This window comes from Robertmurraya mangrovi (genome assembly GCF_034427655.1).
Taxonomy (GTDB): Bacteria; Bacillota; Bacilli; order Bacillales; family Cytobacillaceae; genus Robertmurraya_A; species Robertmurraya_A mangrovi.
Genome location: NZ_JAXOFX010000012.1, coordinates 1 through 57671 on the forward strand (window position 1 = coordinate 1; position 57671 = coordinate 57671).

Genomic DNA, 57671 nt, shown 5'->3' on the forward strand with positions numbered 1-57671 from the left:
AAATAATCGCCAACTCATGATCAATGAGAAATGGGAACAACAAAAAGAATATGTGAGAACGAAGCTTTCAGATGAAGAAACGGCTGCCATTTACCGCCAACGTAAAATGGACGTGGAGCCAGTTTTTTGATTCTTGAAAGCTAATTTAGGTTTCACTCGACTTTCCGTACGTGGAAAATGGAAAGTTGAAAACGAAATCGGCCTTGCATTAATGGCCGTGAATATACGAAAATATGCAGCAAGATGAGGGAGGTTTTTTCCGCATATAACTGAAATTTAATAAAAAAAGTGAAATCGACGACACGATTTCACTTTTTTCATATACAGAAGCTAGTTATGTCCCAGCCTCTTCTCTCTGTTTATTTCTAAAATAGATAGAGGTTATCTCAGTTGATATGAAGGATTAACTAACACAATGGGAATAATAAATTTCTGCAAATCTCTTAATCCCCTCATCTATTCCTTCTTCATTTTCTCTTCCAAAGGTAAATCGAACATGATTTTTGCTCGTTCCCATTGTTGAGCCAGGTACATAAATGACTCCTTTTTGAATACACTCTTCTAGTAGTTTCATTTCATTCACTTCATTATTCAGTTTGCACCATAGATGGATCCCCCCTTGAGGAGTATAAAAACTTACGCTATCAGATAAATAAGTTTCAATACTGCTAACTATTTGATCTCTCCTACTTCTTAAGTGTTTAGTTAGGTTCTTTATATGTGAATGGAACTCATCGGACTCCAGAAAGTCATTTGCAATCCATTGAGTAAAACTTGCGTGTCCAAAGTCAATTTGCTGCTTTGCGTCAGACAATCGTTCAATCACTGAACTTGGACCAATGATCCATCCAATCCTTAACCCTGATGCTACGACTTTTGATAGGGAACTTATATATAGTACATTTCCATTTAAGTCCATTGATTTCAAACTTGAAACGATCTCTCCAGAAAAGGAGGTTAAACTATAAGGATCATCTTCAATGACGGGTATTCCAAGGTCGGAGGAAATTTCTAATAGTTTCATTCTTCTAGTTGTGTTTAGCAATGTACCTGTTGGATTTTGATAAGTTGGATTTAAAAATATCATTCTAATTCGATGTTTTTTGTGTAAGCTCAATAGGTCATTCGGATAAATCCCTTGATCTTTCACCGGTAAGTAAATCGTTTTAACCCCTGCTGATTTAAATATCGGAAGGTTATAATGATAAGATGGATCTTCCAAAGCTACAGTATCTCCAGGTTTTAACAAGCATTGAACCACCAGATGTAATGCCTGTTGTGCTCCAGACGTAATGAGGATAGAATTCGGCTTGGTTTCTATATTTCGATATTCCTTAACGTGCTTTGCAATCGTCTGTCTTAAAATTGCATTTCCTAAAGGATGATCATATCCCATACTACCAATAAAAGATCTACTTGAAGTAATCTTTCTTAAGTTACTCGTTGGAACTAGGTCTTGTGATATTTCCCCACTAGCCAAGTTAATAAGTTTATTGGTTGTTACTTTTCTTATTTTTTGAGTTACAGGTAAATTTGGCAAGAAAGAGCCAGCTTCAATATACCTATTCCAACTTGGTATCCGGCGTTTCGTTATCCCCCAGACATCCTTACTTATCGTTGTACCACTTCCCCTATTTCTGTTTATCAGTCCACTCGATTCGAGTTCATCATATGCAGCAACCACAGTGCTTCTGTTGACACTTAATTCATTTGCAAGAAACCTTTCTGATGGCAATGGTTTATCTGCAGGAAACGTACCATCCACTATACCATTTTCTATATATTCAGCTAGTTGTTTATAAATAGGTTTTTTTGCCGTTCGATCTGGTTTCCAATCCATATCTAGCAACATTCCTTTGTGTCTTTTTAAAGCCATTGATATTCAGCGGCTTTTATTCTTATATTTTATCCTAGAAATAACAATTCCCTTCAAAAAATAGTCTCTTTTTGTTATCCGATAATCTGAAATGTTATATATAAATTTCTAAAATCAAATAAAATTAAAAAAAGATAGCCCTATTACGGACCATCTAGGTTTTTCCCTTAATATTCTAAGGACCCTTGAAAGGATATAGAACAGTTTTGAAAGCTATCACAGAATAGACTATATGAAATTACTTTTCCTTTAAACTGTTTTACCACATCAATACGGTCACTATAACTGTAGATAAAAATCCTCATGTTATTATTGATATCCAGACTCTCAATAACAATTGGCACTCCACTTTCAACTGGATAGAGGAAATTTTTTTCGTTTCCAGGATATATATAATTTCGTTTCATGAATATCGCTTCATTAAAAATCCTAACCATATTAGTTTTTTCCTCACCTACTAATACTCTTTCGGAAACAGTAATTCTGATATCTTTCTCATTTAACTTTGAATGAACTTCAAATTTACCTAATAGCCAATTGACTGTACCAGTAGGCAAGCACGTCAATAAAATTTTCAATAGACTAGCAACTATGATTGATATTACAGCAACCCATGTCATGTTTATTCCCACCTTCATAACTTTAGCTAAAAGACAGATTGTAAGTTTAGAATCTGGCTATAATAACCAAATGTAAATCGCCAGTGCAATTAAAGACAATCCAATGACCACAACATATATTAATGTTAAATTGGTTGTATTCCTTTTTGTCGAACTCCTGTAGTCTGTGTCAGATTTCCCCGTTATCAGTAAAGTCCAAATTCCAGAGATTACTAGTATTAGTATTACTAGTCCAATCAAAATTTCCATATTACACCTCATCCAATCAAAATTACATATAATCTACCATAACACATTTAATCAAATTACCGACCATCCACTTAAGATAAAAAATGACCATCCACTTAACGTGTTATCTTCATTTATCACCATTTGCTTTGGATTAACTATAAAAGAAAGGAAGTGGATGGTGAAATATTTCACAAATTGGATGATTACTATTTCGCTTATTCATTTAAAATTGGATTATAACTTTCATCTATTCAAAATACTAATAAACTAGACTAGGAGTAATAATTCTTGAAACTAATCCTAATGTTGATACTTGTTTCTGCAATGGTTGTCCTATTTTTTAGTGGTTATTTCGTAGGGGTGATAACTCTTAATGTCCAATAGAGTGTAGTATCTGACTAATATTCATAAGATCCAAAGCGATCCATACACTTGAAAAAGCAATTATTATAAGGCATATAACTTTGATTAGATTATATTGTTTATCACTCAACGATTATCCCTCCCTAATTCTACTATCCTGCAACGTTACTTCAAAAAGAAGCCAAGCATTTCTAGGTTTTTGAAGAATCACACCCGTTAGCGGAAAATCCCCAGGTCGACTAGTAATAAATCTAATAAAAAATAGAAAATAGATAGACCAATAACAAAATAACTAAATCTTTTAAGATGTTTTCTCCAGTTTGCTTTGTCTTTAAAATAAACAGTAAGAAAAATGATGAAACCCACTATCAATATGTGAAAGTACATTTGAAACAAGACCCTCTTATTTTTATTCTTATTTTGTACTGTACATCTTCAAGTATTCTGCTCCATTAGCTCAGTAAGAAAAGGAAGCGATTTCTTCTTGAGAAATCGCAACCCGTTACTTGAATTAAGTGCTTTCACTTCTTTATTAACTTTATTCGTACTATAATTTCAGTAACACAAATATGAACGAAAATAGGTGATTTTAATGCTACCAAGAGTTATCAGATTAAAAGGATTTACCAGAGAAAATAGACATGAACTGATTGATTATGCCGTAAACAGTATCACAAAATGTAACGTAACGGGTGGGTTACAAATCATACAATGTATTCTAATAAAATGATTGTTTTAAACTTTGAAATAGAGGTTAGAGGGGTAAGAGAGTTATTACTCTTACTTAATCAAAATGGGCTTATATTATTTGAAGAGAGCAATGAAATGATTAATAATTTTCCAGAAAATATGATAAAAACTAATGAAGACAAAGAAATTCAGGGTTCAATAAACATTACATTTATTAACGACGAGCCAAGTACAAGAAATCATATACCTGCCATTCCGGGATAAAGTTACGATTCAACAATTCTGCTTCGTTAGCACAAAAAGAAAAACTCGCCTTTTTGGTAGATGGGTCTTCAATTGTTGGACCCGTTTGTTTTGGGACTTAATAAAAGACGAACAGAACATTCCACTAGAAAAGGAATCCATATTATCGTTATGCAAGGACTTAACTATCAATCAGAAAAAAATGAGTTCTTTATCTTTCCTTGATGATTTTACTGAAATAGAGATTGCTAAGATGCCAATTAACAATTTATCCCACTAAAACGAACCTACGAATATTGTTACACTGTACCTTTTATTTTTTCTTCTCTTTAATTTTGTTTTCTGATTCTGACATGACCCTATGAAAAAAAATCGCTTCCATTACTTTTCTTAAATTTTGATGTTCAAAATTCGGGTATCGTGTTACATTTGACATTTTATCTACGTCGGTACCGTGTGTATGGAAAGGCTCCGAAGCGGTTTGGTACTTCCTTGAACTCTTTTTGATTTGCTCAAAATCATTTAGAGGCAACTGTAAATTTTGTTCTTTCTTCTTTTTCCTATTCATCATTAAACTGTCCTAGTTCATCTAGTACGTATTCCCATTCAGCAGCATCTCTTTCTTGCTCGTCATCTAGGGCTTCTAACGTTCCTAGTGTTTCGAAATATGTGCCTTTGTACTTTTCAATGAAACGAGCGTTAATTCTATTATACTCATCTATACTATTCTCTTCAGGTAATTCTGCACGCTTCACTAACATTTGATTATAAGATTCCATTATCTCTTTAACACTGAACCTCTGGTTAGTAATGTTAAAATAAGTTGCAGTTTCAGGAATCATTACGTGACTACCCTTAGCTTTTTTCTCAACCCCTATTAGTCTTCCTTCTTTTATCCAATTACTTATTGTAGCTTGTGTTACACCCATAGCATCAGCAAATTCCTTTGTTCTATATAGACGAGTTTCTATATAGTTGGACAATAAATCTGTTCTAGATCCCGATTCAATTAATTGTAACACTAAGGCAGATACAACCTGTTCCATCTCTTCCTTAGATAATTTTTCAATACTGTCTCTGTAAGTAAAATGGGTACTATTATAAATTGAAGACAAGGCTGTTTGAACATTTGCTAGAGATTTGTAAATGGAAATCAATTGTTCTTTTTGCAATGTTTCAAAAACACGCGGGAGTTTATCTTCAACCATTTTTGTGGCTATACCTACATTTTGCATCTCATCTTGTAAAAACATATAAATCACCTCTCCACCTCCATTATACCGCTTATTTTCTAAACTTAAAATGAAATTAAAATCAAATTAAAATCAAATTAAAATCAAATTAAAATCAAATTAAAATAAAGTTAAAATCATTAGAGTATATGGTAAAGGTGATTGTTTTTATTCATAATTATATATTTCTCACTGTCCAAATAATCCTAAACACCTATCGAAACGAACTTTTACTGCTATTCTAGGAAAATGCAGTGCGAAAAAATAAAATGGAATCAGTTCGTAGATATAGTATAAGAAAAAATGGACGGATCTTATCGTTTTTTTAACAATAGGAACCGTCCACCTGTTTTAATGTTCATTTGTAATTTCTGCAGAATCGTCATAATCATAACGAAATCCATCTTTTTGAGAAGACACACTCTGATTATCGGCATTATTTTCTAAAGCTTCTTCCAAGTTACTTCTTTTATAACTAGATTGCTCGTTTCTTGACTTCATTAATAGACCTCCAACTTATATGTTCTTTCATTATAATTCCAAAACAAACAAGCAAAAATGTACCCTATCAGCCTACTTTTCCCCTTATTTGATTATCTAACTTTCACTGTATTTTCTACGTTTTTCATAAGATTAGCCATTTCGACAGAATTTTTTTATCTGGTTATATTTAGCCTACCCGGGAATACATTTGGTAAGCGCGCTTTCCTGAAAGGGATTGTTGTGGAAAGCTTTAATCAATTAATGAAAAAATATGAACCGATGATTTGGAAAATCATCCAAACGTTACACATTTATAAAAATAAAGAGGAATTCTATCAAATTGGACTGATAGCCCTTTGGGAAGCAAATAAACGCTTCGATGCTAAAAAAGGAAATATTACTGGCTATGCCTACACCTACATACGAGGAAAAATCCAATCAGAAATGACAAGAATGAATCACTATAAAGAACATATGGTTTTTCCAAAGACAGAGTTTTGGAACCTAATAAAAGACGGGGAGAACATTCCACTAGAAACGGAATCCATATTATCGTTATGCAAGGACTTAACCATGAATCAGAAAAAATGGGTTCTTTATACTCTCCATGATGATTTTACTACTATAGAGATTGCTAGAAAGGAGAAAGTCTCTCTCTCAGCCGTTAAAGACTGGAAAAAAGGGGCCAAAGAAAAATTAAGAAAGATTCTAAAAAACGATGATTAGTAGAATTCAAAATACACAAAACGCTTATAGGTAAAATGACGACTACTAAAACCATCTAGTATTTTCCTTCACGCTAACATTCATTAAAACTTTGCTAAAAACACAAAGGGACGATCCTGAACGGTATCCGAAAAGTTAGATTTTACTCTACCTTTTAGGGGTCACATCGTAATTAAACCACAACCACCGTCCCCGTGTTTTCCCCCATTACTTATAAATATCCCCACTGCTTCCTACAGAAATGATATAGATGATTAATTCTTCGTTTTTAATTTCATAAACAATTCTGAAATCTCCGACACGCAAACGAAAAGCACCGTCAACACCTTGTAGTGAACTTATATCAAGAACCCCTCTTTTATACGGGTTCTCAGCTAAGGTGAGCAGTGCTTCTTTTAACCGTTCTTTTGTTGGTTTATCTTGTTTTCTGATGTACTTCGCAGCTTGTTTGGAGTACATTAGATTATACATAAACATCTTCTCCAAATACATCTTCATGAGTATAGGATTCACCATTTTCAAACTCATATTTCGCCTTCTTAATCGCATCAACTTCTTCAACTGTCGGTTCAACCAAAGGAAAACCACACTCATTTGCCATTTTATTAACTTTGTTATTCATATGACGCATCTTATTTATAACTTCTTCCAGCTCTTTTTCTTCCAGTTTATCAATCATTTCATGTGCTAGCTTTCGGATATCTTGAATGGCCATCATTACACCTCCAATAGGTGATACATTTTCTAAATTATAATGCATTTTTTAATCAAAGTCATTTATTCTCTACTCTTTACAAAAATAGAAAATTAACATTGTTTTAGTGTTCATTTGTAATATCTGCAGAATCGTCATAATCATAACGAAATCCATCTTTTTGAGAAGAAACACTCTGATTATCGGCATTATTTTCTAAAGCTTCTTCCAAGTTACTTCTTTTATAACTAGATTGCTCGTTTCTTGACTTCATTAAAAGACTTCAACTTATATTTCCTTCACTATTATTCCAAAGCAAGCAAAAATGATTAGATATGCATATCAGACTACTTTTTCCCTTATTTGATTACTTTTGGCTACAGATTTTCTATCCTTTACTGTATTTTCTACTTTAAAAATACTCATGTATCCCCAATAACCAATTATACCAGCAAGATTTACTCTAACTCTAAGATGATTTACCCACTACTTTCACCGCGCTCCACTTAAAATAACCCACAATAGCAGGAAAAGCGTGAAAATCCTTCCTCATATCCCGAAACGTTACGACTTCATTTCCCCTAGCAAGCTGGAAATCTAGTGGATATTCATGGCAGTTCATCGGAATCTTATTAAATGTCTTCGTATAAAACTGAACGGCCTTTTCCTTACTTCCAGCAAAAATAAAGGAAAAATTCTCTTCATCCATCTTCAATGAATAAATTCGTACTTTATAAAAACCTAATAGATTCAATCGAACCATCTCCGCAACTTTATGATGATCGGCTTGATTCAAATCTATTTCTCCCATGTCGTCATCTAGTGTAATCTTCTTCTCTGCTAGTAAATGATGAATGTAATGGGCCAATGTGGATTCTTCATACATTAAACAATCTCGATAAACATCTTTCACAAGCATCGACAACACCCCGGGATTAGATTTTTTTGTTCAAGTTATTCAACAGGAAATGGCTCTTCCTTTTTGTCCTCAATTGTTCCAGTATGTTCGTTGTAATTCACAGAGATAGTTCCCACTGGACCATTACGATTTTTCGAAACTATGATATCTAAAGAATAATTCATGGAACTCTTTTCATAATACCGTTCACGATACAAGAACAAGATGACATCAGCATCCTGTTCCACACTCCCCGATTCCCGGATATCCGACATCATCGGTCGCTTATCCCCTCTCGATTCAACTGAGCGATTGAGCTGTGCTAAACATATGATTGGGCAATGAAAATCCTTTGCCATTGTTTTGAGGGATTTAGAAATTTCCGTCACTTGTTGATGAGAATTCCCCCCGTTCGTTTGACTGGAACGGATCAACGTCAAATAATCGATAAAAATGATTGGCTTCATGAATGGGAATTGGTTCATCATTTTTCTTGTTTTGGCTCTAATCTCAGGAATCGACTGTCCAGCCCCATCAAATATTTGCATACGAGTTTCATTGAGTTCACCAATGACATCAGCCCATTTGTCCTTTTGACTCTTAGATAGCATTCTTTTCGGGTTTCTCATCTTCGCTCGGTTAAAGCCACCAGTTGAGGCAATTAGTCGAGAGGTAATCAACTTTTCAGGCATTTCTAAAGAAAAAATAAGAGGGAGAAATCCTGTCCAACCAGCCATTTTCGCAAAATGAAGCATAACATCCGTTTTTCCCATCGAGGGTCTTGCCGCTAGAATCGTCACTTCCCCGTCTTGAAAACCTCCTGTCATTTCGTCCAGTTTTCTAATACCTGTTGGTACCATATTTAACAGGATTGGATCTTCCCAAGGAGCCTCATAAATACTGGTCAACGCTTGCTGAATGGAAGTATGATCATCCATCTTTAATTGGTTGATTTTATCCAATTCAGATGTGACTTTTGCTATTTCCCAATCATTGATCGCTGCTAAGGTTAAGATATTTCTCTTTTCTCGGTCCTTCCAAAGGTCAAGTATGAGCTTCTCTATCCGTTCGAATTTCTCTAAATCCGCATGTGCTAATAGCTCCGATAGGTAAGACATTCCACCAAAGGAATCGAGGTCAGGTAATGTTGATAAGGTAATTAAGTCGATTTCTCGCCCCACTCTCTTTAAATCTAACATTCTCCTCATAAGTTCCTTATGGCGTGTACTTTCTAGCTGTTCAGGTTGTATCACGGTGTCCTTAAGTAAATAATCCGCCTTCATCAGACATCCTAAATACGCTTTTTCCGCAACACTCATCAATCTTCCCCTGCTGTTAAGTCGAGTTCAAATTCAGTAGGAATATCTCTTCCGGCATTTAATGGACCAGGCTTCGTAACATACTGTTGATTCTCTAGATACAAATCAATCTCTTCAACCGTCAGTAACTGTTCATTATCCCAGTTTTTCAAGATACCAACCACATAGTTCAGTCTTCGTTTGCTATTGGCACATGCAATCTTCATCGCTTTTAAGATCACATCTTTCGGTTGTAAAAAGTCAGAATCCTCTAACCAATATAACAGCTGCTCTTTAGCGTTCACGTTCGACAAACCAAATCCGTTATGGTCCCAAAACTCCACAATTTCTTTAACATCTGATTGCTTTCGTTCTAATTGGGTATCGTTGTATGTATTCGTATTAATCTCTGTCTCTGGACGGAACGTTTCTTTTTTTTGTTGTTGTTGTTTTTCTTTTTCTTTTTCATATTCTTTTTCTTTTTGTCCACGTACCGTATAAGGATGCACAGACATCTCTTCAGGCTCTTCACATTCTAAGTCAATAGTGGTTTCAGATTCTTCCTGTTCAAAATTAAAAGTACTATACTCTTGAATACAGAAAGATTCATATAGATTACGAATATCCTGTTTCAGAATGGACTCCAATACATATTCAATAAGAGATGTATCCTCAACATCTTTCAATTCGGAAGTAATACAATCCATAACGGGTTTACCACCTTTATTCAGGTTATATTTCCCCCAGTTTTGAATGGCGAGTTCTCTTGTTGCCGGATTGTAACGGATCAGCTTGTGATGTGAGATGAATCGTTCCATTAACAAATGAACAGTTTCAAGAGGATAGCCCAAATCAAAAGCCATTTGTTTTTTCGTAACTTTATAGATTCCAATTTGAGTCGTATGTGGATTCGTTAGGAGATAGAGGTAAAAATATCGATCCTCTGGGGTCATTTCCTCTGTAACAATCGGATTCTTCCAAAAATCAGTACGCACCAATCTGAATTTTGCCATCACAACACAGCCCTTCTTTAATAAAGTCCCTTCATATGCTTTATACGGAAAATTAAAGAAATCGGACATGGTGTTTTTTAAAAGTAATGTGAATTATTTATGGCAAGTTAGTTTGGTTGTTACTAATAGAAGAGGGCAAGAATTTTTTTAACCAAATAAAAAACATTCATAAACGTTGATGAATGTTTAACTAGTTTAATACTAATTATTTGAATTTATCTAAAAAAATAAAATTGTCGAAAATTTGTTTAAAGGAGAAATATTATTTGTAGTGAATTAACTATTACAATACTTTAGGAGGGAGGAAATCAGTAATGAAGTATTATATCTTATACTTGATTAATAAAAACGGCCTTGTTACAGAGTTGTATTTGAAAGGAAAATCAATGTCAAGTATCACTGAGAAGATTAACAACAATCCATACGGGCTGATTATTACAAGAGATTGCAGTATCGTAACAAAACATATAGAAATAGGCTTCTTTAGAGAAGTTGACCCTAATGGTTACCCATACATATCATCACATAAATATCTACTTAATTAAAGAAATACCAAAGGAAATTATCTAATCAATTTTTTGCAAGTAAATATTAATACCAAACTTATATTCTAATATCTAATATCTAATATCTAATATCTAATAACAAGGTATAGTAAACTCTTAAAGTCTACTATACCTTTATTTAATTTCTAAATAGACAAAAGAACTCTCCAAATTCAAACTGGAAAGTTCAATTTTCAAATCCTTTGCTTTTTCTTTCAAAATGCGTAAATTCGGTACTCACAAATTTTTTTAGTCATTTCAAATAAAATACTACATACCACAGGGGACGGTGCTTCTGTTCATTTGATTATCTTATTAAAGCACATAAGAACCGTCCACTTGCTAAAAAAACTATACTACTGGCATTCACTTAATTGTGATTGTTTGTACTGACACTAGCTATTGTAAAAGGAACATCTTCCATTTTTCCTGTGTGGGGGGCCCTGTTCAATGGATGTTTAAGTACTAATTTAAAGTATTGAACACTAAATTGGACTACAAGTAACTTCAAATATAATTCTTTACGAAAATCTCAATTTGTTAAACTAATTGATACCTAAGATAGTAATGAGCTCTATATTACTCAACCTTCGACCTCTATTAGAAATATTTTATCTTTAAATCCACCTCTTTTAGCAGCTTTTCGTTGGCGGATTTCTTCTAGTTTGTCAATAGATACGCCATGATATTCGGCTAAAGAATGAATAATTTCTAAAATATCTGCAAGCTCTTCTAATGCATCTTCTTGATTGGTTGTATTTACATACTCTTCTAATTCTTCAAAGCTTTTTTTCTTTAATTCCTTTATATATTCTTGTTGATCTAACACTCTAGTAGTGAACTTCTTTCCTGCTTCTTCAATTTCTTGTGGAATTGAATCACGCACTAACTTATTATAAATTGGCATACAATAATTTCTCCATTACAGTAAAATTTTAATTTACTAAAATATGTTTACTTCCTCTTACCCAAATTTTATCTCCTCAAATTAAAAACAAGAAAACTGTCCATGGCGTTAGGAAGAGTTGTTCAATATTTTTACAATTATTAAATAAAATTAACTGAATCAGATTAGTATTATTATGTAAGGTTTTTACAATTCAATCTCTCAGACTAAGGAGTCCATATTGCATCAAAACCATTCTTAATAGAATAATCATAAAGCATTATAATCTTCTTCTCTTTATAATTAATCATCATATTCCTTACAGCTTGATCTGTTGTTTTATTATTTAACTCTTCATTCCTGTCAATTATATTCTCTAGAAAATGCCTCTCCGGTAACTTATCACTTTTAGAGCTATTACACCTCTTACAAGATAAAACCAAATTCCAAATATGATCAGATTGAACAAATGACCATGGAATAAAATGATCCACGTTAGTTTCTCTTTTTATATCAGACAATATTTTTCCACAATAAAAACAGGTTTCTTCAAAATGTCGTAATAACAGCTGCTCGAAAGGTCTTAATGATGATCTCCTTGCAATACTTTCTACCTTCCCTAATAGGTAGTTAATGCTCTGCACCTCATTTAGTTCCTCTATCATAACCGCCATATGGTAGTTCGTCAGATTAACAACAAGTCGTTGATAATTTAACATAAACTGATGAACAGCTGGATTTAATCTGAAATATTCTCCTTTATGATTAAAAGCATAAAAAATTCCTTTTGTGTCTCCATAGAGAGCACCAAATACATGTTCTTTCATTGTCTTTTTGACTTCGCTTACTACTTTTACTTGAATAGCATCATCAATCTTATCAAAAATAAAATCTGAAGGAATTCCATATTTGGACTTGGCATCCTTAAGAATTGTTGTAACTCTGGCACTCATTCCTCTGTTTTGTTTATCTAAGTTATGGTGAATAATCAAATTCCAATAAATTTTCGTAAAAGAATAAGCCAATTGATCATAAGTCAATTCATACTGTTCATTCACTTGATATAAGTTTTCAATAAGCGACTTTATTAGAGCATACTTGTATGTAGAAGATTTAACCGACTTACTAGACAAAACAATTGTAAACACCCTCCAGATATCCTCATCTGTTAAGTACGATTCTCTTAACTCACCTACTTTTAGTTTGTGGCTCATTTAAGTACAAACACCTCTTACTATCCCAAATATTTCTAAACCAGCCAATTAACCTTTTAAATATACTCTGCCGCGAATTACCCCTATTAAAGGTAACTATCACCAATTTTTATTGAAAAATACTTTTGTAAAATATTACATCTATAACTTTATTACCAGTCTTATCAGTTAAGAGAATTTTTTTGTTTTTTTGGTAATAGTTAGTTATTCCCTTTAAGTAACTGTGAAACTAGACTGACTGAACTCCCGATACAAGTAGTAACAGGTTATAAATTTAAATAACTTAATTTTACCTTCCTTCATATCCTGCTGGTGGAGTCTTAATATCAGGAAGAGGGTCTTGTTTATATTTTCGTTTAAAGATAGTAGGGTCTATTTCAAATATACTAATAGCAATTTGTTGATTTCCATGAACATGTGCAATGGTACGTTCATGTTTAGAAAATGGCGCTTGTACGGTCGAACCACCAAACTCACCCGTATTTGCTAGTATAACAGGTTGATACATATGGTAATGTAAATAACTAACCATGTTATCGAAGGTTTGGATATCCTTATTCATTGCGGAAATTATAAAAACATCAGAAACATCTCGTAAATCAGCGGCAATTGCTAAGTCAGTAGCATCATAGCAAATTGCTCCTGCTATTCTAATTGGCTTCTCTCCACAACTCTCTAATTCAATTATTATTTGATATGGTCGAAAAGATTGGATACCCATTTTCTTTTCTGGCTTAGTCATATGATGCTTCCCTTGGTAAACGTATATAAATTCTCTTCCTGAAGTAGATTCTGACCTAAGAAGCCATAAAGCTTGATTTATTGGTTTTTGTGAAGAGGTTGGTTGTACAAAAGTCAAACCGGCAAAAATGTGTGCTTTTGTTTCATCAGATAGTCCACGTAATATTTCAATATCATCAGGATGTATAGATAACTCAGGAAATACAATTACATCTACACCTTCAAATGTATCACTGTCACCATTATCATTCAGTGACTTTCTTGCATGAACAGTTGATTTTACTTGCTTATTTACTAAATGACAAATTGATGCCAAATGATCACGATGTTTCTGCCTGTACAATTCATTCCATCTAGTCGGATCTTTTTCATTAAAGTCTTTTAACTGTGGAAGAAGTGGTTGTACAATCGCAAATCGAATTTTTGAACTCTTCTCTTTCGAATTTCTTGACACTGGCAAAGTATATACTGGTGTTCGGGAAAGCTTCCCATATATTGCCCTTTGATGCTCTATCCTTTTACTAACAAAATATTGTAAACCTGCTAAATTACTAATGTTCTTCCAATCTCTAATAAGAACTTCCCTGTAATTTATTCCTGGCCATTGTAGTAACTTATATAAAAACTCAGTTATCCATGGGGTTACAGGAATAGGCTCATTTACTAAGCCTTTTCCATGATTAATCATAGAAAATTTACGAGTGTACCAAGTTGATTTTAACCCCTTGTAAATTCCAATGTCTTCTTTTCGAATGAATGCATTAGATGTAAAATCAAATTCACCTGTAATACAAGCTCTTAAAATGGCACCGAGAGTATACATCCACTTAAAATTATCCTCAACCCAGTAGGGTGCTTTATATAGTATAAGCGCATTTCCCTCTATTTGTTTATTCCATTTTACTGTTAGATTATTATAGGACGGATCTTGTAATTCACTCCAGTCTTTACAATTAACTAAAATATCTTCAACTCCCCTTCCTTTGTTCAAATTCTGTAAAGTATCGGGAGCTTCTAAAATGGCATTTGCAAGTAAAAGAAGTGCATTCTCCTGTTTGAACGGATTATTTTTACTCTGAATAATTTTTATTAAAGATACAGACTCTTTAATATCAGTATTAAACTCTTCATTATTAAACATTAAAGACAATTTTATATTTTCAGGTATAAACTTTTCCCAATTATAGTCTTTTATTCTACTTGATTTAAGAACTTCCCCAAGCAAATCAGAACGATTCATAAACAATGTTTGAATTATTTGGTTTTTATATTCATCTTCATTTATGCTATTTATCCAATCAATAAACCATGTAGCATATTTTGCTTTATTAGGATTTAATTGCTGAGCAACAATAGATGTTGCTAATCTATTTAGTAAGTCCCCCTTATTGTGTATTTGATAAAGAGATGACTCATGTAATAACTTATATTGGTTTAATTCCTCCTCATTTTCATCAATAGTAAAGCCATAATCGCCGTTAGTAATTAAAAATAAAGTTGCTTGTTGTTTTACGTACCATGGAAATTTTTTTTGTTCGTTATTAATAAGTTTTCTTGCAAATCTAGCAAGCTCCTCACGAAATCTTTCTAGATTTACATATTCCGGATATATATTTTCGGAATTATATCCTATTCTTGTAGATGCAGCTCTTAAAACATCTGAAATGACATACTCGGCAGTTTTCACTTCATCAAATGAACTAGATTTGTTAAATAACTTTAATTCTAATGCTTCAAGTACAGGATTTAATAATCTAACATCTGGATATAACTCTAAACCACATTTTAGAAGTAATGTTAAAGACGGATTCTCTGCCCAAGATGAAATCAATTTCCGTGCAACACTTTCCATTTCGTGGTTTAACATTTGACCTGCTGTAAAGGACTTAACACCTATATCATTAACTGCAACTTTCTCACTCTGTACAGTCATACTTTTTTTAAATCTCAATGTTTTGACTAGACGAGTAGCACTAAAACGTTTTATAGTGTCATCACGAATATCCATATATGGTAGGTAAATTTTGGAAAGTCCTAGTGCATTTCCTTTTTTCATTTCTTTGTCTTCTATAGAGTCTGATAAATTGAGTAATCCAACCAACTCTCCAATAATCTGTTGAAGGGAATCTGCATCAGGTGTACCACTGATTCCATGCTGGATGGCATTCATTACTGCAGAAATATTACTTTTATTAGATAATTGCCGATAAGAAGCAATGCTTGTTTTATCCTCATTTATTTCTATTTCGTATTCATTATTACTTTTTAATTCTACTAAATGCTTCTTTATTAATTTCTTTATTAAATCGTGAATAATACCTTTTATATCTTCTTGATTAATTCCACGAGAAGCCTCTACAACTACACGAATATCATCCACATAACGACAATAATCTAGTATCTTAATATTGTGTTCTCCTTCTTTATTGTCATTAAGGTACTTTCCAACAATTCGATCGAACCTTATTAAATAAGCATTTGCAAAAAAACCACTCGCAACAAGCCCCTGAGGTAAACCTAAAGATGTTTCCCCATCTTCTGTTAATATTTTTTTATCATTGTAATCTGACTTAGCCCACTCCCAATCAAAAATCTCTTTAACTTTTTTCCAAAATCCAGGTTCATCTTTGTACTTTTGTGGGAGTTTGTAATAACTAATATACTCTTTATACAGATACTCCAGTTCCTTTATTAATGAATTAAGGTCAATATTGTTATAAAATTTGCATAAATCTAAAGAAACTACGTACAATTCCTTATTTGTAGCTATAATTGGGTCATAATAATTACATACGTTCTGTGGTCTTTTTAAAAAGGCTTTGTAATCATCAAAGTATTTTCGATAGCTTTTTGAGCTTCCCCAACTAAACTTAGCCTGACTTCTTTTATCTAAATGAGAAATCCATTCACAATGCAATCTATTTCCATAACTATATATCTGATTTCTCTGACACTTTAAAAAATCATCTTCTTCTGATGGTCCTTGAATAGACTCTATAGCATCTGCCAAACAAAGCATTACTGCTGTGGTAACAGTTTGATCTCTTATTGAAATATGTGCTAATGGTCTTAATGCTTGTTCTCCTTTTACATTATCTTTCTTCCCCTTCGGATGCCAAGACTTCTCCTGACCATCTGGGAATATCCATTTTTGATTTTTAGGAGCTAAAACAACCTTCAACGTATCAGGTTTATAAGTTTCACTATCTATTAGTTTAGTAGCAACTTCCCTTAGATTATCCTCCAAATCGACAATTGAACAATCTAGTTCTAATATATCTGCATACCAATTATGTCTTCGAATATAACTATGTGACTTTTTCCAAGATTCACCTAAAATCACCTCATCTCTTAAATATTCCAATCTTGGAGCTATTACTTCATATTTCGTTTTTACAATACTCAAATTTCTCACCTTTTATTAATTTTCTAAATATCAATACTAAATAGAGCTAATTACTTATTTCGACAAATTTTTGGTAATCCCCTTCAAATTAACAAATATCCTACAAACTAAGACTTTCTAAAAATTAAAAAGCAGTTCTATAGTTCCTCTTTTATTAGAGATTTGAGAATATTATTAATTTACCAAAGAAATCTTTTATAAAATGAAGGAATGACATATGTAAATATTAACAAATGAGATAGGCTAAAATTTATATAAAAACAAATTCACATTTATCTTATATCACTAACTAGTTTTACAAAAAATATAAGACCCTCATTAACTAAGAGCCCTAATATTTATTTTAATATTAATTTACTTACGTATTCTACATGTATTGAGTGATAATCGCAGAAATCAAATACATAGTAGTTTTATTATATAAAACTATATAAAACCCTTAGAGGTAAATGTGTGATTTGATAACTTACCTTTTCTATTTAACCTTATCGTTATAATAAGGAGAAATTCACTTATTCTCTTTAACAAGGTAAATAATTCACCATTATTACCCTAAACAATATTTATTGGTGTCACTGCAATAGAGTTGTTTTGGTAGATAGTAGTCTTGTTTTCAACTTCTCTATGAGTAAAATAGGACAAGGTTGTAATTTTTGTTCAATAACTTTAAGTCCTAACTATGCCCTCATATTTTTCGAATCCGAGTTATCAAATTCCTTGATGATGCCTTAATGGTTCATTTTAACGCTTCAATACTTAGTGTTTTTATTTTCCAATTCTACAGCTGTGCCAGAAAAGAAATACTCAGGTAAGGGATTATAAGCAAACAATTAAGCAATGGAAAAGAGATTGGGCGAAAGACTACTTACAAAAATTAAAATTTATGTATCAACAAGGGATAGAATAAGGGTGGAGAATTTTTTCTCCACCCTTATATTAAATAGAAACCAGAAAAAATTTCTATTAAAACAGAATATCCTTAAGTTAGTTTTTTTTATGCCTGAAACTCTTCTACAATGTGGTTTAATCCTATACCTATTCTTTTGACTATACCAGTGACTAATGCATTACCCATAAAGAACATTCTCATACGGTCAGATACTTCTAAGATTTCTTTAGTTTCTTCATTCTGCTTATATTTCGTCCAATCTAAAGGGAAATCTTGTAAGATTTCAGCTTCATTTGGTGTTAAAAGGCGATATTCTCCATTTTCGAATAGCAGATGAGTAGAACGGTTTACAGAACCTTCACTTGTAAGCATGGTACGTGCCGGTAAGCTAAAACTATCATAAGGTGACATTGCACCTTCAGAATAAAAGTATTCACTTCCGTCTGGTCTAGTTCTTGGAATTCTTTTTGCATCTCGAAGTTGCTGGAATTTTAAAATTTTATCTTTATCTTTGATAATATAACGTTCTATATATTTTTTATATTCACTATGTCCAAGATTAATATCTTCAAATTTTGCTATAAATTCATCTTTAGCTTTTCCAACAACTTCACCCAAAGTCATTGGCTCTTCTATTTCTGGAGTAGTGTCAATAGTAAAATACTTACCATGCCGCATGATACCGGTATTCCAAATTGTCCCTGTGAAATTATCTGAAATATTTAATATATAGTCATCATAATCAACATCGTTTCCTAACCAATGACTAGCTCTTCGAACTTTGTTACCATCGACTTTTGGTTCAGAATGAATAGGAAATTGTCGTGCAAATAAACCGTTACTAAAGATGTAATCATCATATTGATGTGGGTTTTCTACAAAATCATCTAATGAGCCTTGATTTGAGTTATCATCATTATAAAATTCATCTAAATGTTTAGCCCAGTTAGTATCGTTTTTATATACAAAAAAGAAAACCCGACGTCTTCGTTGTGACCGTCCATAATCTGCAGCATTAATTACTCGCCATTCAACAGAGTATCCCATCTTGTTGAAAGCACCTAACATAACAGCAAAGTCTCTTCCTCTTTGTTTAGAAGGTGACTTTAACAATCGGTCAACATTTTCTAATATTAAATATTTAGGCTGGATAATCTTTGTAGCTCTAATGATTTCCCAAAATAGAACACCTTTTTTCCCTTGTATCCCTTGCTCATCTTTCAATGAACGTGCTACAGAATAGTCTTGGCATGGAAATCCACCCACAATCATGTTTACGTTATTTTCACGCATCACTTTAAATTTATCATCTGATACAGTCATAATATCATCTGGTAAGTGGTTTACCTGAGGAAATCTATAAACTCCTACTTCGTATGCATCCTGTGCTTTACGGCTTGGTTCAAATTGGTTGGAGTAAGTTGTTTTGAATACTTCCTTACCAATTGAATTATTAGCATCATTTAACCCGACGATAAATCCGCCTACACCATCAAACATAGAAAAGATATTTAAAATCATTGTTACACCTTTACTTTCTTAATAATTTGATTGAAATCTTCTATATCCAAGGAATTCATAATTGTTTCTAAATGTTTTAAATTTACCGAAGTCCTAACACCTCTTACCATTTCAGATACTGTAGTAGGGCGTAGTCCTGATAATTCACATAAATCCTTTTGATTCATTCCTCTATCTCTTAGGATTTCATCAATCCGAAGCTGAATCATTATAACACCTCAATTATGGGATTTCGATATTCACTAACTGATTATAGACTAGTATTTATCTAATGCCAAGTCATTGATATACTATAAATGAAAAATGATGTTCGTTATATTTGAGGAGTGAATCTATTTGAGTAGTGTCTATAACACTAAGGAAAAAGTACATAAAAGGGCATTAGAAGCGGTTGGAAAGACGCTTGGAGAAATCGATGTAAAGAGCATAATGAATGTAAAAAATAAATCTTATCCAGGCAATGTAATAGAGCAAGTTTGGTTTGACCATCCTGCAGATAATTATGCCGAACCAGATTTTCCAGAAGCTGGCGTAGAATTAAAAGTTACCCCCATAGATAAACAAACAAAAAATAATAAAAATAAAAAAGTCACAAAATTTATTGCTGGGGAGAGACTTGTTTTAAATAAAATTAATTACCAAAATGAATATGGTAAATCATTTGAACAAAGCTCATTGTGGCATAAGAATAAACTAATTGAATTAATTCAATATTATAGACGCGATGTCTCGCATAAGAAAAAAATTTCTAGCGGAGAAATGATTGAAGATAAGACAAAATTTCGGATATTATATGCGAATCTACTTTCAATGACAGAGTTAAAAGATTTTGGCTTGCCTAAAGATACAGTAATTGAAATACCTGAGAAAGATTTAGAAATCATCAAGCAAGACTGGAAAAAAATATCTGAATTTATAAACTCTGGTAAAGCTGAACAATTATCAGAAGGGCTTACAAATTATCTTGGAGCATGTACAAAATCTACAACTGGTAGTGATTTTACAAAACAGAAGTTTACAGATGTTCCTGCAAAACCCAGAGCATATTCATTTAAATCAAAATTCATTAATGAACTCATAAATAATCATATTATCGGACAAGACCATACCGAAGCAATTAATAGTATTGTGAAAGATGTTAATGAGCTAAAAAAGAAAACTCTTGAGGAGATTATTGTCTCCCGCTTTACTCCCTATTACGGTATGAAACAAAGTGAATTATCTTATAAACTTGGTATAGAAGCTGGTAAAAGGCAGGCACAAAAAAATATCAATAACATGATAATCCGTGGAATTCTTAATTTGCCAACCACTACAGATGACGTCATATCAGAAGAAATTGAAAAAGCAGAAATTAGTTTAAAAACGGTTACTTTAAAGATGGGGCAACCAAAAGAACATTTTAAATTTATGGGGATTCCTTCATTTCTTGAGCTAGTTAATGAATCTTGGGATGAATCCAGAGTTTATGATTTCTTAGATAGAAAAAAATTTCTACTATTAGTCTTTAATGATTTAAATATACAAAACGAAACAAACCCTGAGAAAATAATTTTTATCGGCGCCAAATTTTGGAATATGCCAATTCGTGATATAGATGGGCCAGTACAGAGAGTTTGGAAAACGGAAATAGAAAAACTAAAAAACGGTGTTGAACTCACTTATACTAAAAATGAAAGTAATGAAATCAGAATAAATAATAATTTCATAAAACCATCCCTTGAAGATATTTTACATCTTCGCCCTGATGCCCAAGTTGCTCAATACAGACCAGAATACTATAAAGAAGTTGTAGTTAAGGGTATTCATAAAAAGAAATTAATGAATAATTCTAGGAAACTACCTCACTCAGCAAAATGGATAAATCGACCAAAGAGTGAAAAAGAAAAATTTACAGATGATTATATGACAAAACAAGCTTGGTGGTTAAGTAAAGAATATATATATAAACATATTAAAGATTTGTTGTAAAATAATGGTTTAGTAGAGTAGGGCACTAATTTCAAGAAGATATCTTTCATGGCTATCTTCTTGGCTTTTCTGCTCCCCTCATCAAATTAAGTATGTGGGAGTTTCCCTTCATTACGCTTTTCGACTTTTCTCTTTCATTGTGCTTACACACTTGCTTAACTTGCTAGTAAAAAGTAGCCCTATATTGAAGATTACCTATATATATAGAATTTAAATTTCTAACTCTTTAACACTCTAAATCATTTTACTATATAATAAACCAAACAATTTTTGCTGTTTCACCGACAAAAAGCTTGCAGAGTTATTTTAAATATTTTGTTCTTCCCCTACCCAGTAAGGTAGTACTAAAAAATATTTCAATTTATTTTAGAAATGGTTATATCAATAATAAAAACCACCATTCAAAATGACTGGTGGTAAGATTATTAACTATGAACCTCAACAGAAGATCTTGGCCTAAATTCAAGATTTAATTTTTCTTTCAAGTAGTGTTTTAAAACATACACCTCAATTTTATGTGGGTATGTTGGATCATCTAAGAAATACTTTGTATGGTTACCAGGGGTTGCTGGAGCTGTAATGATCATTTTTCTTTTATCTTTATTTATATCTTCTATAATATCTCCATGCTTTATATCTGTATCCCAACATATAATGCTGTGCAGATTAACAAATGAATGATTGAAATTATTTTGCAAGTATTGTTTGAATTCCACATAGTAAAGTTTTGATTGATAAATTGGTGTCGTATGGTCACCTTTTACAATAACATCGATTCCTGAATGGGTGTCATAATCTAGTATTTGAAAAGGGAATATGTCTGGCTTAATAGTTGTAAGTTGAATGGTTAAGGCAAAAACTCCACTTTCTCTTGTAGGCTCAACAAGTGTTAGTCCTTCATATTTGGCAATATTGGATTTGTTAATCTTATTCTTTCTCCACTCGAAATCCTTTTTCTCTTTTTCCGTTGTCCGATAACCATCTGCTTCTTCTTCAAGCCATTCAAGTTGTCTCCAATCATCGCCTTCAACAATTTTTGAATAGATTTCTTTATAAACAACATCTTTAATATCATCTATTATTTCTTGAGGTGTATTATCTACTGAACCCCTGTTTGCAGTAAGCCTAAGATCTTGACAATTTATGAATGCATGAAATTTTGTGTATTCTGACCCCTTATATGTAATCCATTCATTTTTCCTTTGAATAGGTATGTAATCTTTACATAACCATATTCCATATCTTTCTTGAACTGTATATGCACCAGTAGGGGCTTGATAACCTTTCCTTCTTAGCATATTGTTATAACTTTGTTTTACCTTATTTCCTTCAATATAGAAAACAGCTTCATACTTTATCTCCGGGGAATTTTTCAATTGCCCAGTTTTAACAATTTTCTTACAGTAATATTCTGGTGCCTTCACTAAATATTCATCGAATAATTTGCTTACATCGTGGTTTTCCGCTGGGAACACATGCCCAAAAGATAATTCTTCATAATTAGATCTGTTAAGACCTTTTAAAAATAATTTGGTATCTTTTAATTCTTCCTTTTCAAAATGTAGCTCAACTGAACCGAATTTTGTAAACCAATAAATATAATCTTTAAGTATTTCATGTGTAAATTTATCGCGTCGATTGTTATTGTATCCTTTAATGATAATCTCTGTTCCATAATCACTTACATCGTGGATTTCTTTTGTCACTTGGACAATTGGAATTTGTCTATTATGTAAAGTTCTAAATGGCTCATTCACTTTAGCTGTATGCTTTTCTCTTCCTTTTTGTGTAATGACTTCAATGCTTCTACTGTTTAAATAAACTTTAGTTCCATGTCCTTTTTCTCCAATGGTTTCATCATCTCCTCTTCTTAAGGAGTTCCCTAAATCAAAAAAAGACTGTAATCCTACTTTATCCATTCCTTTTCCGTTATCTTTTATTCTAATTTCTAAGATACTCTCTCCGTATTCTCTAACAACATCAAAGGTAATCCAAATCTTATTAGCTCTTGCATCAAAAGCGTTACTAATTGCCTCTCTGACTAATTCAAGTGGGTTAGAAAAGTCATTTGCGATTTCAATAAATTCCTGAGTTTCATCTACCTTTGGTCTTATTGTAAATTCATTTGATTCACTAGTATCATTCAAAGTATCATTCAATAGGTTCATTAAAAATCCCCCTTTATATCTTTTCTATTATACTATTACCATAATAACCCAATAGAATATTTGAGTCATTAAATATATAGGAAATAAACACCTGATTTATAACAACTTTTTCGAGGTGTCATGATTAAGAAGTTGAAATGTTGTGTTTATTAGCACATTGCGTTCATTAGGAATAATGGGGACAGGTCCCTCGATCCACCATTTTGTGGTAGTCGATTACCTCTTCCCCTATAAACATATAAACCATAAAAGGTAACCCTATTTTGAGGTTACCTTTTGATATAAACATCAAAAAAACTAACAAACTTCAATAATTAACTCTTTTTCTCTATCTAACTCTATAACACTCTAAATCATTTTATTATTATAACAAACCGAACAATTCTTCGTCTGACTCCTAGAGTGCACATCTTGCTCCCATTCATGACCATTCTCACATTTCCACCAAACCACTTGAGCGGTTCTGGCTTCTACATCAAATGGTGTTAGTTGACCATTTTTCTCTGGATGCCAAAATTTAGCTACTTCAGGAAATCGATGACCTAAGGATTTACCGTTCTTTAGTTTGTTCTTTCTTCTAGTTTCAATTCTCTTTGCTTCAGCACAAATTATACAGCCACTACCGGATACTTTATGATCAATTCGTTGTTGATAGGAATGAGTCTCATCTTGGTCACACTTCCACCATACTTTTAATCTCTTTTTTGAAGTGACTTCATATGGAGTGACATCCACATTCTTTTTGAAATCCCATATTTTTAATAATTCAGGGTGATTATTCGCTAGAGAGCCGTTCTCTATTAGATATTTATTAGAAAGTCGCTTACTAATAAAGTTTTTCTTGCATGGGGGACATTTTACTCCATCGATGGCTCGTTCACTAATTTTCTTCAGCCATTGATGTCCACAATCCTTACACTTCCACCATACTTCCGTACCAGAACCTGCTGAGAAATGTTCTGGCTTTAGCTCACCATTTTTTTTATCATCCCAATCTTTAGCTAATTCAGGGTGTGTGATTGCAATGCTGTTTTCCTTTTCCAAAAAGGTAAACTGCTCGAGAATTTGCACTCTATCCTTTCTAATATTGATGTTGATTGAATGAATAAGTTCCTTCTTTTCATCATTCCCTACCAGAAAATTATCAGAGATGGTAAAAAGTAATTTTTTAATAGCATCTTCAATAGACTCATTTTCTCGTCGTCCGTTTCGATTAATGTTCTTTAGAATCTTACCCTTTAGTTTAGGAAGCCCTTTTTCACGTATCCGTATTAATTGGATTCCATTCTCCAACAAAATCTCATTTTTAAATTCATCTCTCTCTACTGCTTCCGTGTGAGCATACCAACCGTCGTATTCGATTGCGAGATTCAATTCTGGAATAAACAAGTCCGCTTCAACCCCAACATTGTTCGTAGATTTAAAATCAAAACGATGTCTGTTTATTACACTTGGAAATACCTTGTTTATGTAATAGAAAATAGCTTGCTCAGGAAACGATGTAGCTGAATTGCATTTAGGACAATTTACACTCGCTACTAAATGATTGCTTAGTGTTCTTTCGTATTCATGTCCTCTTGAACATTTAAACCAAACCATTTTAGACGAACGAGGCGTCACATCAAATGGAGTAAGATCTTTATTTTTTTCCGGATGCCAATCTGCTGCTAACACAGGGTAAAGAAAACCAAAACTTTGGCAAACTTGACACTTTCCTTTTCCTTGTGCTCTATGCCGAACTTCATGTTTCCATTCATGTCCATTTTTACACTTCCACCAAACTTTATGCCAATAGGAGGCAGAGATGTCTTCCGGATTTACTGTATTTTTATCATAATCCCATTCTACTAACACTTCCGGACAGTATTCTTTAAGAGATTTACCCTCTGCAAAGTTCTCTTTCTTTCTACATTTTTTACATGCTCTCTTAATAACGTCATTGCCACCATTACGATTATTAACACTAGCTTCCCACTCATGTCCTTCTATGCACTTCCACCAAACTTTTTTATTGGATTTAGCATGTATCGTTTCAGGCGTTAAACTTCCATTTCTTTCGGTATTCCATTGTTTGGCTAACTCTGGATTATCTGTGGCTAGACAATTCTCTTCCGTTATTATCTTACCAGAGCAAATCGGACAACCTTTCTCTGGGCTCCTTCGATTTGAAACACTAGATTCATATATATGTTTTTCATTATTTGCACATATCCACCAAACCTTTACTTTCTGACCAGGAGATACGTCAAAGGATGTTAGATCACCATTTTTCTCATAACACCATTGTTTAGCTATCTCAGGTTTCAGTATCGCTAAGCTGTTCTCTTTTGGTGTTTTTCTCATAGCAAATACCCCTTATTCTTCTAATATATTAATTTTACCTTAACATAATAGATGAACGGAAAGAGCCTCCAAAAAATGGAGACTCTCATAAAAAAAGATTCCAAATAACCTATTACTGTTTTGCTCTTATTTACTCCATTTATCTAGGGCCAGTGGGGACATCATCCACTGGCCCACCACTTTTTGATGGGTTGGGCGTGGCGACTTGCCCCTTGACCTTAAGCTTTTTAATATTATTTTTATTGTTTAAGAGTATCCTAAGTTTAAGATACATTTAAAAAGTACCACTCTAGCTTTGTGGTAATGCGTAGTATATTTATACTGTGCAACAAGAGATTCAGTGAAGTTTCTTAAACATAAGCCCCCGTTTGTTGAAAAGGAAATTTAGTTTAATAACTCCCATAATAATCCTTCATTCTTTTAAAATATGACCCCTAAAATACCAAGTGTCCTTAAAGTAGTCATTTGACCATTATCATACACGTAGTTCATTTCATATGAAGTAAATATACCATTATCACACATATGAGAAGAACTGAACCTTATCTTCTTATTGTCTTTAATGCATTCGCCTTCACTATTACAATCTACGATGCCCGACTCTTTCATTGCCCATTTTTCAAATTTCTCATCAGAAGGACCGGTGAATACCATAATAATGACAAGTTTGAAATGTGAACATAAAATACTATTGATTATCAATTTATGTTCAATAAAGGTTAAGAAATGCATAACCTATTGTATTAAAAACTAAAAATGGGGCGATTTTATTGACAAAAAAAAACCTGGATTTTTTTGGTGATGTGTTAAAGAACCGAGTTCGTTATGAAGCTATTGACGACTGTGAAAAATCATCAGAATTAGTAACACATCAATTACATATGTCTTATAAAAATGAAAAACGTCGCGTGCGCGTTTTATTGCCTAAAAATTATGATAAAGATGAGACTGAAAACTATCCGGTTGTCTATATGCATGATGGACAAAATGTTTTCTACTGTAGTGAATCTTTTAGCGGGTATTCATGGAAAGTTATTCAGGCAATTAAACTTAACCCAGATTTACCGAAGATGATTGTTGTTGGGATTGATAACGGTGAACATGATCGAATGAATGAATATACGCCTTGGAAAATTACTGAAAGCCCACTTCCTGAAGATATTGAACTAGGCGGTAGAGGCGTGGAGTTTGCTGAGTTTGTCATGAATGTGGTGAAGCCCTTTATTGATAAGCATTACCGAACGAAATCGGATAAATATCATACAGCGATGATTGGTAGTTCACTTGGAGGAAATATTTCTGCCTTTATGGGTATTAGATATAATGATAAAATTGGTGGTTTAGGCATTTTTTCTTTAGCCAATTGGATAACAAGTAAAGCCTTCGATCGTTATATTGCTAGAGAAGAGTTGGATCCTGAGCAACGCGTGTACATTCAAGTTGGGACTCAGGAAGGCGATGATACCGATCGACAATTGATGAATGGGAATATGAAGCAGGCATATATTGATTGCTCGCTTAAGTATTATAAACAACTAATAAAAGGCTCTGTTCCAATAGATAACATTCATTTAAATATTTTTGCGGATGAAGAACATGATGAAAAAGCTTGGGCAAAACACTTGCCAGAATGTTTACGTTTCTTAAGTGAAAAATGGTAATAAATAATTTGAATATTCATATTTGTATGATTTAAGTAATAGAGGAATCTATTACTTTTTTTTGAATATATTTTTGGAAGTTTAGTCTTATTTTAAATTGATATTTTTGTAACTTAGTTGTGGAAATAGGAAAGGAGCTTTTTTATGAATTTTATTTTGATATCACCATATTATCCAAGTAATTTCCAGGCATTTGCTCATCGATTAAAAGATGCAGGTGTCAATGTTTTAGGTATTGGAGAAGAGCCATATGACCAATTAGGTCCCGACTTACAAAACTCTTTAACAGAATATTATCGTGTGAATAATTTAGAGGATTTAGATGAAGTGAAACGTGCTGTTGCCTTTTTATTTTATAAACATGGTCCAATTGACCGCATTGAATCCAATAACGAACATTGGCTAGAACTTGATGCCGCGTTGCGTGAGCAATTTAACGTGTACGGCAATAAAACGAATGACTTGAAAAAAGTTAAGTATAAATCTGAAATGAAGAAGCTGTTTATAAAAGCAGATGTGCCTGTTGTAGAAGGAAGAATTGTTAAAACTAATATTGATTTATATAAAGCCATTGATGACTTAGGACTGCCTGTTATCGCTAAACCGGATAATGGAGTTGGATCAGCTGCAACCTATAAATTAAGTTCAGAAGAGGATGTACGTTTTTTTGAAGAAGAATGGAGAGAAGCACAAGTGTACTTCTTAGAACCATATGTCGAAGGAGGCGTACTTTGTACATTTGATGGTTTAATAGACCAGGAAGGGAACATTGTATTTCAAACAAGCTTTACATATAATAGGCCAACTTTGGAACTCGTTAAGGGTCAGTTGGATATGGCTTATGTGATTCAGAAGGAAATTGATCCAAAGCTCGAAGCTTATGGAAAGAGGATTGTGAAAGCTTTTGGCATGAAAGAACGCTTTTTCCATATTGAGTTTTTCAAATTAGAAAATGGGGATTATGTTGCAGTAGAATATAATAACCGCTTGGCTGGCGGCTACACGATTGATATGTACAATTTCGCGCACTCCATTGATTTATTTGCTCAGTATGCTTCTCTTGTCACAGGAGGGAAATTTAAGGAGTCAGATGCTGAAAACCAGTTTTGTGTCGGTATAACACAGCGTGATGTGTATGAGTATAAACATGATTCGAATAGCATTTATGAACGATTTGGCGACCGTGTGAAGTTTGAACAGCGCATGCCTGATGCGTTTGCGGAACTCCAAGGAAATCAATTTTATGCGATTAATGCAGATTCCCTTCAAGAAGTGGATGATATTATTCATTTTGTACATGAGCGAAAAAAGGAGATTCTTTTATGCATATAGAACAGTTAAGCCATTGGAGTGGGGAATTAGGACGTGAAATGCTATTGAACAGATACGGGCACAGTGGCATGCCAATCGTAGTGTTTCCTTCATCTGGTGGGACGCATTCTGAATACCATGATTTTGGAATGATTGATGTGTGTCATGACTTTATCGAATCAGGAAAAGTTCAATTTTTTTCATTGACTAGTATAGATAGCGAAAGCTGGTTACACGACTCAAAATCGGCGCATGACCGGGCATTAGCTCATGAGGCATATGATCGTTATGTGATTTCAGAAGCTATTCCATTTATTAAACATAAAACAGGTTGGTTCGATCCAATGATGACAACGGGGTGTAGTATGGGGGCATACCATGCGTTAAACTTTTTGTTGAGACATCCTGATGTCTTCCAAACCACCGTTGCACTTAGCGGTGTATACGATGTCCGTTTCTTTTTTGGGGATTACGGAAATGATCCGCTTGTGTATGAAAATTCACCGAGTGATTACATATGGAATCAAAATGACGGCTGGTTTATTGATCGATATCGATCAGCAGATATCATTATCTGTACCGGTCGGGGTGATTGGGAACAGGATGGGCTGCCTTCCTACCTTTCATTAAAAGAAGCCTTTGAAGAAAAACAAATTCCAGCCTGGTTTGATGAATGGGGCGAAGATGTTTCGCATGATTGGGTTTGGTGGCGACGCCAAATACCGTATTATTTAGGAAAGTTATTTTCATAAAAAGAACCATGGGGACAGGTCCACTGACCCACTTTTCTCTAGTGAGTCATGGTGCCTCGTCCCCTTTACCATTCATTAAAATATTGTAAATTAAGTAGAAAGGAAATCTATTAATCCCACTTAGAAAATTTCAGGGATTAGTTAATTTTTATAAAGATAGACTCTTTCATCTTTCACCGAACGATCTCTAGCACTATTTTTATATAAAAGTATTAATGAGTATATCATTAAACCGAAGCTCATGATGGCAATAGGTATCAGCAAGGACGTAGAAAAAGGCTCTGCGTGTACCCCGTAATTTCCTGTTGAAAAATACTCTACAAAGTCTAAGATAAAATGAAAGACGATGAGTGGATATAAGCTATTGGTTACAATTCGAAACGCTGTTAACATGATGGCACCAGCAAACGTCCATAAGGTTTGATAAAGGGCATAAGTCGTATCTCCACCCACGAACGTGTTTGTCGAGTGAGCTAAAGCAAAGATGATGCTAGGAACTAAAACCGTTACCCACTTCCCCCATTTCATAAAGCCGCGAATTAATACTCCTCTAAATAAAACCTCTTCATTTACAGCCACACCAATCGCCGCAATCAAAAGAACAAGGTTCTGTGCAATTCCCCAAGAGGAAATACCGTTTTGGCTCAAAATAAATAGTGGGATAATTAGTACGGGTAGAAAAAGTAACCACTCTTTATAAGATTTAGGCATCCTCAACCCTATTTCTTTCGCTGTATCTGTCCAATATACTAAGCTTACAACTGTACATGCGTAAACCGTCATCAGTAGCCAACCTAAATGATCTTGAACGGTTAAATCTGGTCTTATTGCTTGAATGATTTGAATGGTAACCATACCGGCAATACGACTTACTACTAGAACAAAAAAAGCGAATATAAATGGATGATTCTTAAAAAAACTTTGCACCTGTTTTATTTTTTTCATTATGTCAATCTCCTTTTAAATTCAAAGTTTGTTTTTGATACCCTTATTATGCAAATTAAGGAGAATCCTTCCTAGTGTTCACAGTCATGTTTTTGCTCCATTAGTCATGCATGACTACACCGTGACGACCATGACTTACACTTTCATTTTCTCTTTCCGTTATTCTCTCAATCTAGTATGATAATCGTATCGAGCAGAGGAAAAGGTGGTTAACTTGCAGACGATTAGAAACAAGCATTGGGCATATTTAACTCTATTCTACATACGAGTCATTTGGATTTTGCTTCATTTAGGCCTTCTATCATATGAATATAAAGGAAATACCGAGAATCTATTTCTTATTCTCTTTACTTGTCTCATTGCTGGTGTGCTCCCCCAATTCGTCTGGTTTTACTACGAAGATAGGAAGCCTTGGCTATACCCGGTAGTAGAACTAGTTATAAGCGGATTATTCTTTATTTACAGCTCATATGTCATGGACTTATATTTTTCCTATCTGGCCATTCCCGCTATGTGCGCGGCAGCTACCATACATACGCAACGTCTAAGAATCCCCTTATGGATTTGGTTCTCTGTCTTACCTGCCATTGCCATGACGATTGTGCTTCCGGTAAGTTCCTATAACATATCAATTATTGAAGGATTCCTCTTCTTTGGTCTAGGGACAATCATTTGGAAGGTAATAGATACTCAAAGAAAAATGCAAGAGCTTCTAGAAGAAAATGACAAGCAACGTCAGGTGTTGGAGCAATACGCCAAACAAGTTGAAAAAATCACTTTATTAGAAGAACGAAACCGACTTTCTCGGGAGCTTCATGATACGGTTGGGCATACCCTTACATCCGTTATCATGGGCCTTGATGCTATGTCCTTTCTCATTCGCGAGGAACCAGAAGAAGCCTTGCAAAATGTGAAGCAGCTTAGCCGTATCAGTCGAGAAGGTCTTGAAGAAGTTAGAAGGCAAATCCATCATATCTCCCCTTTGAAAGAAGATGAATCCATCTCTACTCAACTGAAGAGAATTGCAGATGAATTTTCCTTGTCGACAGGAACAAAAATTAAATTAGATGTAAATGGAACTAATCTTACCGTTCATCCACAGATTTCACTCATATTAGTACGATGTTTACAGGAATCATTAACCAATGCAAAAAGACACGGAAAAGCAGACCATATTGATATATTGTTTGACAGTAACCCGAATCAACTATCTCTTACCATTCGAGACAATGGGTGCGGTATGGATGATGTTGTCTTTGGTTTTGGATTATCTTCCATGAGAGAACGGATTGAAACCTATCAAGGAACATTGGAGATAGACTCAATAGCAGGAAAAGGGACAACAGTTGTTTGTCAGTTGCCTTATAAAATAGGAAAGGCTGGATGAAATGATAAAGGTAGTCATTGCAGACGATCAGGATTTAATTCGAGGGAGTTTACGAATTGTTCTACGTCAAGAATCCGATATAGAAGTGATTGGACTTGCCGGAAATGGCAAAGAAGTCATTGATTTATGCCAAAAGGAGCCACCACACATCATCCTGATGGATATTAATATGCCAGAAATGGATGGGATAGAGGCAACCAGATATATAAAGGAACATTTCCCTGACATTCATGTCATCATGCTTACCACTTTTCATGATATGGAATATGTGAAAGAAGCGATGAAAGCAGGAGCAGTAGGATATCTTCTTAAAGCGATGCAACCAGAGGATCTTGCTTCAAGCATACGATTGGTCCATAGAGGAGAAACGTTAATCCCACAAGATATAGCAAAAAGAATGATATTTGAATGGACAGGTGGTACAGAGACCACTTCAACTAAATCGAGTTCTTCGGAAAAAAAGCCTTCGTACGGGCTAACCGAAAGAGAATTAGATGTATTACGTCTGATGGTGACAGGAAAAGACAACCGTCAAATTGCAAATATTCTCTATTTAGCAGAGGGAACCGTAAAAAATCATATTTCGAGAATATACTCAAAACTACAAGTAACCGATCGTGTAGAGCTTATTTTACGAGTTCGGGAAGAGCAAGTACTAGATTAGAATAAAAAAGCAAAAGCTTCAATTCTTTTCTTTTATCGCTGATATTAGTCCAAAATCTGGTAAATCAAGAGTTTGCAGAGACGAAATCTACTGTTCGTCTCTGTTTTCCTCTATCCTCATATTTGTACATATATGAGATTGAGATTAACTAGTGTGGCACGATTATCTACATTGTTTTTGCAACTAAGACAACCTTTTAAAATAAACCATTAGAACCGCCCCCTTGGAGCAGACAAAACATTTCTCTTTTATGTGTATCTGAAATCGCCTGATTCCATACACCACCATTTATGTGCATCATTTCTCTCATGATTTTTAATTTAAGACTTTGCTTAATAATATTAGGATATGAGGTTACTTTTCCGTTAGGTGGAAGGTTAGAAAATTTGGAATTTCCCGAAATCGTTATCAACGCTAAATTTCCAAAACCATTCAAGTCTTCCAAATTCCATCTCGTAGACGGATCTACATCTATTGGATTCTGTGGGTAAAAATGCTCGATTGAATTTCTAAAATGAAACTGCCAATCATCTTTTAAAGGAAAGATGATTTGTTTCCCTTCATATGAATAACCATCTCTATATATTAGATAGTCTAGATAAGTAAAGACAATACGCTCGAAATGAAAGCCACTGGCATTTTCGTATTTAGATTCTCTTACCTTGTGGTTACAATACTTTTCTAAAATCTCTAAAATGTTACCATTCTCATCATTCATCAAACTTGTTAATACTAGTGAAATCCAATGCATGGTCTTAGGTGATGTATAAGTAATACGCAAGCAGGATTGAAGTAACCTCAGTTGCTTATTTTTAGTATCATCTTCACCGCCAAAAGTACCTACATATTTTGGCTTCAAATAACCTCTATCTTTGTAAGATTCTAAACGCTGCAATGACCATTTCCCAGTTTCTTTGTAATCCCCTACAAACTCTCTTTTCAAAATGTATTTATCAAATAATACCCTACATTTTAATAGATTGTATAAAAATGCTTTGGATTTTTCTTCATTCTCCCAATTTAGCTCTAAACTCTTCAAGAAATTTTTATCATCAAGCATTGACTCGTTTTCTTCAGCCTTCGATATCGCTTTATTCACTTGGAGAATGAAATGAGGAAAAGAAATGATTGATTCGAATCTTTCATTCTCTTCCATATGACTTCCCCTACCTTTGTTGGTAGGCTGTTTGTCTGTTAAAATTTCAAGCAGCGTTTTGGTACCAGTAGTTACATGATCACCGTTGCCAATGATTCCTCTAACTTTATCAAAATCATACACTTCTGAATGTATTCCAGACCAATCATCAGAAAAAAGGTTGCGTCTCGTGTTTAAATCAAAATTCATTTGTACATATGAATCCATGTTTGAACAAGCATCCCAAAGAATAGAACCAGCCTTTTTATCCTCATTTGTTGAAAGTTGACTTAACAGCTTTGCTTTTACGATTTCGTGGAATTCTAATTGTTCGCCACGTGTATTCATAATCTCAAAATAGTGGTTTAAATCTATGTTTTTCGGCACTTGAATGCGGATTAATTGCACATGATTCAATTTTTCTCTGAAACTCACGGGATCAATTTTTTCACTTAGAAAGTACCCTTCAATGATTTTATAACCACGGATCAATTCTTCTGACTGTAGTTCCTCTAAAACATCATTTATTTCTTCTGTACCTATAATTGAAAGAGTGCGATTTGATTTTTCTCTTGCCTCAAAATATAATGAGCCTTTCAAAATATCTATCTTTAAATATTTTTCTAGTAAATACAAAGTAGTAAGACGTTGTTGTCCATCAATTACTTCATACACGTCTGCTTCTTTTTGATTAACAATTAACGTTCCTAAAAAATACGTGCCCTTTGAAGAGTGAATATCTTCAATTAATTGTTCAATTTGCTTTTCTTCCCAAGCATAATTTCTTTGATAGATGGGGATTTCATACTTTACATTGGTAAATAAACTTGACACTTGTAATGTTTTTGGTTTCTTATCCACTTTTACCACCTATTTGCCTCCTGTAAAGATTTCCACACTTTTGGGTATTTACTAATATTGTTACTTGCCTTTGTATCATCCATTTTCTCAAAAATAATAAGATTTAATTCTTCAGGATCGTGCATCTCACTAAGCCTTGCAAAAAGGTCTAGCCCTTCATTAATTCTCTCATGTTTTCCACTAGCATATTTATTAACTGTCTCTTGATAGACCAATGTCATTGTCATTCTAAGAGAATAACTCCAAGTATATAATTGTTTCATCACTGAATTATTAATTGAATCCATACCAAATCGATCTGCAAAAAACAACAAGATACTTTCATAGAGTTGCTTTATATAGTAATCTCCCGGACCCCTACGAGGAATTTCATCATCATGATGATAGTCATTTATTTTCTTTTGAACTTTCTCTAGTAAATCAGCATAATGAAGGGTATATGTAAAAAACCTTTTTCCAGCAATTAATGGCTGAGTTAATTGAAATTGATTCAACGTTTTAGTAGCTAATATTTCCACACTGCCATTATTATTCATTTGTTCTACAAAAAGATTGGAAGCCTTTTGATAAACGGCATAATTGTAAACGTTATTTATTTTTATCCCTTTAAACGTTGAAATCTTTTCACTGGAGTATCCCAAACCATTTTTCCTTTTGTACCATTGAGTTAATGGAAATAGGTAATTCTTGAATAACTCTTCTAGCTTCCGCTGATTTTTATTTTCCCAGCTGTTAATGATCTTCGTTTTTACATTTTCTTCTTCATTATTCATCTCTCTTAAGTGATAAGACTTTAACAAATCATGAGGGTCCAATTCCTTACCACGTGAATTTTGCGAGTCAAAAAATTGGAATGCTTCTTGTTCTTCATCCGTTACAATTTTTACGATCGTACAACTTTCTTTTAAATAAGACTTATATCTTATACGTTCTGTCTCTTGGAGTTCAGCTACTCTCTTTGTTAATACTTCAAAGTTACTCATGATCGCATGTGCCGATAGAGAACTATACTGTTCATTTAGCAAACCTTTCTCTTCATCTCCAAGAACATAAAGTAAAATGGATAATGTAGTGATTCGTTGTTGTCCATCAACAATATAATAATTATTATCTTTCTTATGTAGAATAACTGAGCCAAGCCTATATTCACTAATCCTTTGTTGGTATGCACCATAAGTATCCATAAACAAAGTATTTGTGGAGGCAATATTCCAACTATACGGCCTTTGATATTCTGGAATGGCTAAGCTTAACTCAAATAGATCTTTAACTGTAACAATTGACAATTCATTTTCAATTAGTCCCATTTTATTTTCCTTTCATTAAATGCTTTGTTACGAGAATGCAACCTCATACCTAAAAAGCATTCCCTATATAATTTATCCTTTTCACTTTTGGCGAAAGAATGATTCATTTCTACTTCTTTGTTCTTATGTTTCTATTATATTACAACACCTTTGATCACAAGGACTGTTCTAATTATTTCTGTTGAATATATTCATAGACATAGAACCTTTATCTCATGTAACAACAATATAATACCACCTATGTTATTATTAGGAAAAAAACTCTTTTAGGCCAGTTGGAGGGATTATTTTTGAAAGAAAAAGCATTGCAATTTGCGACTAAAGCACATGAAGGTCAGTTAAGAAAAACTACAAATACACCCATGATCGAACATCCTATACGTGTTGCTAAAACACTAGAATCTGCTGGATTTAAAGAAGAAGTGGTAATCGCTGGTTACTTACATGATACGGTTGAAGATACATACGTAGAGTTTGAAGATATTACAAGAGAATTTGGAAATGAAGTGACCCGAATCGTCGCTGGTAATACTGAAAACAAGGATCACTCTTGGGAAGAAAGAAAACAACACACTATTGACCACATAAAAACAGCCCCTCTTGAAATAAAAGCGCTAATTGTAACTGATAAACTAGATAACCTAAAAAGTCTTGTAGAAGATGAGCAACGATTAGGGAATGATATATGGAAGAGTTTTAAAAGAGGCAAGGAAAAGCAGAAGTGGTACTTCGAAAGCGTTGCAGTTAATATGTTTGAAGGTTTACAGACAGATGAGATCCCCTCATTTTTTTATGAATATGAGCAGTTAGTTAAAGATTTTTTTTAATAAAAGGGGCTAAGCAATTTTAACCCCCTTTCCATTCACATTTTCACCCATTGTACCGTTTCATATTATAATAAAGTCTATGAGGAAATCGGGAAATTGATTGAACATTTTACTCCATAAAAGTAGTTAGATTTAGCTAAGAATTTATACACGAGAGCTTCAAAGATAGGGTTACCTTTATTGTTTTATCTGGCCTAGGAACAAGAGACTCTATTACCATAAAATGGTGGGTCAATGAACCTGTCCCCATGGCTCTATGTTATTCAATATAGATTAATAAATTGTCCAAGCAAGTTTAATTTTCCCACGTATACATAGTATTAACTCTTTCATTTAAGATGAAATACTAGTCGAGGAGAAGGTGTATATGGGGATCATAAAGGAGAATTGTAAAGTTCTTAGACATGAAGCAACATTAGCGATCAATCAAACACCAGGGGAATATACTTATTTTACAGATTTGACCGAAAATCACTATAAGGCCATGATTGATGTGAACATTCAAAGTGCTACGGGTCAATCTCCCAATTCACAACTTATCGTGACGCCACGAAATGGAAGTCCAAGAATCATCAATTTCACAGAGTCAGTGGTGATCCAAATTGAAGATGTTCGAACGGTGGCTTTATCTACAACGAACATCGTAGGTGGAAGTATGAATATTATTAAAGACTTTTGCATTTGCTGCCCAGATTCCAGTGAGGTTCGCAGACATGAAGGTACTTTTTCCTTTAGAAGTGGTAACTTCCTTTTTACAGATTTGACGGAAAACCACTACAAAGCCATGTTTGTCGTAAATGGAACACTTGAAGGGCAAGTGGTTGTTACACCACGGATAGGAAATCCTACAACCATTACTCTCCCACCTGATGCCGAAAGTGCCATTCAAATTGAAGATGCTCAAAGCGTATCTATTAGAACAAGAGCTACTGAATTTGCTCCCAATACGGTCCAAATCATAAAAGACTTCTGCATTAGTTGTCCTTAAGTGCTATCATCCTGCATCTATTCTATTAAATGAAAACTGAAGACCATATCATGATCTTCAGCTATGTATATATGCGTAATTTAGGGTTAACCAGATGTGTTACTGGTTGACCTTTTTATTGGTCTTATGATCGTCATTTAACTGCCATAAACATTAAACTCCATTAAACCAATCAAACCCCCAACCCAGAAAACAAAACCTCCCTAGACCTAACCCCATCCTCAACATTTCTCATCTCCAATATAATAGAAACTTCCTGCTTACAATCTTCAATCATTTTTAATAACTCCACAATAGGCACCGTCCCCTCTCCAACCAAGTTATGATTATCATCCTGGCCAAAATTATCACTTACATGCAAACCAACTAACCAAGGTAGTACCTCTTTTAAACCCTCAACTGGATACTCCAAATGGACAAGGTTGGCATGACCAACATCAAAGACGACACCCACTTTTTCTGATTGGAAATGAGAGCAAACCTGAACTAACTCTTTTGCAGTTACTCCAATTAAGTTGTTTTTGGGCGGTACATTTTCTAACACTAGTTTCGTACCTAAAGGAATATACTGGCTTATTTCCTCGATAAAATGAATACAATTCTTCAAGCCTTTCTCTTGATCTTCATGTTCACCCAGGTGCATTAATACATAAGGAGAATTCCACATTTCTGCTAGATGAAGGCACTTTTTTAGTAAAGTTAGTGAAGTTTCCCTAATCGTAGGATCATCACTAGCCGGATTACAATTTTTAATAGGAGCATGAATGGTAATACTTATATCACTCCAGCTAGCAATAGCTAGCATCTGTTCAAGACTCCAATCCAGACATTCAAGTCCGTTTCCTTCACACATAATTTCAATGTTGGTAAAACCTTCATTCATCAAAGCATCCATCCCTTGTACTAAAGGAAGATCCATAACGGCAAAAGTTGACATACCAATGTTTTGATTCGCTCTCATACTCTACCTACCCCCTATTTCAGTCCAGACTGAACGAAGCTATTAATAAATTGCTTTTGAAATATAAAGAATGCTAATAATAATGGAGTCATGACTAGTAAAGTAGCTGCCGTTACTTCAGCCCACTGTGCTCCTGTTTCATATGATTGTGCAAAAATCGCTAACCCTACTGTAAGAGGACGGTTTTCTTCCGAGTTGGTCACGATTAATGGCCATAAAAAGTTATTCCAATGATAACTGACCGATACCAGTCCAAATGCAACATAGGTAGGTTTTGCTAGTGGCATGTAGACATTCCAAATCACCTGGAATACGTTACAACCTTCTAGTCTAGCCGCTTCTTCTAATTCGTAAGGGATCGTTTTAAATGTTTGTCTTAATAAGAAGATTCCGAAAGCTGATGCAAGATAAGGCATCATAATTCCCGTCTTTGAATCTAGTAAAGATAAATCTCTTAAGATTGAGTAGTTTGGAAAAATTAATATATCGGCTGGAACCATTAATTGCACTAAGACAATCACGAATAACACATCTTTTCCAAAAAAGTTCAGTCTAGCAAATGCATAGGCAGCCAATGTAGCCGTAATGATTTGAACTAGTAAAATACCTAACACGGTTAACAACGTATTGATATAATATTGTCCAAATGGAGCTGCTTGCCAGGCTTTAATAAAATTATCTAATGTAAATTGGAAGTCGAGTGAATAGGAAGTAGCCAGTTCTCTTGGTCGAAAGGCCGTCCATATACACCAAATCAATGGGACACTCCAAACCATCCCTAGTATGGTCATCCCTATCCTAGTCATCCATTGCACGTTTTTCCCCTCTTAACTATAGTGAATTTTTTTATCAACAAAGAAGATCTGGATAATTGCTACAATTAATAAAATCACGAGCATCACAACGGTTAATGTGGCTGCCATTCCTTCATTCCAGAAATTAAAGGCCGTTTCATATATGTAATAAAGTAACAGGTTACTAGCATTATCCGGGCCACCTTTTGTCATGATGGCAATATGGTCCACTAGCTTAATGGTGTTTATAACCGCAATAATGCTAACAAATAACGTGGTTGGCATTAATAAGGGCAACGTTATTTTTCGAAGGGTATACCATGATGATGCACCGTCGATAGAGGCCGACTCGTAAAGCTCTTTTGAAATACTTTGTAAACCGGCTAAATAGAATACCATAAAAAAGCCCGCTTCCTTCCAAATTGCCATGATAATCATGGCTGGAAGAACTGTATTGGCCGTACCTAACCAATTGATATCTTGAAAACCGAATACATCAAGAATTTGGCTCATCATTCCGTAACCTGGCGTATAAATAAATAGCCATATATTGGCTACCGCAATCATCGGTATCACCGTTGGATAGAAGAAAGCCGTCTTTAGCCAACCGGTTCCTCGGATCGCTCTATTCACAAAAAGCGCCATGGCTAGAGCTAGAATCATGCTAATCGGTACTGTAGTAAATACAAACCAAAATGTATTTTTCATAACCTTCCAAAACACTGCATCTTCTTTTAACTGTTGATAGTTTTCTAGTCCTACAAAAAAAGGATCTGGGATGGCCAGATCCGCTCTAAAAAAACTAAGGTAAATCGTTTGTAGAACTGGATAAAACGTAAACATCAGTAAGAAGATGAGTGAAGGAAGGAAAAGTAACCATGCTTGAACATTGGTTTTCATTTTCTTGGAGGTTTTGGTTTCTTGCTTTGTTCCAAGATGAACAACCGATTGCTGTAGGGCTATTTTCTTTTCCATACCTTCCTTCTCCCTCCTTCTACATTATTTTTTAAAAGGGGCTAATAGTTTATTGGCCTCTTCCTGAGCTTTTTTTAAGGCTTCCTCAGGGGTCGTTTGCCCTGTGAGTACCGCTTGTAATTGATCATTGAATACTTTTGACACTTGACCATTGTTATGTGTTGATAGCTCGGCATAAGCATGCTCTAACTGATCTCTTGCCACAGCAGCTTGAGGGAAACCTTCTACATACGCTTTCATTGCCTCTGTTTCATACGCCTTTGGACTTACCGCAACATAACCTGTATCAATACTCCATTTTGCTGCGATTTCCGGTTGAGAAGCCCATTTAATGAATTTCCATGCTGCATCTTGCTTTGCTTTTTCTGTACCTTTGAATAAGTAGAAGTTTCCTCCACCTGTTGGTGAACCGAACCCTTTTCCACCAGCTGGTAAGAATGCCACACCGAAATCAAATTTCGCATTATTTTTCACGTTCGTTAAGTTACCCGTTGTGTGGTACATCATTGCTGTTTTTCCTTCAATAAAATTAGTAGGAGTCGTTGCCCAGTCAATCACACCCTCAGGCATGGATTTGTCTTTAGCTAAGTCTAACCATAACTGTAATGCCTCTACATTTTCTTTCGTATCCAAATACACTTCTTTTCCGTCACTAGACATTAAATTTTTCCCGTTTTGAATCGCAAATGCTTGGAATAACCAGTATGGGAACCCTGATGAAGGAATTTCTACCCCGTAACGAGTCGTTTTATTTCCTTCTGTTTTCGTTAACTTTTTCGAGTATTCTTTCAGCTCTTCCCAGTTTGTTGGAGGATTGTTAGGATCTAACCCAGCCTCTTCAAAAGCCTCTTTGTTATAGTAAAGAACGATTGTACTTCTTTGGAAGGGAATGCTGTATGTACTTCCTTCTGTTTGGGCATTTTCCATAAAACCAGGGTAGAAGCTATTGATATACTCGTCTCCACCGTCATTCTTAATATAATCATCTAATGGAATAATGGCATCCATATCTTTTAAAGTGAATAATTCTGTTGATAATAACACCGCTAAATCCGGTGGGTTATTTCCTTTCACCGCTGTTTGTGCTTTCACCATCGTATCTTGGTAGCTTCCTGTATAAACAGGTTTAACTGTAATGTTTGGATTTTCTTTATGAAAATCATCAGCCATTTTTTCAATGATTTCCGTTAAAGGACCACCTACAGCAATCGGATAGTACATCGTAATTTCAATCGGCTCTTCCTTCTTTTCTTCTTGCTTACTTTGATTCGTTTGGGACTCCGTTGTAGATGATGCGGTTTCGTTTTGCGGTTTACTTGTACATCCAGCAAGTACGAGCATCATTAGCAATAAAAAGTAAATAGACGACTTCATGACTTTTTTCATTTTTTACACTCCTTGAACTGAATTTAATAGTTTAGCCACTTTCCATAATTCTGGTGAACCAGTGGATACGGCAATAGCCCCTGCATGTAACGCTGCTTGTAATTCATCTGCTTGTTTGAATAACCCACCTGCTACAATGGGTAAATCTAGGGATTTCGTTAAATCTTGTAGCACTCTTGGCATCATTCCAGGCATAGCTTCTACTGCATCGGGCTTGCTATTTAAGACACTTTTAATGCCCGAATGGTAGGCACCCGAATCGATTAAAAATAATCGTTGAATCGAAAACAAACCTACCTTTTTCGCATGTTGGATGACTTGACCTCTCGTACTAATGATCCCATCAGGTTTTACAAACTGTGATAAGAATTCCATCCCCTTTTTATCAGGTGAAAGCCCCTGAATGAAATCAACATGTAAACATACCTTCTTGTTAAAAAAGTGAATCCTTTCAACGGTAGAGCTAACGGTTAAAATATCACCATACATGAGAAATAACGTATCAATATGGTTGTCTGATAGTGCCAGTTGAAGAGAATCTTCATTATGTATAGAAGCAATGAAACTACCTTTTTTAAGCACAAGTTTCCTCCTTTCTTTTATAGAGCGACTGATGATGGCATAAAAAATAACCCTAAAGAACGCATACACAAAAATTGCCTAGCTAAAAAAGTATGCCATGCTGTGTATCAATCGTTCCCAGGGTTACTCCGTATTCTCCGCCCTAAAGAATAAGTTAATATTCAGTTGCTATCATAAGGTTCAGTAGATTGACCACGTCAATCACACCCTATGAATCTTTATAGTTTTATATTAAATGGAAATTATTTAGGAATTATTAGATAAAAGTTAACCTTTTGTAAATTTATCCATTGATGGCTTCATATAATTCTTGTAGATCATTTAATAGTCTAGTTGGTTGATGAATGAGTTCGACGTTTTTATATTTTGTAATTCCCGTATGTAATAAAACAGTATCCATCCCGAGTTCCACCCCCATAGCCAAATCTGTATAAGGAGAGTCACCGATAAAAACGGATTGTGACACCGGGTGATGGATTGCACTTAAAATCGCCCTTCTCATCCACTTAGTCGGCTTTCCAACAATCGTCGCTTTTTGACCCGTTGACAACTCTAAGCAGGATAGCAAAGCTCCAGTGTCCGGTACCCTACCTTCTTGCGTCGGGCAAAATAAATCAGGATTCATCCCTAGTAATGACGCCCCGTTGTCTAATGCTCGTACACCTTCTACAAAATCCTTATACGTAATCTCCTGGCTCATGCCCATTAAAACATAAGAAATGGGAAGGCTGTTTGTGTATTCACTCACCACTTGCCAGCCTAGGTTCCGCATTTCTTCCTTAATGCTATTATTCGTTATGGCTAATATTGTTGGCTGATGATTTTGGAAATAGATTTTTAAAGCGTCAATCGGTGTAATGATTTCTTGTTTACGAATCTCAAACCCTATTTGATTTAGCCGTTTACTAATTTCACCTTTCGTTTCAGCAGGGTTGTTCGTGACCAATAGAATTTGCGTATTCGTTTCCCTGAGGTGTTTGAGCGTTTCAACGGCTCCTAGTAAAGCCTCATTCCCTCGAATCAACGTTCCATCAATGTCAAAAATATACGTTCCATACGGTTTCATCCCTTCTACCTCCATAAAAAAAGAGCAACCCAAAGAATCTACACGCTCATGTGTAACATTCTTTGGGTTGCTCCGTATTCTCCACCCGTTTTTATATGAATGACTTTGTTCTATCATGGCAGATGAATATTAAGTTAGTATTAATAGGAAGTAAAAATTAGGAAAATTTATTTATTCTGAAATAACCCCATATTAACCTATGTTTCTAATCAACTGATTTAGCGAACTTAACTCTACTTCAATTTCAGAAAGTCGCTTTTCTAAAGGATTTAGGTTTCCTTTAACAAACTCTAACTTTTCTAAATTATGTTGTAGCTGTAGGTATTCGTCCTTTAATTCTAGAATTTTATATTCTAGCTCTTTTTTATTCATTTTTGTGTCACACTCCATAGGTTTCATTTCTACAAATTCCTTTTATCATAAAAAAATTCCCAACCCTATATCACAAACAGCTCGTCCTTTTTAAGGTTAAGAACTTGGAAAGAGCATAATTTCTCAATACCCTTTTACCGGATCCACCCTATTTACTAACGGCTTATCTTCCTCAACATTCTTAAGTGTTTCTAAAAAACACTCAACCCCCTCATCAGGTGTCGTAACCGCTGATATATGAGGAGTAATTTGTACATTCGGATGACTCCATAAAGGATTTTCTTCAGGAAGCGGCTCCTTCTCAAACACATCCAACACCGCAAAACGAATATGTCCTTCGTTTAATCCATTAAGTAATGCCTGTTCATCCACCGTTGCGCCTCTTCCCACATTGATGAACCCAACTTCGGAAACGTGACTGAAAATCGATTTCGAAAATAACCCTTTTGTTTGCTCAGTCAACGGTAGTGTATTAATAATATAATCCATCTCTGATAATCGCGAAAAATGATGATCTATGGTCATGACTTCCTTAAAATAGTCTTTGCTTTTTCCAGTAAGAGAAACTCCATACACATCCATTCCTAGTGAGGATAGAATTTGCGCAGTCTTTTGTCCAATTTCTCCTGTTCCGTAAATCATGACCTTTTGACTGCCTAATAGCTTCGGAGTCATCGGAGTCCATCTTTTTTGATGCTGGGCCATTTGAAATGTATCGTGGTATTGAAGATCCTTCACAATATAACTTAAACAATATTCTCCAATCCTTTGACCAAACGAACAAATCGTCCTCGTTAATAAAACCTGCTCGTTCCACTGTTTCCCGAATAAGAAACGATCCACCCCTGCTCCAAGGGAATGAACCCATTTTACCTGACTGTAATCAACATTGGATTGTAAATTAAAACAAGCGAGTGCATCTGCCCATTCTAAATCATCCGCTGTCAGTTGTTCTTCATTTACATATCGGAATTGCTTTTGAATGTTTTGCTGCTCTATAATCGCACGAATTTCCTCAAACATCGGACTCACGATTAAAATATGATTGATATTCATAGTTCTCCCTCTTCTGATAAAATTCTTTGGATCCATTCTTTGAATAGTGGATTGGATTCGCCTGATTTAAGACTCCTTCTTGCCATCCTTAGCGACAAAAGAGGCCATTAACCTTCTAACAACTGGCTGTACATCATCTAAAAATCTACTGATTTATGGTTATTGCATCTTCTTCATTTATGATAGCTGTAAGGTAAGAGGTTTGAATTTTTCACTTCCCTTATTACTTAGATATTATTATATTATCAAAATATGGTTTGCTTGAAGTTGTTTTTAAATTAGATCAATGTTACTTTATTAAAAATTAATGAGATGGTTAGTAGGTTGGTAATAGGATGACGATTCAATACTATTAAGAAACTTTTGGTAGGGTTATTCGTAATTAAATACAGAACAAAAATTAAAGGAGGTTTATACGTGTTCGGAGAAAAACCTACATGCTCTAAGTGCAATAAAGAAATCAAAGCTAATGATGTTGTATTTGTAAAAATGCGCTATCCCATGTATAAAGGAATGACTGAAATAACAGCATTTTTGCGAAATGAAGGTAGTTTTATTTGTGAAAATTGCTACAATAAAAAATCGAACTGAATTTATTTATTGTAAAAAAACTATGGGAACTTTCACGATGGTAAGAGGGTCGCCCTTATTGATATGATAAATCAACATTAGTTTAAAAAGCCTAGATAAAAAAGAATGGCTCTATATTGAAGCGTGAATCTACTACATTAGGGCCATTCTTTTTATTTCCTACTATTATTTTACCTTCCCCAACTCATCCATAAAAGCTGGTCTCTTAACATACAAACCCATTAATTCCTTTACCAAGTCCACTTGCTTCGTTTTACCCGCAATCTTTTTAAATTTCTTGATCTTTTGACATACTCCTTGATAATCTCTTCGATTGGATGCATGGCTTGCTACTGTTTCTATAAATCTTTTATAAATATTGATAACTTCATCTTCATATAATTTCACTAATTTCTCAGCGTATACTTCAACCAATCTAGGATTGTTTTTAACAAATTCTAATAATTCTTCTAAGTCATTTTCATGCTCAATTATTTTAAGAAATATATCAGTGGTTGCCCGTCCTTCTCCCGTTTTCAGTTCTTTCTTTAAGTTTGCATAGAATTCACTTTGATTTTCTGAAGCTAATTCTTTTAGCTCTTGGTAATAATTGAAGTCACCCTTAAGCAAAAGTTCTTTGGCCAAGTTCCTTTGTTCTTCTATTAATAAGAGAAACTTATAGGCGTCATAGCGATATTTTTTCCACTTAGAGACTAGACCTAAATATTGCTTATCTTGCACTTCACCTTTCTTCGCCACTTCAATCACTTTATGGTAGTTTTCCTCCTGAATGAATTTATTCAGCAATAGCTCTCTAAAGGATGAAAACTGTAGATGCTTGTTTATAAATTGTTCCGCCTCTTCTTCTGTACCATATTGATTGATTAGTTGAAACAATAGCTGAAGCAATCTTTCATTACTATAGTGCGTATAGCTGTCGTTAGAATGTTCATCCAGCATAGTCTCTATTTTATGTGTTAACTGTTCTCTAAGAATGACATCATCCGCAAATTCAAAACAAATCTCTAGTAAATCAACCTTAAAATCTAACCAGCCGTCAAAAATTTTTTTATTAGTCTGAGCTAATACTCTTTCAAAAATTTCGATTCTATGCTGGTCTTGCTCCATTTCGCATGTGACTATTTCCCCTATGAATTCTAGTGTTTCCGAGACAAGATATCCAATATCTCCGTCAGAATCGTCCGCATATTGAAATGCGCCAACCGCTTCTTCTAGTAAAAGCAAGGCAATATCCAATGCCACTAGTACATGATTTGTCTTTCTCGCCTTATCTAGTACATCCTCAAGCTCACCTACAAAATCGCCTGTATCTCGATATTTGATGAAACCTTCTCTGCCCAAATACTTCCTCACAATGGAATGAATTAACTTTTTACATGCTTCAATCTCATTCGAATGGTCACCGTTTGAGTACCTAACAATCAGACTATTTTCTAACGTTGCATCCTTATTGGTGATATTTATAATAATATTAATTAATTCTTCTTTCGATAGATTAGTTAATACCTCTTGAATCGTTGTTCGCTTTGAAGGTTTGCTTTCTGTCTCAGTAGTTACAGCATTTAACATACTAGATAACTGAAAAAAGGCAGCCACTTCATGTTTACAAACCGGTCCAAAATCATAGGGACAATCACACTCAGAATGTAAAATGTCTCCACCATCCTCAATCTCAACTAACACTTCGTAGTCGTCCGTACCTTCAATATAAAAAATATATTCGTTTTCGCCTTTTTCAAAAGCATCCACAACATTTCCTTCAAGGTAATAGCTGTATCCCCTGTCAAAGATTGTTTTGTCTATATAGTTTTTAAAATTATTTATGTTCAAAGCCAAACCCACTCCTGTTTTAAAACCCATTTGAATTCATTATCTAAAAAATATCATTAACTTTCCACACTCAAATATTTTTTTAATAGCAATTCAGCCTCTTTAACCCCTTCATCAGTTAAATAGACTGACTTTGATTTAATACTCCCCCTAATCAAATCCTCATCCGTCAGTTCATCTAAGGTTTCAAAAGGATATCCCTTCCAGCTTCTTCTCATCTCTCCATCTAAGGACTTTTCTTTCCATGATGTTAAGTATAGCAATAGCAGAGTAAGCTCCTTGATTTTATCATCCATTTTATGAACACCCTTTCTAGATAGCTCTAATTGTTTATTTCATTTATATTGTTTTTAACCATTTGACCATTAATAAGACCCCTCATTCTATAGGGGTCCACTTAAACACTATTAATTTTACATCATTCTTATTAATCAAAAATAGCTTAATCTACTATTCATTATATCCCATTCAACAAATCCTAAAACTGATGCTACCTATACTAATATACAACTTCTAGTACAATATCATATTAAAACGGTAAATACTCATCATCAATTATATCGGAAATCACAGGTTTTTCTTGCTGTTTTGGCTTCTCTATCTTTTTTGGAGTCTTCACCGTTCGGTCACCAAACTTATCCTCATATAATTCATTAATCCAAACTTTAACAGGTGCTTTCCATTGCTGTTTAGGAGAAGGGATGTTCTTAATTAAACTCTTTGGTGACATCCCAAGCTCTTTCGCCTTTTGAATATCGGCAGCATTTAACCGGCACCGTTTTTTCGCCTCTGCCCATGCTTCGGCATTCTTATTGTTAGCCATTATAAATCTCCTTTTTGCTGTTATGTAACTCATGGTTGGGTATTTTTATATTATTGGTCGATTTTGTATAGTATCATGAAACAATAAAACTTAAAGTAAAAGCCACTACTCCCTGTTATCGCCGAATACTTATCTACTTATTCAAGCAAGGACAGGCACATCATTATGTTATGAGCAATGAAAATCCAACCCTAAAAAAAGGCTGTCACTACTTACAGTAGTTGACAACCTTCTTTTAGCTATTGATCTTCTGCATTAATTGAACTTAGATATATAAAAAACACTATTTAATAACTAGACTTGTCCAAGTTTCTTTAAGCCATTTACTAAAATTCTTTCCTTTATTGCCTTCATAAGTATCATATAAATCTGTTCTCGTCTTTTTTACTTTTTCTTTGAAATCTTCAAATGTATGATCTTCAGGTAAGCTTTTCTTTATCCTAAGTAAAATCTTGTTTGTATCCTTAATGAGCTCCCCCGTCTTTTTCTCAGGCAATATAGCCTCTTCACCCCATGCAACTAGCTGATCGTACGCAGCTTCCTGCACTTGATAAACGGTGTCGACTCTCAGACGGGACTTTAATAATTCAATCGCCTCTTTACTTTTCCAAGTCCCTAACTTATCAATCGCATCCAAGCGTTCTCTCCAATTAGATGCCCTATTTAGTGATTTTTTCAATTCATCAAAGTTCTCCGGTAAATTTGGTTTTTTCGGAGTTACTCTAATTTCATTTATCTTTTCTTTATTATTTTTCAACTCTGGTCTAGTTGTCTTTTTTCGCGAATCTAATTTCGTATCACTTTTTCGACTATCAATTCTTGTTCCCTTTTTCCTCGTATCTACATTATTTTCACTTTTTCTACCATCTGTTCTAGTGTCTATTTTTCTAAAATCAGTTTTAGTTTCACTTTTCCTACCATCTGTTCTAGTGTCTTTTTTGCTAAAATCTGTTCTAGTTTCACTCTTCCTACTATCTGTTCTTATCTCTTTTTTCTTACCATCGGTTTTACCATCTTTTCCTCTAAAATCCGATCTTTTTTCATTATTACGCGTATTTGTTCTTGTTTCTTTTTTTCTCAAGTCTCGTCCATTCCTTTCAAGTAAGAAACTATCTCTAAACCTTAGTCTCATTTTGCCATTATAAAACACTTCGAATACGTTTGGTTGATTTTTTAATAAAGATAAGATTCTTTTCTAATACTTTGTTGCTCCTCGCTTACTTAAATCCTCTAAAAAAAGTATACATCCCACTTTGTATTTTAAAATGGCTTAACCGGTATTTTCTAATTTTGACTATATAATGGAAACTTCTTGGTGACATTAACAGCTCCTTCACCTATTGTATTTCATCCATCTGTCCCCCCCCTAAATACACTGTTGGAAACAAAAAAGACACCCTGTATAGAGTGTCGTGGATACCTCATGTAATTTCAAAAGGAATATTAATATTCCTAATTTGATTCTCTTTGTTTTTTATTTTGTAAAATCATCAAATAAATCACGAAGAAAATCCCTACGCCCATGTAGTATTCTATGAATAATTATTGATTCATCCATAATTTTATAAAAGACCAAATATGGATGTACGACAATAAAACGATAGCCCCTATCGACTAGAGTGTATTTTTCTTCAGAAAGCATAGTGCCTAAGTTAGGAAAACTAGCAAGGTTTCCAATATGATGGTCAAGATTTTCGAGGAGCCTTCCGGCGGCATCTACATTATCGTATGAAATATAGGAAAAAATCTCATCCATATCATCAATTGCAGCGGGGGTATATTTAATTTGTTTCTTTTGCTGCATTTATTTTTCTCCTGATGGTTCCAATTACATCCTCATGATTTGTAAGTTTCATCCCTTCCGAAACCTGCTTTTCTGAAACCAAAAGCTTGGACTGTAACTTATTTCGCGCTTCCATTCTTCTGAATGTTTCATGACTCATGACAACCAAATCAGCTTCTCCATTCCGAGTGAGCACTACTGGTTCATCTAATTCATGACAATATTTTGAAAAACCGTTATAGTCTTGGCGAATGGTCGTTGAAGGTTTGATATTCATAGGAACGAACCCTCCCTAATAACATTATTCTAACTATATTCTAACATTATTCTATCCGATTATTCCACATATGTTACTTTTACGATGACGATAATCTTTATTTTGTTTAACTCAAATTTACATTTAATGTTTAATTAATAATAGACTGTTTGGTCTCTAAAACCGATGGACGTATTAGTGATTAAGGATAGTAACTAAAACAGGGTATATATTTAGAAGAGCAATGTAATCTTAAGTTTAGGAGGTGTTTTTTTAGAAAGAAGTCAATATAGTAGTTGTAACTCCAAAGCAATTTAGGAGCAGTGGAATAATTTCCGGAGGGTATAACCTTAGCAAAAAAACACTCTTACGTTTCCATCTATTTGTGCTGTTACCAAACAGTTTTCTAAAAAATTTAGGATTTGTTTTTGATCCCATATTTCTCCATTAGTATGTGCTAAGGAATAATCAACGTTCCTATAAATTCGTTTATAAGTATTTAATGCCTCTTCAATTTGGTTTATTTGGAATACAGAAACATTACCCGTTCCACTAACTCCTCCATCAAATTCATTGGCATCAAGTAAGCTGTAAAGGATTGTAGCATTATCATTCCCCTTACTAAATCGTGCATAAGCAATTTCTTCTCCTGCTTTATTGTATCCTGTAATATCGTGACCCATTTATAGTCCTCCTTCAATTTGGTTTTATCAATCCTTAAAATAATATAAAAAGCTCAAAAATTATATTCTCCTTGTTTACCACTCCTTTCAGGGACATTTTTAATACATAATCATTATCCGGAAAACAGGTAGAAATAGAAGGTGTTGAGGAAGCTAATATTAGAAGGAATTTTCTAAAGGTTATTAGTTGTTTTATAAAATTTCAAGTGTAAGATGTAGATATGTAAAAGTGAGTGAAAGCCCGAGGAAATGAGTTTACTTTTATTTTCGCATAACTCTTTTAAGAAGTGTTAATAAGGTTAAAAGCTAGAGGAAATGTAGTTGTTATTATTGTTATTATTGTTATTATTTTTTAAATATATCAAGTAAGGGGCATAAATGCGTGTGAGATCAAGCGGAAATGTGAGGATGTGTATATAGAAATAATTTCATGTTTTGCTTAACTTGTCAATAGCTATCATTACGATAAAAATGGTTTACCCTTATGATATCTCCTACGTTCGTCCTAGCAGAAACCACTTTATACTTTCTGCAATTCTGCAAGTATAAAGATTGTTTCTTTCTCTCCTCATGACTTTCTAGTTCTTCTAGCTTTTAGGAACTCATCTCTACCGCAAGGAATTTATTTAGTCACCTCACCTTTCCTAATTTTTCCACAGAAAGACTTTTTAAGAAAGGCGACCTATATTCCCTTATCACGACGTTCGGTAAGAAAGCATTACTCCGCAAGCTATTCTCTAGTGCTTGACCAACGTTTAGACTGTTCCTTTCCAATCATCTCTAAATAATATACATGTGCAATAAAAATTTAAGAGGTGGATTTCCCTCGCCTATACCTACGCCTTAATCCATCGAGATTCTTCTCTAGTTCATTGATTTCTTACTTTAACCTATATTATTAAAAAAAATCCTTCACCCACAGTTATTAAAACTAATGCACCAAAAACCCCAGATATGTTCACTTTTATCGGTACCTTCTATCCGGGGTATAGTTCATTTACAACAGAGGTTATAATATTTATAAATAATTTTATTTGAACACATTCGTAAATCCGTTAAGCATTAAACCTAATTTATTGTATTTACTAGCATAATAACTCCTTCTTACTAGGTACCAAACCACGATAATTCCTATAACATTTTTTATCATATCCACTATAGAAAAGGAACGATGCGGAACAAAGTATTGATGGGTCTCATCTACAAACGAATATACGAGAGTAATAACTAATGCAACTATTTCTTTCTTAGAATTCAATCTTCCAAATGTGAGGAAAACCATAATAAAAAGAAAATATAGGAGTCCGAATTCGACCAAATGGAGAAGTTCAAATGTTATGCCTATTAGTACAAATACGATCTGTGGAAGTTCAATAATGATTATTTGTGCAATTTGACCGGGATTAAAATAATGTGATTGTAACCATATTATCGCCATGTAGCTTACTGGTAATAAATAAATTAAGATTCTTAACACCATATTTGTACAGTACCTGCCCTTATATTCATATTTATTTCGTTGATAGTTAGTTTCACTATAATCTTTTTGCTGGTATCCCAAAAACAGTTGTTTCAGACTTTACTTCTCTTACTACTACACTTCCTGCCCCAATTTTTGCAAAGTCCCTAACTTTCATTCCTGGCGTTACGACAGAATGACTTCCTAAGAATACTCCTTTACCAAGTTCCGTATAACCTGTCACATCCGAATGAGCATTCAAGGTACAGCCCTCTCCAATTTTTGCGTCATGACCAATTGTTGTATACAAATTAACAAATACAAAATGACTCATTTCAATATCACATGTTAATACTGCGCCTGGGGATACCACACAACCACGACCGATGTTCACATTCCGTCCAATCATAGCTTTTGGATGGATTAAAGTCATAAAACTAGCACCTCGTTGCTCTAATTCTTTGCTAATTGAAAGTTTTGTTGTTGGGTTGGCAATCCCCATAATGAGAACATCTAATTCCTGTGGCATGTAATCTTTTATAGTTGATAAGATTGGTTTATCATATGAGCCATTCTCAAAATTTTTTAGATTGTCATCTAAAAAACCAGCAAACTCCCAGTCCCATTCTTCTCCCTCTAGAAAAGCTGGGAGCCAACTGAAAATCATTCTAGCTAATCCTCCTGCACCTACAATTATCACTCTTTTTTTCACGTTACACACCTAAGCTTTCATATGTTGGTATATTTCTTATTACACTTTCGTTTCATTAAGTTTATTTTCAATGATTGAATATAGGTCCCTAATATACATACAGTTTTTTATAACATCATTTTTTAAACTAATTTGAAAATGTTCATCAATCATAACAACAACAGAAACTAAAGCAAGTGAATCCCAATTTTCATTTTCAGCCAACTCATAGTCTTCCTTAAGTTCTGTAACCTCTAATTCTAACAAATCAGCTAGTTCTTTTAAGAAATTTTCATTCATCATAATCAACCCTTTCTCATTTTTTTAAATCGATCATTATGCAACCAATTAGTTACAATTACTAGCTTTTGCGGTATCTTATAACTAGGTAGCTTATCTCTACAGAAAAGATAGAGTCGCTTTCTAAACTCACTTAAGCTTTCATTCGTTGATAACTTAACTGACGCCTTAATCATCTGCCCAGTTATAGGATTTGTTTCACTACTTACGGCTACTTCCTCCACTCCTTCCATCAGTTGAACCACACTTTCAACCTCAGCAGGATACACCTTTTCGCCGCCAACATTAATGATTTCTGATTTTCTACCTAATATTTTCATATATTCTCCATCAACTAAGACTGCGTCATTTGTCATAAACCAGCCATCTTCAGTGAGTGGTGAGGGAGCATTTAAATAACCCAACATAGCAGACTTTGCTTTAATTTCAAGCATTCCATCTATCACTCTTGTTTGATATTCTTCTCCTCCTACTTTGACCCAGAGTGAATCAGAAGATTTCGATTTGGAACGTAGTATACCAACTTCAGATAGTCCATAAGTTTGTAGTAATCGAACCTTTGGGAAAAGGGTGTGAAATTTTTTTAAAGTGGTTTCTGGCATGACCTCAGTACCGTAAGTGACTAATTCTAATGATTCTAAGTTTCTATTTTTATATGCTTCACTTAGAATAAGAAGGTTTATAAAGGTTGGGGAAGTTGGTAGGATTTGTACATGATAGTCTTCTATTGCTAAACAAACATTCTCAGGGGATCTTTCATCAACGGTTACTAAACATCCACCATTAGAAAAAGTATAAAACATAGTGTTGAGACCACCGATATGATCAAATAATAAGAACGCCATTGTTCTCTTTGCATGTCTCTTTACTTTAAATTTATTCAATAAAGGGACAAAGTCATGAACCGCTGCCTTACTTTTCCCGGTAGAGCCAGAAGAAAATAAAATTACTCCTGGATGATTGAGCTCTCTGAGACTAGTTAATAATTCATGTTGTGCTATTTTCCCTGATTGAATAAAAGATACTTCATCGTTCTTATTTAAGGAAATTACATACTCTGCCTCAGCAATTTCACAAAACTCATCCTTCATATCTCTAACTGCTTTACTTAAGAGTGCAATAATACAATTAGATTCAATTAAAGCTAATAAAAGTGCAACCGAGGTAGGAGAGAAATCTGCATCTAGGGCAACCACACTGCCTCGAGGAATTCCCTCATTGATAATTCTCCGTTTCCAACTATCATAATTCTCTAACATACTTTTATAGGAATATCTTTTATTTCTCCATATTAGTCCATCAAGATTCTCATTTTCTTTAAACTGATTAAGAATAAAATCTATATACATTATACTCCTCCTAAAAATAGTGTTTGCCCTGTAATAAACGAACTACTTTTCTGTAGAAAGAAGTCAATTGCATTTGAAATATCTTCGAAAGTACCGTACCTCTTAATGGCTTGCCTATTAATCAACTCTTCTAGTTTTTCTTTTGGAACAGACCGGATTAAATCTGTTTCAACTGGTGTGGGACCAATGGAGTTTACCGTAATTTCAAATGGCGCCAATTCACGAGCAATCACTTCGGTTAGGGAAATGACAGCAGCTTTTGATGCTGCATAAATCGCCTCCCCTTCTAGTTTCAAAGGAGTCGCTACTGTTCCGAAATTTACAATTCTTCCGTATTTTTGTTTTTGCATCAACTTAGCAGCCTCTCTACAAAGTAAAAATGTTCCAATTACGTTTGTTTGCAAAACATTATTTGCAGTAGAAATTGGGGTCAACATAAAATGATTCATTGATGCAATACCAGCATTATTAATTAAATGGTCTATTCTACCGTGTTCTTTTTTAATTGAAGAAAACATGGCTTTAACTGATCTTTCATCAGTAACATCAACTTGAAAATGGATATAATCATTAAGTTCCCAGTTTATTAGGCTTCTACTACATCCAATTACTTTATGTCCCTTTTGTACATAGTGATTAACTAAATGTTTCCCTATCCCTTTTCGTGTTCCGGTTATCAAGGTTATGGGCTGTTTCAAACCTGTATCTCCTCTTGAATCAATTTATTAATATAATCTATCAGCAAACCAATTCTTAAAAATGGACTCGTCTTTTGAGACATAGCCCTTTCATCTGCTAAAATAAGGGACACATTTAATTCATCTTCTATTGCTTGCTCTATCATAACAATGAATGAAACTAAACCTAAGGAATCTAAGACTCCCTCTTTTCCAAATAACGGTGTATCCTCACCTTGATGAGTTGGTATATCCTTTTCATAAGTTGACCTATACTCCTCTATTACTCTAAAAACCAGGTCTTTTATAATCTCCCGCATTTAATTAACCTCATTTCATTATTTATTCACACTCTATAGGATCTAATATAGTGGTAGAAGACAGATTAACCGTACATGAAGCCCAAGAGAGACCAACGCCAAAACCACAACAGATTACTTTTTCTAACCTTTCTTTTGGTAAAACTTGATTCAACTGAGAAAGCATCAATGGAATGGAAGCGGGTCCAGTATTACCTACAGAGGAGACGGCAACAGGAACAGCGTCTTTATTAAGCTTCATTTTCTTTCTCAAATAATCCAACATAAACTTATTTGCCTGATGCAGAGCGTAAATACCGACATCTTCCTTACTCCACCGTACTTCATCTAATAACTCATTTATCATCGGTGGTATTTCCCTCAAGGCAAATGACATAATTTCCATTCCGTTCATGTAAATATTCTCTTCACTTCGGATGTTTCCGTTTTCCGTTTCAAAAGGAATTGATGTTTTCTCGCTTATAGGTTTCCTCGCTCCGCCGGCAGGAATGATTAGGTGTTCAGCTCCGGAGCCATCTGTTCTCAATATAAAATAGGAAGTTTCCTCACCTCTTTCAATAAGAGTTGCACTTCCTCCATCTCCAAATACCATTCTCACAGAGCGATCTCCTGGATGGACAAACTTAGTCGAGGTATCCCCCACACAAACTAGTACTCTATTGCATCCTCCCGATTGAATGAGCATAAAGGCTTGATATAACCCATACACATAACCAGAACATCCATAATTGATATCAAATGCTACAGCTGTTGTCGGAAGGCCTAATTGATGTTGAAGCAGAACACTCGTTGCTGGCATTTTATAGTCAGGTGTTTGGGATATAAAGATAATACCATCTACAGATAATGGATCAATCTCGAGCCTTGCAAATAATGCTTTTGCAGCTGTTTTACAAAGGTCAGAGGTGCATTGATTATCGCTAGATACGCGTACACTTTCTATTCCTGTACTTGCTATAATTTTTTTAACTTCTCCTTCTCCATATATAGCTTCAAGTGAACCTAGTTCTAATTGACCCTTTGGTATAGCAGATGAAATTCCCTTTATTGATACATTCGTAAACCTCGCCTTCACCTAATCACCACTTTCATCATTGATCATTTATTGTTCAAAAACCACATCGTTCTTATTAAAGAACAACAAAACAATAAAAAACCCTTCCACTAGCTGAGTTTCTGTTTATCCACTATGGTTTGAGATTGTATATTTATCAACTTTTTGGAAAGATAATTCCCTAGTTTTATAGAAGGATTTTCAACAACGGTCCAAGCTAATGTTGATATACCTATGGTTAAAATAATGGATAGGATTGCAATAATTAATATTGGTACTGCTCCATGAAGAATGTAAAAAAGGCTGAGTAAGATTGGAAAGTGGTATAAGTATAAACTGTAGGAAATTTTACCCATAAATTGTAACGGTGACCATAACAAAACCTTTGATACTAATGTTGATGAAATAGAAATAATTAGTAGGATTGCAACTCCTAGTGTAGTAACCCAATCTGTTAGTAAAGGTAGCTTAATAAAGTCAGCATATATAAATAATATTGTCCCGACGAGAAATAGAACAAATTTGTTCTTTTGTGATAAAGCATTGTATTTACTTGTTAATATTATGCTATTTTTACTAAGTAAAATACCTACCATAAACATTAAGATATAAAATAACGTCTTATAAATTGGTTGATAAGGATCCTGTAAAAAGAAGTGCACCCCTCCACCCAACATTCCTAACATTGCTCCAATGGCCAAGTTTATTTTCCAGCCATACCGAATAGAAAGTAAGACTAGTATTGGAATAATGAAAGATATTCTCATTTCATGG

57 protein-coding genes and 1 pseudogene (1 of these 58 running past the window's edge) are annotated in these 57671 nt (G+C 34.2%); 13 read left to right on the top strand and 45 right to left on the bottom strand.

Annotated features, from left to right (window positions below; translation table 11 throughout):
- Nucleotides 1-247: pseudogene (locus tag SM124_RS16140) on the top strand (transposase); the annotation flags it as partial.
- A 156-nt stretch (nucleotides 248-403) separates the two neighbouring features.
- Here SM124_RS16140 and pdxR read toward each other — a convergent pair.
- The 3 genes from pdxR to SM124_RS16155 all read right to left on the bottom strand — a co-directional run bounded on the left by pdxR (nucleotide 404) and on the right by SM124_RS16155 (nucleotide 2745).
- Nucleotides 404-1840, bottom strand: coding sequence for a MocR-like pyridoxine biosynthesis transcription factor PdxR (gene pdxR, locus SM124_RS16145; RefSeq protein ID WP_322447553.1), 1437 nt, complete (start codon nucleotides 1838-1840; stop codon nucleotides 404-406).
- A 203-nt stretch (nucleotides 1841-2043) separates the two neighbouring features.
- Nucleotides 2044-2496 (bottom strand): YfmQ family protein, encoded by a 453-nt coding sequence (locus tag SM124_RS16150; RefSeq protein WP_322447554.1) that lies wholly within the window; start codon nucleotides 2494-2496, stop codon nucleotides 2044-2046.
- A gap of 57 nt (nucleotides 2497-2553) precedes the next feature.
- On the bottom strand, nucleotides 2554-2745 hold the full coding sequence (locus SM124_RS16155) for a hypothetical protein (RefSeq protein ID WP_322447555.1): 192 nt from the start codon (nucleotides 2743-2745) through the stop codon (nucleotides 2554-2556).
- Nucleotides 2746-3801: 1056 nt separating this feature from the next.
- Between SM124_RS16155 and SM124_RS16160 the strand changes: the two genes are divergently transcribed.
- Nucleotides 3802-4044 carry a hypothetical protein gene (locus SM124_RS16160; protein ID WP_322447556.1) on the top strand — a complete coding sequence of 81 codons (243 nt, stop codon included), beginning with the start codon at nucleotides 3802-3804 and terminating at the stop codon, nucleotides 4042-4044.
- A 292-nt stretch (nucleotides 4045-4336) separates the two neighbouring features.
- Here the strand turns inward: SM124_RS16160 and SM124_RS16165 are convergent, their stop codons facing one another.
- The 3 genes from SM124_RS16165 to SM124_RS16175 all read right to left on the bottom strand — a co-directional run bounded on the left by SM124_RS16165 (nucleotide 4337) and on the right by SM124_RS16175 (nucleotide 5756).
- The gene (locus SM124_RS16165) at nucleotides 4337-4594 is read right to left on the bottom strand and encodes a hypothetical protein (protein ID WP_322447557.1); all 258 of its coding nucleotides are present in this window, start codon (nucleotides 4592-4594) and stop codon (nucleotides 4337-4339) included.
- Nucleotides 4584-5285, bottom strand: coding sequence for a MerR family transcriptional regulator (locus tag SM124_RS16170; protein WP_407691417.1), 702 nt, complete (start codon nucleotides 5283-5285; stop codon nucleotides 4584-4586). The genes SM124_RS16165 and SM124_RS16170 overlap by 11 nt, the downstream gene beginning before the upstream one ends.
- A 321-nt stretch (nucleotides 5286-5606) precedes the next feature.
- Nucleotides 5607-5756, bottom strand: a complete 150-nt coding sequence (locus SM124_RS16175) for a hypothetical protein (protein ID WP_322447558.1) — start codon at nucleotides 5754-5756, stop codon at nucleotides 5607-5609.
- Nucleotides 5757-5978: 222 nt separating this feature from the next.
- On the opposite strand from SM124_RS16175, the gene SM124_RS16180 reads away from it, so the two are divergent.
- The gene (locus tag SM124_RS16180) at nucleotides 5979-6464 is read left to right on the top strand and encodes a sigma-70 family RNA polymerase sigma factor (protein WP_322447559.1); all 486 of its coding nucleotides are present in this window, start codon (nucleotides 5979-5981) and stop codon (nucleotides 6462-6464) included.
- Nucleotides 6465-6671: 207 nt separating this feature from the next.
- Here SM124_RS16180 and SM124_RS16185 read toward each other — a convergent pair whose 3' ends face one another.
- From SM124_RS16185 to SM124_RS16210, 6 genes are all read right to left on the bottom strand, one after another.
- On the bottom strand, nucleotides 6672-6935 hold the full coding sequence (locus SM124_RS16185) for a type II toxin-antitoxin system RelE family toxin (protein ID WP_322447560.1): 264 nt from the start codon (nucleotides 6933-6935) through the stop codon (nucleotides 6672-6674).
- A complete protein-coding gene (locus SM124_RS16190) occupies nucleotides 6928-7182 on the bottom strand; it encodes a hypothetical protein (protein WP_322447561.1) in 255 nt (84 codons plus the stop codon). The genes SM124_RS16185 and SM124_RS16190 overlap by 8 nt, the downstream gene beginning before the upstream one ends.
- 100 nt (nucleotides 7183-7282) lie before the next feature.
- Nucleotides 7283-7432: a hypothetical protein gene (locus SM124_RS16195; protein WP_322447562.1), complete on the bottom strand. Its 150-nt coding sequence runs from the start codon at nucleotides 7430-7432 to the stop codon at nucleotides 7283-7285.
- 195 nt (nucleotides 7433-7627) lie between these two features.
- Nucleotides 7628-8077 carry a hypothetical protein gene (locus tag SM124_RS16200; RefSeq protein WP_322447563.1) on the bottom strand — a complete coding sequence of 150 codons (450 nt, stop codon included), beginning with the start codon at nucleotides 8075-8077 and terminating at the stop codon, nucleotides 7628-7630.
- 35 nt (nucleotides 8078-8112) lie between these two features.
- Entirely contained in the window at nucleotides 8113-9375 is a 1263-nt protein-coding gene (locus SM124_RS16205; protein ID WP_322447564.1) for a DnaB-like helicase C-terminal domain-containing protein, read from the bottom strand.
- Complete coding sequence (locus SM124_RS16210) at nucleotides 9375-10367, bottom strand: DnaD domain-containing protein (RefSeq protein ID WP_322447671.1); 993 nt, start codon at nucleotides 10365-10367, stop codon at nucleotides 9375-9377. Before SM124_RS16210 ends, SM124_RS16205 begins: the two co-directional genes overlap by 1 nt.
- Nucleotides 10368-10681: 314 nt before the next feature.
- Between SM124_RS16210 and SM124_RS16215 the strand changes: the two genes are divergently transcribed.
- Nucleotides 10682-10912, top strand: coding sequence for a hypothetical protein (locus SM124_RS16215; protein WP_322447565.1), 231 nt, complete (start codon nucleotides 10682-10684; stop codon nucleotides 10910-10912).
- Between the two features lie 583 nt (nucleotides 10913-11495).
- Here SM124_RS16215 and SM124_RS16220 read toward each other — a convergent pair.
- The 5 genes from SM124_RS16220 to SM124_RS16240 all read right to left on the bottom strand — a co-directional run bounded on the left by SM124_RS16220 (nucleotide 11496) and on the right by SM124_RS16240 (nucleotide 19778).
- Nucleotides 11496-11819, bottom strand: a complete 324-nt coding sequence (locus tag SM124_RS16220) for a pyrophosphohydrolase domain-containing protein (protein WP_322447566.1) — start codon at nucleotides 11817-11819, stop codon at nucleotides 11496-11498.
- A gap of 206 nt (nucleotides 11820-12025) precedes the next feature.
- The gene (locus SM124_RS16225; RefSeq protein WP_322447567.1) at nucleotides 12026-13012 is read right to left on the bottom strand and encodes an HNH endonuclease; all 987 of its coding nucleotides are present in this window, start codon (nucleotides 13010-13012) and stop codon (nucleotides 12026-12028) included.
- 289 nt (nucleotides 13013-13301) lie between these two features.
- Nucleotides 13302-17159, bottom strand: coding sequence for a reverse transcriptase domain-containing protein (locus tag SM124_RS16230; RefSeq protein WP_322447568.1), 3858 nt, complete (start codon nucleotides 17157-17159; stop codon nucleotides 13302-13304).
- A 994-nt stretch (nucleotides 17160-18153) separates the two neighbouring features.
- On the bottom strand, nucleotides 18154-19569 hold the full coding sequence (gene dcm, locus SM124_RS16235) for a DNA (cytosine-5-)-methyltransferase (protein WP_322447569.1): 1416 nt from the start codon (nucleotides 19567-19569) through the stop codon (nucleotides 18154-18156).
- Between the two features lie 2 nt (nucleotides 19570-19571).
- Nucleotides 19572-19778 carry a helix-turn-helix domain-containing protein gene (locus SM124_RS16240; RefSeq protein ID WP_322447570.1) on the bottom strand — a complete coding sequence of 69 codons (207 nt, stop codon included), beginning with the start codon at nucleotides 19776-19778 and terminating at the stop codon, nucleotides 19572-19574.
- A 127-nt stretch (nucleotides 19779-19905) separates the two neighbouring features.
- Between SM124_RS16240 and SM124_RS16245 the strand changes: the two genes are divergently transcribed.
- Nucleotides 19906-21540 (top strand): Sau3AI family type II restriction endonuclease, encoded by a 1635-nt coding sequence (locus SM124_RS16245; protein ID WP_322447571.1) that lies wholly within the window; start codon nucleotides 19906-19908, stop codon nucleotides 21538-21540.
- Nucleotides 21541-21965: 425 nt separating this feature from the next.
- On the opposite strand, the gene SM124_RS16250 is transcribed toward SM124_RS16245, so the two are convergent.
- Both SM124_RS16250 and SM124_RS16255 read right to left on the bottom strand, forming a co-directional pair.
- Nucleotides 21966-23708 carry an ATP-binding protein gene (locus tag SM124_RS16250; RefSeq protein WP_322447572.1) on the bottom strand — a complete coding sequence of 581 codons (1743 nt, stop codon included), beginning with the start codon at nucleotides 23706-23708 and terminating at the stop codon, nucleotides 21966-21968.
- Nucleotides 23709-24056: 348 nt separating this feature from the next.
- On the bottom strand, nucleotides 24057-26051 hold the full coding sequence (locus tag SM124_RS16255; RefSeq protein ID WP_322447573.1) for a zinc-ribbon domain-containing protein: 1995 nt from the start codon (nucleotides 26049-26051) through the stop codon (nucleotides 24057-24059).
- A gap of 803 nt (nucleotides 26052-26854) precedes the next feature.
- Here SM124_RS16255 and SM124_RS16260 point away from each other — a divergent pair.
- The 3 genes from SM124_RS16260 to SM124_RS16270 all read left to right on the top strand — a co-directional run bounded on the left by SM124_RS16260 (nucleotide 26855) and on the right by SM124_RS16270 (nucleotide 29775).
- A complete protein-coding gene (locus SM124_RS16260) occupies nucleotides 26855-27712 on the top strand; it encodes an alpha/beta hydrolase (protein WP_322447574.1) in 858 nt (285 codons plus the stop codon).
- Between the two features lie 144 nt (nucleotides 27713-27856).
- Complete coding sequence (locus SM124_RS16265; protein ID WP_322447575.1) at nucleotides 27857-29044, top strand: ATP-grasp domain-containing protein; 1188 nt, start codon at nucleotides 27857-27859, stop codon at nucleotides 29042-29044.
- Nucleotides 29035-29775: an esterase family protein gene (locus SM124_RS16270; RefSeq protein WP_322447576.1), complete on the top strand. Its 741-nt coding sequence runs from the start codon at nucleotides 29035-29037 to the stop codon at nucleotides 29773-29775. The genes SM124_RS16265 and SM124_RS16270 overlap by 10 nt, the downstream gene beginning before the upstream one ends.
- 141 nt (nucleotides 29776-29916) lie before the next feature.
- Here SM124_RS16270 and SM124_RS16275 read toward each other — a convergent pair whose 3' ends face one another.
- A complete protein-coding gene (locus tag SM124_RS16275; RefSeq protein WP_322447577.1) occupies nucleotides 29917-30720 on the bottom strand; it encodes a CPBP family intramembrane glutamic endopeptidase in 804 nt (267 codons plus the stop codon).
- A 214-nt stretch (nucleotides 30721-30934) separates the two neighbouring features.
- On the opposite strand from SM124_RS16275, the gene SM124_RS16280 reads away from it, so the two are divergent.
- Nucleotides 30935-32107, top strand: a complete 1173-nt coding sequence (locus SM124_RS16280; protein ID WP_322447578.1) for a sensor histidine kinase — start codon at nucleotides 30935-30937, stop codon at nucleotides 32105-32107.
- Nucleotide 32108: 1 nt separating this feature from the next.
- Complete coding sequence (locus SM124_RS16285) at nucleotides 32109-32771, top strand: response regulator transcription factor (RefSeq protein ID WP_322447579.1); 663 nt, start codon at nucleotides 32109-32111, stop codon at nucleotides 32769-32771.
- A gap of 196 nt (nucleotides 32772-32967) precedes the next feature.
- Here the strand turns inward: SM124_RS16285 and SM124_RS16290 are convergent, their stop codons facing one another.
- Both SM124_RS16290 and SM124_RS16295 read right to left on the bottom strand, forming a co-directional pair.
- Nucleotides 32968-34776 carry a DUF262 domain-containing protein gene (locus SM124_RS16290; protein ID WP_322447580.1) on the bottom strand — a complete coding sequence of 603 codons (1809 nt, stop codon included), beginning with the start codon at nucleotides 34774-34776 and terminating at the stop codon, nucleotides 32968-32970.
- Entirely contained in the window at nucleotides 34770-36074 is a 1305-nt protein-coding gene (locus SM124_RS16295) for a DUF262 domain-containing protein (protein ID WP_322447581.1), read from the bottom strand. The genes SM124_RS16290 and SM124_RS16295 overlap by 7 nt, the downstream gene beginning before the upstream one ends.
- Nucleotides 36075-36364: 290 nt before the next feature.
- Between SM124_RS16295 and SM124_RS16300 the strand changes: the two genes are divergently transcribed.
- Nucleotides 36365-36901: an HD domain-containing protein gene (locus SM124_RS16300; RefSeq protein WP_322447582.1), complete on the top strand. Its 537-nt coding sequence runs from the start codon at nucleotides 36365-36367 to the stop codon at nucleotides 36899-36901.
- Nucleotides 36902-37268: 367 nt separating this feature from the next.
- Nucleotides 37269-37889, top strand: a complete 621-nt coding sequence (locus SM124_RS16305; protein WP_322447583.1) for a hypothetical protein — start codon at nucleotides 37269-37271, stop codon at nucleotides 37887-37889.
- Nucleotides 37890-38061: 172 nt separating this feature from the next.
- Here the strand turns inward: SM124_RS16305 and SM124_RS16310 are convergent, their stop codons facing one another.
- The 8 genes from SM124_RS16310 to SM124_RS16345 all read right to left on the bottom strand — a co-directional run bounded on the left by SM124_RS16310 (nucleotide 38062) and on the right by SM124_RS16345 (nucleotide 45081).
- Complete coding sequence (locus tag SM124_RS16310) at nucleotides 38062-38850, bottom strand: sugar phosphate isomerase/epimerase family protein (RefSeq protein WP_322447584.1); 789 nt, start codon at nucleotides 38848-38850, stop codon at nucleotides 38062-38064.
- Nucleotides 38851-38864: 14 nt separating this feature from the next.
- Nucleotides 38865-39656: a carbohydrate ABC transporter permease gene (locus tag SM124_RS16315; RefSeq protein ID WP_322447672.1), complete on the bottom strand. Its 792-nt coding sequence runs from the start codon at nucleotides 39654-39656 to the stop codon at nucleotides 38865-38867.
- A 21-nt stretch (nucleotides 39657-39677) separates the two neighbouring features.
- Nucleotides 39678-40544, bottom strand: coding sequence for a carbohydrate ABC transporter permease (locus tag SM124_RS16320; protein WP_322447673.1), 867 nt, complete (start codon nucleotides 40542-40544; stop codon nucleotides 39678-39680).
- A 99-nt stretch (nucleotides 40545-40643) separates the two neighbouring features.
- Nucleotides 40644-42005 carry an ABC transporter substrate-binding protein gene (locus SM124_RS16325; protein WP_322447585.1) on the bottom strand — a complete coding sequence of 454 codons (1362 nt, stop codon included), beginning with the start codon at nucleotides 42003-42005 and terminating at the stop codon, nucleotides 40644-40646.
- A gap of 3 nt (nucleotides 42006-42008) precedes the next feature.
- On the bottom strand, nucleotides 42009-42587 hold the full coding sequence (locus SM124_RS16330; protein ID WP_322447586.1) for a glycerol-3-phosphate responsive antiterminator: 579 nt from the start codon (nucleotides 42585-42587) through the stop codon (nucleotides 42009-42011).
- A 283-nt stretch (nucleotides 42588-42870) separates the two neighbouring features.
- Nucleotides 42871-43653, bottom strand: coding sequence for an HAD-IIA family hydrolase (locus tag SM124_RS16335; protein ID WP_322447587.1), 783 nt, complete (start codon nucleotides 43651-43653; stop codon nucleotides 42871-42873).
- A gap of 192 nt (nucleotides 43654-43845) precedes the next feature.
- A complete protein-coding gene (locus SM124_RS16340; protein WP_322447588.1) occupies nucleotides 43846-44025 on the bottom strand; it encodes an SE1832 family protein in 180 nt (59 codons plus the stop codon).
- Between the two features lie 123 nt (nucleotides 44026-44148).
- Nucleotides 44149-45081, bottom strand: coding sequence for a D-2-hydroxyacid dehydrogenase (locus tag SM124_RS16345; protein ID WP_322447589.1), 933 nt, complete (start codon nucleotides 45079-45081; stop codon nucleotides 44149-44151).
- Nucleotides 45082-45498: 417 nt separating this feature from the next.
- Here SM124_RS16345 and SM124_RS16350 point away from each other — a divergent pair, with 417 nt between their 5' ends.
- Nucleotides 45499-45672 (top strand): Fe3+ hydroxamate ABC transporter substrate-binding protein, encoded by a 174-nt coding sequence (locus SM124_RS16350; RefSeq protein ID WP_322447590.1) that lies wholly within the window; start codon nucleotides 45499-45501, stop codon nucleotides 45670-45672.
- Between the two features lie 165 nt (nucleotides 45673-45837).
- On the opposite strand, the gene SM124_RS16355 is transcribed toward SM124_RS16350, so the two are convergent.
- The 15 genes from SM124_RS16355 to SM124_RS16425 form a co-directional block, all read right to left on the bottom strand.
- Nucleotides 45838-47502 (bottom strand): SWIM zinc finger family protein, encoded by a 1665-nt coding sequence (locus SM124_RS16355; protein ID WP_322447591.1) that lies wholly within the window; start codon nucleotides 47500-47502, stop codon nucleotides 45838-45840.
- Between the two features lie 56 nt (nucleotides 47503-47558).
- Complete coding sequence (locus SM124_RS16360) at nucleotides 47559-47798, bottom strand: DUF6429 family protein (RefSeq protein ID WP_322447592.1); 240 nt, start codon at nucleotides 47796-47798, stop codon at nucleotides 47559-47561.
- 233 nt (nucleotides 47799-48031) lie between these two features.
- The gene (locus tag SM124_RS16365; protein ID WP_322447593.1) at nucleotides 48032-48325 is read right to left on the bottom strand and encodes a hypothetical protein; all 294 of its coding nucleotides are present in this window, start codon (nucleotides 48323-48325) and stop codon (nucleotides 48032-48034) included.
- Between the two features lie 283 nt (nucleotides 48326-48608).
- Complete coding sequence (locus tag SM124_RS16370; protein WP_322447674.1) at nucleotides 48609-49052, bottom strand: HEAT repeat domain-containing protein; 444 nt, start codon at nucleotides 49050-49052, stop codon at nucleotides 48609-48611.
- Nucleotides 49053-49799: 747 nt separating this feature from the next.
- Entirely contained in the window at nucleotides 49800-50129 is a 330-nt protein-coding gene (locus SM124_RS16375) for a type II toxin-antitoxin system RelE/ParE family toxin (protein WP_322447594.1), read from the bottom strand.
- Entirely contained in the window at nucleotides 50107-50385 is a 279-nt protein-coding gene (locus tag SM124_RS16380) for a type II toxin-antitoxin system Phd/YefM family antitoxin (protein WP_322447595.1), read from the bottom strand. The genes SM124_RS16375 and SM124_RS16380 overlap by 23 nt, the downstream gene beginning before the upstream one ends.
- 329 nt (nucleotides 50386-50714) lie before the next feature.
- A complete protein-coding gene (locus tag SM124_RS16385) occupies nucleotides 50715-51047 on the bottom strand; it encodes a hypothetical protein (RefSeq protein ID WP_322447596.1) in 333 nt (110 codons plus the stop codon).
- A gap of 1030 nt (nucleotides 51048-52077) precedes the next feature.
- Nucleotides 52078-52527: a VanZ family protein gene (locus SM124_RS16390; protein WP_322447597.1), complete on the bottom strand. Its 450-nt coding sequence runs from the start codon at nucleotides 52525-52527 to the stop codon at nucleotides 52078-52080.
- A 55-nt stretch (nucleotides 52528-52582) separates the two neighbouring features.
- A complete protein-coding gene (locus SM124_RS16395; RefSeq protein ID WP_322447598.1) occupies nucleotides 52583-53218 on the bottom strand; it encodes an acetyltransferase in 636 nt (211 codons plus the stop codon).
- Between the two features lie 39 nt (nucleotides 53219-53257).
- Nucleotides 53258-53500, bottom strand: coding sequence for an acyl carrier protein (locus SM124_RS16400; RefSeq protein WP_322447599.1), 243 nt, complete (start codon nucleotides 53498-53500; stop codon nucleotides 53258-53260).
- 2 nt (nucleotides 53501-53502) lie between these two features.
- Nucleotides 53503-54846 (bottom strand): ANL family adenylate-forming protein, encoded by a 1344-nt coding sequence (locus tag SM124_RS16405; RefSeq protein ID WP_322447600.1) that lies wholly within the window; start codon nucleotides 54844-54846, stop codon nucleotides 53503-53505.
- Nucleotides 54846-55544 (bottom strand): SDR family NAD(P)-dependent oxidoreductase, encoded by a 699-nt coding sequence (locus SM124_RS16410; RefSeq protein ID WP_322447601.1) that lies wholly within the window; start codon nucleotides 55542-55544, stop codon nucleotides 54846-54848. The genes SM124_RS16405 and SM124_RS16410 overlap by 1 nt, the downstream gene beginning before the upstream one ends.
- Nucleotides 55541-55843: an acyl carrier protein gene (locus tag SM124_RS16415; RefSeq protein WP_322447602.1), complete on the bottom strand. Its 303-nt coding sequence runs from the start codon at nucleotides 55841-55843 to the stop codon at nucleotides 55541-55543. Before SM124_RS16415 ends, SM124_RS16410 begins: the two co-directional genes overlap by 4 nt.
- Before the next feature lie 22 nt (nucleotides 55844-55865).
- On the bottom strand, nucleotides 55866-56918 hold the full coding sequence (locus SM124_RS16420; RefSeq protein ID WP_322447603.1) for a 3-oxoacyl-ACP synthase III family protein: 1053 nt from the start codon (nucleotides 56916-56918) through the stop codon (nucleotides 55866-55868).
- 89 nt (nucleotides 56919-57007) lie between these two features.
- Nucleotides 57008-57671, bottom strand: partial view of an acyltransferase family protein gene (locus tag SM124_RS16425; protein ID WP_322447604.1) — the 3' portion only. Its footprint extends 467 nt past the window's final position; only the last 664 of its 1131 coding nucleotides appear in the window; the start codon falls outside the window, past its right edge; it ends in the stop codon at nucleotides 57008-57010.

Bases quoted from the DNA above. Each gene is read 5' to 3' on its own strand.
- SM124_RS16185 (WP_322447560.1), bottom strand. From the start codon at position 6,935: ATGTATAATCTAATGTACTCCAAACAAGCTGCGAAGTACATCAGAAAA.
- SM124_RS16385 (WP_322447596.1), bottom strand. From the start codon at position 51,047: ATGGGTCACGATATTACAGGATACAATAAAGCAGGAGAAGAAATTGCT.
- SM124_RS16340 (WP_322447588.1), bottom strand. From the start codon at position 44,025: ATGAATAAAAAAGAGCTAGAATATAAAATTCTAGAATTAAAGGACGAA.
- SM124_RS16205 (WP_322447564.1), bottom strand. From the start codon at position 9,375: ATGAGTGTTGCGGAAAAAGCGTATTTAGGATGTCTGATGAAGGCGGAT.
- pdxR (WP_322447553.1), bottom strand. From the start codon at position 1,840: ATGGATTGGAAACCAGATCGAACGGCAAAAAAACCTATTTATAAACAA.
- SM124_RS16255 (WP_322447573.1), bottom strand. From the start codon at position 26,051: ATGAGAAAAACACCAAAAGAGAACAGCTTAGCGATACTGAAACCTGAG.
- SM124_RS16270 (WP_322447576.1), top strand. From the start codon at position 29,035: ATGCATATAGAACAGTTAAGCCATTGGAGTGGGGAATTAGGACGTGAA.
- SM124_RS16400 (WP_322447599.1), bottom strand. From the start codon at position 53,500: ATGATGAATGAAAATTTCTTAAAAGAACTAGCTGATTTGTTAGAATTA.
- SM124_RS16335 (WP_322447587.1), bottom strand. From the start codon at position 43,653: ATGAAACCGTATGGAACGTATATTTTTGACATTGATGGAACGTTGATT.
- SM124_RS16200 (WP_322447563.1), bottom strand. From the start codon at position 8,077: ATGCTTGTGAAAGATGTTTATCGAGATTGTTTAATGTATGAAGAATCC.
- SM124_RS16225 (WP_322447567.1), bottom strand. From the start codon at position 13,012: ATGAGCCACAAACTAAAAGTAGGTGAGTTAAGAGAATCGTACTTAACA.
- SM124_RS16155 (WP_322447555.1), bottom strand. From the start codon at position 2,745: ATGGAAATTTTGATTGGACTAGTAATACTAATACTAGTAATCTCTGGA.
- SM124_RS16295 (WP_322447581.1), bottom strand. From the start codon at position 36,074: ATGGGACTAATTGAAAATGAATTGTCAATTGTTACAGTTAAAGATCTA.
- SM124_RS16165 (WP_322447557.1), bottom strand. From the start codon at position 4,594: ATGATGAATAGGAAAAAGAAGAAAGAACAAAATTTACAGTTGCCTCTA.
- SM124_RS16320 (WP_322447673.1), bottom strand. From the start codon at position 40,544: ATGAAAACCAATGTTCAAGCATGGTTACTTTTCCTTCCTTCACTCATC.
- SM124_RS16345 (WP_322447589.1), bottom strand. From the start codon at position 45,081: ATGAATATCAATCATATTTTAATCGTGAGTCCGATGTTTGAGGAAATT.
- SM124_RS16240 (WP_322447570.1), bottom strand. From the start codon at position 19,778: ATGATTCAGCTTCGGATTGATGAAATCCTAAGAGATAGAGGAATGAAT.
- SM124_RS16325 (WP_322447585.1), bottom strand. From the start codon at position 42,005: ATGAAAAAAGTCATGAAGTCGTCTATTTACTTTTTATTGCTAATGATG.
- SM124_RS16365 (WP_322447593.1), bottom strand. From the start codon at position 48,325: ATGGCTAACAATAAGAATGCCGAAGCATGGGCAGAGGCGAAAAAACGG.
- SM124_RS16415 (WP_322447602.1), bottom strand. From the start codon at position 55,843: ATGCGGGAGATTATAAAAGACCTGGTTTTTAGAGTAATAGAGGAGTAT.
- SM124_RS16315 (WP_322447672.1), bottom strand. From the start codon at position 39,656: ATGACTAGGATAGGGATGACCATACTAGGGATGGTTTGGAGTGTCCCA.
- SM124_RS16405 (WP_322447600.1), bottom strand. From the start codon at position 54,846: ATGTATATAGATTTTATTCTTAATCAGTTTAAAGAAAATGAGAATCTT.
- SM124_RS16190 (WP_322447561.1), bottom strand. From the start codon at position 7,182: ATGATGGCCATTCAAGATATCCGAAAGCTAGCACATGAAATGATTGAT.
- SM124_RS16310 (WP_322447584.1), bottom strand. From the start codon at position 38,850: ATGAGAGCGAATCAAAACATTGGTATGTCAACTTTTGCCGTTATGGAT.
- SM124_RS16275 (WP_322447577.1), bottom strand. From the start codon at position 30,720: ATGAAAAAAATAAAACAGGTGCAAAGTTTTTTTAAGAATCATCCATTT.
- SM124_RS16210 (WP_322447671.1), bottom strand. From the start codon at position 10,367: ATGGCAAAATTCAGATTGGTGCGTACTGATTTTTGGAAGAATCCGATT.
- SM124_RS16390 (WP_322447597.1), bottom strand. From the start codon at position 52,527: ATGGTGTTAAGAATCTTAATTTATTTATTACCAGTAAGCTACATGGCG.
- SM124_RS16250 (WP_322447572.1), bottom strand. From the start codon at position 23,708: ATGAACCTATTGAATGATACTTTGAATGATACTAGTGAATCAAATGAA.
- SM124_RS16380 (WP_322447595.1), bottom strand. From the start codon at position 50,385: ATGAATATCAAACCTTCAACGACCATTCGCCAAGACTATAACGGTTTT.
- SM124_RS16360 (WP_322447592.1), bottom strand. From the start codon at position 47,798: ATGGATGATAAAATCAAGGAGCTTACTCTGCTATTGCTATACTTAACA.
- SM124_RS16175 (WP_322447558.1), bottom strand. From the start codon at position 5,756: ATGAAGTCAAGAAACGAGCAATCTAGTTATAAAAGAAGTAACTTGGAA.
- SM124_RS16215 (WP_322447565.1), top strand. From the start codon at position 10,682: ATGAAGTATTATATCTTATACTTGATTAATAAAAACGGCCTTGTTACA.
- SM124_RS16265 (WP_322447575.1), top strand. From the start codon at position 27,857: ATGAATTTTATTTTGATATCACCATATTATCCAAGTAATTTCCAGGCA.
- SM124_RS16375 (WP_322447594.1), bottom strand. From the start codon at position 50,129: ATGCAGCAAAAGAAACAAATTAAATATACCCCCGCTGCAATTGATGAT.
- SM124_RS16150 (WP_322447554.1), bottom strand. From the start codon at position 2,496: ATGACATGGGTTGCTGTAATATCAATCATAGTTGCTAGTCTATTGAAA.
- SM124_RS16160 (WP_322447556.1), top strand. From the start codon at position 3,802: ATGTATTCTAATAAAATGATTGTTTTAAACTTTGAAATAGAGGTTAGA.
- SM124_RS16195 (WP_322447562.1), bottom strand. From the start codon at position 7,432: ATGAAGTCAAGAAACGAGCAATCTAGTTATAAAAGAAGTAACTTGGAA.
- dcm (WP_322447569.1), bottom strand. From the start codon at position 19,569: ATGATTTTAAATATCTTTTCTATGTTTGATGGTGTAGGCGGATTTATC.
- SM124_RS16220 (WP_322447566.1), bottom strand. From the start codon at position 11,819: ATGCCAATTTATAATAAGTTAGTGCGTGATTCAATTCCACAAGAAATT.
- SM124_RS16285 (WP_322447579.1), top strand. From the start codon at position 32,109: ATGATAAAGGTAGTCATTGCAGACGATCAGGATTTAATTCGAGGGAGT.
- SM124_RS16305 (WP_322447583.1), top strand. From the start codon at position 37,269: ATGGGGATCATAAAGGAGAATTGTAAAGTTCTTAGACATGAAGCAACA.